We start from the raw sequence: 56,454 nt of genomic DNA on the forward strand, positions 1-56,454 counted from the left end.
AAATCTCTAGAGCGAAGGACTTCGTCGCCAGCAGCGCCGCCGCCCTCGTTCAGTGAGTGGGCTTATAGATCCTACCCCTTTTCTAAGTCAACAGCCGTTTTCAAAAAAAGCGAGATTTCTTGCATCGTATTGAATTCTAAGCCGGATTTTCGGAGGCCGGGTTTTCTGCCCTCTGAATGCGCCGATAGCCGGGTCATTTTTACAGAAATAGCAGCGCGGGACGCGATGACGAGGTCCTTCGCCCTCACATCTTCACAATCGGATGATCTCAAGGGCGAATGATTTGCGTGCGCGCACGCGGCCCATTTGACTTCCATTATTAAACTATGCACTTTTCGGCGCCAGTCAGACCTGCCCGAAGAAGCCTACCGAAAGGACGCGGATCCACCTGCCATGATGACGGAGAAGATGATGATCCGCTCGTTCGGCAACGAGCCGCCGCTTCTCGCCGATGGCAGACGTGCGCCCGACCGCCGCGAAGTTTCACTACGTTGGCTTTCGGGTACGTTCCTCACCGGCATCACCTCAAGCGTGCTGATGGGTGTCGCGCTGTTTGCGGCACTCGACGGGCGCCAGCAGCTGGCGATCCCCGCGGAAGCCTACGCCACGATCAATGCCGACGCCCATGTGGACGATACAGATGTGACGCGCGGCGGTCGGCTGATTGCGTCCGCGATCGCCGCCAAGCCGTCGGACCGCAAAATCATGGAGGTCTCCACCGTCGTCCATGAGGGCGACAAGGAGGTCGTCCGTCGCCAGCCTTTCGCGCGCGTGAAGATGACGCTTGCCGCCAACCACGTGGCGACCGAGGATTATCCAAGCTTCAATCCACTGACGATCTTCGCGGCAGACGAGCCTGACGCACAGCCGGCTGTTCGCACCGGGCAGATCTACGGCTCCGATGTCGAGTCAGAGGTCAGCTTGAAGACCGTGGCTTATCCGACGACGAAATCCGATCTTCAGGTTGCAGCCGGCCTGACCCTCGATGAGATCGAGGAGAACGTCCGCTCCAACGGTTCGGTCCTGACCGACGGTGCGGCTCAGGTGGCAGCCCTTTACTATGTTGATCCGCGCCGTTTCTCCAATGATGACAACGACGTCGATCTGGCGACCGGCCTGACAGCGCGCGTTCTCGAACAGAACATGACGGTCTCGGCGCCGGAATCGATCACGCCGCAGACGGAAGAGTTCGCCGACGACATCATTCCGGTGCGTCAGGATACGTCGATCACCAAGGCCATGGCGGATTCGGGCTACCCCGAGCCACAGGCCAAGGGTGTCTCCGGCTATTTGTCGCCGCTAATCGGATCCGACGAACTGTCCAAGGGGGACGTGCTGCGCATCGGCATCTTGCAGAGGGGCGAACAGGCGAAAATCATCCGTGTCAGCGTCTATCGCGGCACCCGTCATCTCGTCACCGTGGCACTCGACGATCACGATCGCTTTGTTGCCGGCCGCGAACCGCCGCAGATCGACGCGGTCACCACCGCCTTCGACGACAGCTCGACATCGATCCCGTCTAACCAGAACCTGCCGCGCGTATATGACGGGATCTATCGTGCCGCACTCTCCTACGGCATGACGAAGGACATGACCGCGCTGATCATCAAGCTGCTGGCGAGCAGCGTCGATTTTCAGGCGGAGCTGCGCCCGACCGATACGTTGGAAGCTTTCTTCTCGGTCGCCGATTCCAGCGGCCAGGCAACGGAAGATTCCGAGCTTCTTTATGTGAACGCTCGCTTCGGCGACACGCAGACCAGCTTCTACCGCTTCCAGGATCCGGAAGACGGTTCGATCGACTACTTCGATCAGGACGGCAAGAGCATTCGGCAGTTTTTGCTGCGCAATCCGGTCCCGAACGGCATATTCAAGTCCGGCTTCGGCATGCGACGGCATCCGATCCTGGGCTTCGCACGCATGCATACGGGCGTCGATTGGGCCGCCCCGCGCGGCACGGCGATTATCGCTGTCGGTAATGGCACCGTAGAGAAGGCCGGCTGGGATTCCGGCGGCTATGGCAACCAGACGATCGTTCGCCACGCCAACGGCTATGAATCCTCCTACAATCACCAGAGCGCGATCGCCAAGGGCGTCGTTCCCGGCGCCAAGGTTCGCCAGGGCCAAGTGATCGGCTGGGTTGGAACGACCGGTGAATCCACCGGCCCGCATCTGCACTACGAAATGATCGTCAACGGCACCAAGGTCGATCCGTTGCGCGTGCGCTTGCCGGGCGGCAAGTCGTTGAAGGGCGGGGCGCTGGCAAAGTTCGAGGACGAGCGGAAGCGCATCGATGCGCTCCTTGGCAACCAGCCGCCGCCGCAGGTAGCAAGCAAATAACATCCCACAAAAATGGCGGCCGAGGCCGCCATTTTCCTTCCTGGTATCCAGAGCTTACGCCGCTTCGTTGACCGCGGAATTCCGCGTGCGGAACAATAGCCGGTCGGTGCCGCTGGTGATCTTCACCGTGGAGCCGTCAGGCACCTGGCCCGAGAGGATCTGTTCGGCGAGCGGATCCTGAACGTACTTCTGGATTACCCGCTTCAGCGGACGTGCGCCATAAACAGGGTCGTAACCCTTGTTGGCGAGCCAGTTGCGAGCATCGTCGTCGAGTTCGAGCGTGATCTTGCGCTCGGCAAGCAGGGCCACCAGCCGCTTCAACTGGATATCGACGATCGCGCCCATTTCCTCGCGCTTCAGGCGGTGGAACAGGATGATCTCATCGATACGGTTCAGGAATTCCGGCCGGAAATGACCGCGCACCACATCCATCACCTGTTCACGAACCGCTTCGCTGTCGTCCCCGTCCTTCAGCTGGGTCAGATACTCGGCACCGAGGTTCGACGTCATGATGATCATCGTGTTGCGGAAATCGACCGTCCGGCCCTGGCCATCGGTCAGACGACCATCGTCCAGAACCTGCAGCAGGATGTTGAAGACATCGGGATGCGCCTTCTCGATCTCGTCGAACAAGACAACCTGATACGGCCTCCGGCGAACGGCTTCCGTCAGCGCGCCGCCTTCATCGTAACCGACATAGCCGGGAGGCGCACCGATGAGCCGGGCCACGGAGTGCTTCTCCATGTACTCGGACATATCCATGCGCACCATCGCCGTTTCGTCGTCGAAGAGGAAGCGGGCAAGCGCCTTGGTCAGCTCCGTCTTGCCGACGCCGGTCGGACCGAGGAAGATGAACGAGCCGATCGGCCGGTTCGGATCCTGCAGACCGGCGCGCGCACGGCGCACGGCACGCGAAACGGCCTGAACCGCATCGCCTTGGCCGATCACCGATTTCGCCAGCTCGTCTTCCATCCTGAGCAACTTGTCGCGTTCGCCTTCCAGCATCTTGTCGACGGGGATACCTGTCCAGCGGGAAACGACATGCGCGATGTTGTCGGGGGTCACGACCTCCTGCACCATGGCGCTGCGATCGCTGTCCTGCTGTTCGGCTTCGCCAAGCTTCTTTTCCAGGTCCGGAATAACGCCGTAGGTGAGTTCGCCGGCGCGCTGGAACTCGCCCTTGCGCTGGGCGATCGCCAGATCGTTGCGGGCTTCGTCCAACTGCTTCTTCAGGTCGGCTGCCAGGCCAAGCTTCTGCTTTTCCGCCTGCCAGCGGGCCGTCAGCGCATCGGCTTCTTCCTCGAGACCGGTCAGCTCTGTTTCAAGCCGCACCAGCCGGTCGGCAGACGCCGTATCGGTTTCCTTCTTCAGCGCTTCGCGCTCGATTTTCAGCTGCATGATGCGGCGATCGAGTTCGTCCAGCTCCTCGGGCTTGGAATCCACCTGCATGCGCAACCGCGCAGCGGCTTCATCCATCAGGTCGATCGCCTTGTCGGGCAAGAAGCGGTCGGTAATATAGCGGTTGGAAAGCGTCGCAGCCGCAACGAGGGCCGAATCCGAGATCCGGACCTTGTGATGCTGTTCGTATTTTTCCTTGAGACCGCGCAGAATCGAGATCGTGTCCTCGACCGTCGGCTCCTCGACCATGACAGGCTGGAAGCGGCGGGCAAGAGCCGGATCTTTTTCGACATGCTTGCGGTATTCGTCGAGCGTGGTCGCACCGACGCAATGCAACTCGCCGCGGGCAAGCGCTGGCTTCAGGAGGTTGGAGGCGTCCATCGCCCCATCCGCCTTGCCGGCGCCGACAAGTGTGTGCATTTCGTCGATGAAGAGGATGATCTCGCCGTTTTCGGCCTGCACCTCATTCAGGACTGCCTTCAGACGCTCCTCGAACTCGCCGCGATATTTGGCGCCAGCAATCAGTGCGCCCATATCGAGCGCCATCAGCTTCTTGTCCTTGAGAGACTCGGGCACGTCGCCGTTGACGATGCGCAGCGCAAGGCCTTCGACGATGGCGGTCTTGCCGACGCCCGGCTCGCCGATCAGCACCGGATTGTTCTTCGTGCGGCGCGACAGAACCTGGATCGTGCGGCGGATTTCGTCGTCACGGCCGATGACGGGATCGAGTTTGCCTTCGCGGGCTTCGCTGGTCAGATCGCGAGCATACTTCTTCAGCGAATCGAAGCCCTGTTCGGCATTCGAGCTGTCGGCAGTACGGCCCTTGCGGATCTCGTTGATGACCTGATTGAGCGCAAGCGCAGTCACCCCGGCGTTCTTCAACGTCGTGGATGTCGAGGCCGAAGTCTCGATCGCCAGAGCCTGCAACAGGCGCTCGACGGTGACGAAACTGTCGCCGGCTTTCTTCGATGCCTCTTCGGCGGTCGAAAGAACCTTGGCAAGCGGCTGCGCAAGATAGATCTGCCCGTTGCCGCCGGAGACTTTCGGCAGCTTGGCAAGTGCGGCGTCGTTGGCAAGGCGCGCGGCCTTGGGATCACCGCCGGCGCGCTCGATGAGCGACGCTGCCATGCCCTGATCGTCGTCGAGCAGGACTTTCAGGACGTGTTCGGGGGTGAATTGCTGGTGCCCCTGCGCAAGCGCATAGGTCTGGGCGGACTGAATAAAACCGCGCACCCGCTCGGAGTATTTTTCGATATTCATACTGTACCTCCATAAATCGCCCTGCCCTCATAAGGCACAGGCCGATGACTGAGATTGAGCTCCCTCAAACGGCAAGCCCATCGTTCGGCCGCGTTTGGGATTTGCGGCTGACGAACCTGGGCTGGATATGGTGGAGGATTTCAAAAGTTTAAAGAGGCGATGACGCGAAAAACGCGCCGCCGTGCGACCGAGGGGGAGTAGCGTCGAAGCCTCTGCAGAATCCAAGTACGTTGTGGTAACAGGGCCGACAGTTTACGCTGTGATTTACGCATCCATCACTGGAAAACGCCCGCGCCGCATGTGTTCAACACCGGCGCGGGCTAATAGCTCCCCGTTATTGCGGGGCGAGCCGCTCAAGATCATTCAGCCGTTTCAGTGCGGCCTGCTGCCGAAGCAAGGCGTAGTTGATGCCACTTGCATTCAGTGAGCTGCCTTCCTGATACGGAAACTGGGTAAAATCTGAGAAGAAGTCCTTGATCTTGGCTTGCACGGGAACGAGCAGCCACATGTTGCGGGCAAGGAACTCGATGGCCCCGCCCCCCTCCTTCATGCCGCGTTCGTAGGGATCCATGCGCAGGTTTGCGATGTTGGCCCAGGCCGGTATTTCACGCGTCGCCGTGGCGATGTTTCCTTCGCTGTTGATTGCAAAGCTGAGCTTCCAGTCGTTCCAGCGAATGGCGTTGAGATTGCCGCCCTGGTCAAAATAATACACTGCGTCACGTGGGCCCGTTGGAACTTCGCCCTTTAGCAATGGTCCTAGATCATAACCATCCAGGTGCACCTTGAAGTCCTTGGTGCCGGCTTTGAAGCCCGCCTTCATCTGCTCCTTGACGTCTGGTATTCCGGCAACGCTTGCAAAAGTCGGCATCCAGTCCATCAACGTGACGATCTCGTTGACCTCGGTTCCGGGCTTAACGACACCCGGCCACCGAACCATCATCGGGATGCGGAAGCCACCCTCCCATGTTGTGCCCTTTTCACCGTGGAACATCGTCATTGCGCCATCTGGCCACAGAGCGAGTTCCGCGCCGTTGTCGGTGGTGTAGAGGACGATGGTGTTCTCGGCGATCCCCAGCTGATCCAACTGGTCGAGAAGCTGGCCGACGTGACCGTCGTGTTCCACCATGCCATCGGCATGGATGCCCTTCCCGGTCTTGCCAAGCGAGTCAGCCTTCAGGTGCGTGAAGACGTGCATGCGTGTCGAGTTGAACCAGCAGAAGAATGGTTTATCCGCCTTGGCTTGGCGGTCGATAAAATTCTTGGCGGCAGCCAGGAACTCCTCGTCGATCGTTTCCATGCGCTTGGTGTTGAGCTCACCAGTATCCTCGATCTTCCCATCCGCGCTCGACTTGATCACGCCACGAGGCCCGAACTGCCGGCGGAACGCCGGATCCTTCGGGTAGAAGTAACCCTCCGGCTCTTCCTCGGCGTTGAGGTGGTAGAGATTGCCGAAGAACTCATCGAAGCCATGCTTGGTCGGCAGGTGTTGGTCCTGGTCGCCAAGGTGGTTCTTGCCGAACTGGCCGGTCGCATAGCCCTGCGTCTTCAACACATCGGCGATGGTCGGCATCCAATCCTGGATACCATGCGGATCCCCCGGCATGCCGATCGTCAGCAAGCCGGTACGAAATGGCTCCTGCCCGAGAATGAAAGAAGCGCGGCCGGCGGTGCAGCTCTGCTGGCCATAGGAGTCGGTAAAGATGGCTCCCTCCCTGGCGATGCGGTCGATATTGGGCGTGCGGTAGCCCATCAGCCCCATCGTGTAGGCACTGATCTGCGGGATGCCGATGTCATCGCCGAAGATGACCAGGATGTTCGGCTTCTTGCCGGCTGGCGCAGCGGTCTGTGCCTGGGCTGCGGCGGAACTCGCCATACTGGCGACCGCGACGGCCCCAGCAGCAAGGGCGGTCGACCCTATCAGCAGGTTGCGGCGGGTAAGGTTGCTGGTGTCGGAGGAGGTTGCTCGTACGTCGTCGTCGCAGGCCATGTCGCGTGTCTCCCGTCAAACGTGAACGTTTGCAATGTTGTCTGGTGATGAGATGCATTGGCGCTCTCAACTCAGACACAGCCACGGCGAAGGCGTAAGTACGTTACAGTAAATACGCCGCACTTTAACGTTCGGCCGAGCCCGGATTGGGAGGGCGAGCCGAATCCCAAATGCAAAAAAGGCCGCTCCGAAGAGCGACCTTTCTACACAAGTACGGAACGCTGAAACGATCCGGCTATTCCGAAGCGGCATCGGCCAAAGCCGGGGCGTCGTTGGAACCCGCGTCTTCGCCCTCAGCGGAAGCCTCACCTTCTGCAGCGCGACGCGGACGGCGCGGACGGCTGCCGGTAGCGCGGCGCCGAGGCTGACGCTCGCGCGGCTGACCTGCAGCACTTTCCTCGTCCATCGAGACCTCTGCCGGAATGCCTTCGATCTCCGGCTGCGGACCGCTGCCGTCGTTGACTTCGGGCTGCGGCGCCGCAGCTACGGCTTCAACCGGCGCTGCAGCTGGTTGCTGTTCCTGGCGCCGCGGCTGGCGTGCCTGGTCGTCATGACGGCGCGGCTGCTCCTCGTGGCGACGCTGCGGCTGCTCGTCCGAACGGCGCTGCTGATGCTCATGTTGCTGGCGCGGCGGCTGAACGATAACGACATCATCGTTGTCGACACCTTCGATGTCGTCGCCTTCGCGCTCCGTGCCTTCACTAAAGTCGTTGCGATCGTCGCGCTGGAAGCGTTCCTGCATCTGCGCCTGTGCGGCAGCAATGATGCGGTTGTAATGCTCAGCGTGCTGCAGGTAGTTTTCGGCGATAACACGGTCGCCCGAACTCTGCGCGTCGCGAGCGAGCTGCGCATACTTTTCGGCGATATGCTGCGCGGTACCACGGATCTTAACGTCTGGGCCGGAGCTGTCGTATGTCCGCGTCAGCGGATTGCCGCCCTTGCGGTTGAAATTGTTGTTATTGTTATTTCCACCACCGCCGCCGCCGTTGTTATTGCCACGCCCGCGACCGCGCTTGTTCTGCTGTCCTGGCCTCATAGATCGTTCACCTGAATTCTCTGTTTGTTGTGGAGTTATGGCATCAACCGCCGTGGCCGGTTCACCGGCTCAGAGCCCTTGTGCCGCAAGCATACTGCGCCTTCGCGCCAACCTGCCGCTTGTTCTCAAGTCAGTTTGACTGATTCACGCATTGGGTCGTATTCAACCTTTGAAGCTCTCGTTTAAAAGAGCGGACCCCCGAGGCCGAGCTAGTATCGAACGGCTCACCGTTCTGTCCCATCTCTCCAACGCGTGGGGTCAACCTATATTGCTTCCCGTGGAAATCCAAGCCTTTTCTTCGCAATGACACCAATGTCCTGTTCGATGCTTTAAGTTGTCGCGCATCACTTGAGCGCGAACACAAGCGCCCGGTCATTCTGGCCGTAATCTTTTACGGATTCCAGAAGCTTGAAGCCTTCAGCCTCGAAAACGTCCGTTACGTCGTTTCGCTGGTCGTAGCCGATCTCAAGTCCCACGACGCCGTTCGGCTTTATGAACCTTGCCGCATCCTTGGCGATGGTTCTGTAGGCGTCAAGCCCATCCCGACCGCCATCCAGTGCGGCAAGGGGATCAAATTTCGTCACTTCGGGAGCGAGAGTGTGAACGACCTTAGAAGCGATATAGGGCGGATTTGAGACAATCGCATGAAACGTGCCGTGGATACTGTCAAACCAACTGGACTGTATGGCTTCAAAGCGATCCTGCAATCCGTTTCTTTCCGCGTTTGATTTTGCCGTCCTCAACGCGTCGGCCGATATATCGCTGCCGACACCTGACGCTTCCGGACACCCGCTCAACAGAGCTAGGCATATCGCCCCGGTTCCGGTTCCCAAGTCAAGGATATGGATACGGCCCTCGGTATTTGCAAGATCGTGCAGATATGGAAGCACCGTATCGACGAGAATTTCTGTATCGGGCCTTGGCTCGAGGGTTTCCGCTGACAACGAAAGCGGCAGACCATAGAACTCGCGTTCGCCGAGAATGCGATGAACCGGCTCATGCGCCAACCGGCGTTCGATCGCTTGCTCGATCAATGTCGCCTGCTCATTGCCCAGGGTCTCGCCACCGCGCGTCACGATGGCAGTCGTCGAAAGTCCAAGCAGCCCTGCGACAAGGACGCGGGCATCCGCGGCGGCGCTGTCTATTCCGACTTCGGTGAAGCGCCGGCGAGCTTCAACCAACATTTGGGAAACCGTAGGCTCGGCCTGTTTCCCGCTCATGCCGCTCATTGCTGCTCGCCGAGTTGCGCCAACTGGCTCGCCTGATAGTCGGCCATCAACGCGTCGACCACCTCGTCGATCTCGCCGACCATCATCCGGTCCAGTTTGTAGAGGGTCAGATTGATGCGGTGATCCGTCACCCGTCCCTGTGGGAAGTTGTAGGTACGGATGCGTTCGGAACGGTCGCCGGAGCCGACTTGGCTTTTGCGGTCGGCGGAACGCTCGCTGTCGGCGCGCTGGCGCTCGGCATCATAAAGGCGCGAGCGCAGAACCTGCATCGCCTTGGCGCGGTTCTGGTGTTGCGACTTCTCGGAGCTGGTGACAACAATGCCGGTCGGCAGGTGGGTGATGCGAACGGCTGAGTCCGTAGTGTTGACGTGCTGGCCGCCGGCGCCAGAGGAGCGCATCGTGTCGATGCGGATGTCTTCCGGCCGGATCTCGATGTCGATCTCTTCTGCTTCCGGCAAGACCGCGACCGTCGCGGCCGAGGTATGGATACGGCCTCCCGCTTCCGTTTCCGGTACGCGCTGGACGCGGTGGACGCCGGATTCGAACTTCAGCTTGGCAAACACGCCCTTGCCGGTGATCGTCGCGATGATTTCCTTGAAGCCACCCGCTTCGCCTTCGCTCGACGACAGGACTTCTACCTTCCAGCCATGGGCAGCCGCGTAACGCTCATACATCCGGAACAGGTCGCCGGCGAAGAGCGCGGCTTCCGAGCCGCCGGTGCCGGCGCGGATTTCCAAAATCGCGCTCTTCTCGTCGGCTGCATCCTTCGGCAGCAACAGGATCTGAATTTCCTGCTCCAGCGCCTCCAGCCGCTCCTTAACTTCGGGCAGCTCCAGTTCAGCCAGGTCGCGCATTTCGCGGTCCACGGACTTGTCGTTCAGCAAGGTCTCAAGGTCCGCAAGCTCCGCAATCGCCTTCTCGTAGGCGCGAATCTTCGTGACGACAGGCTGCAGCTCGGAATACTCGGAGGCGAGCTTGACGTAGACTTCGGCCGAAGGACCGGCCGACATGCGCGCTTCGATCTCGCCGAAACGGCGTTCCAGCTCGCGCATCTTTTCAACGGGAAGCTTCGCCACCCTTCACTCCGATTCTGCTTGTCTTGAACTATAGAGGAATATTATGAGCGTCGGCGAAGTGGGCAAGCACCTCGCGTATCGAGGTCGCCGACTTGGTATCGTCAAGCGCCTCGTTCATCACTTTTGCCAGCGCCTCGGCATCGAGACCGAGCAGCATCGCCTTAACAGGACCGATCGACGCCGGCGACATCGACACCGCACGGAAGCCGATGCCGAGCAGCGCCATTGCCGAGATCGGCTTGCCGGCAAGCTCGCCGCAGAGCGTCACCGGCGTGTTGTTTCGCTCACCCGCGCGTACGATGTCGCGCAGGATCCGGAGGAACGGCTTGCCAAGCGGATCGAAGCGATCGGAAACCCGTGCGTTGCCGCGGTCGACCGCCATCGAAAACTGGAAGAGGTCATTCGAGCCGACCGAAACGAAGTCGACCGCCGACATCAGCTCGTCGAGCTGCCAGAGCAGCGCCGGCACCTCCAGCATCGCGCCGAACTGCAGCTTGCGCGGCAGACCGTGGCCGAAGCGGGAGAGGTGTTGAACTTCCTTCTGCAAAAGCTCACGGACCGCGGCGATCTCGGAAACCTCGGTCACCATCGGTACCATCAGCTTCAGCTCGATACCGGCCGCCGCCTTCAGCATGGCGCGCAATTGCGTGCGTAGCAGGCCCGGACGATCGAGCGACAGGCGGATCGCCCGCCAGCCAAGCGCCGGATTTTCTTCTTCATGGCCACGGAAATAGGGAACGACCTTATCGCCGCCGATATCGAGCGTACGGAAGGTGACGACGCGCCCGGCCGCCTGCTTCAGCACGTTGCGATAGAACAGTTCCTGTTCTTCCGCCTTCGGCATGGTTGAGGCGATCATGAACTGCAACTCGGTACGAAACAGTCCGATGCCTTCGGCGCCCGAGTCCGAGAGCTGCGGCAGATCAACCAGCAGCCCGGCATTCATCATCAGGGACACGCGCTGCCCGTCCTTGGTGCGCGGCTCGACGGAGCGCAGCGCCCGGAACTGCTCCTGCCGACGGGCCCGGAACCGGACCTTTTCCTCATACGAACGCTGGTGTTCGGGCATCGGGCGAAGATGCACATGCCCGCCATCCCCATCGATGATCACGGCATCGCCGTTTTCGGCAAGCGCCACCACGCCGGCTGCCTGGCCGATGACAGGAATACCCATGGCTCGCGCAACGATCACCACGTGGCTCGTCACCGCACCTTCCTCCAGCACGAGCCCGCGCACGTTGGCGCGCGGATAGTCCAACAGCTCAGCCGCGCCCATCGCGCGCGCCAAGATGATGGCGTCGCTCGGGAAACCATCGCCCGCGGTGCGACCGGTATAGCCGGTCAGCTGCCGCAGTAGCCGGTTCGCCAGATCTTCGAAATCGTGCATCCGCTCGCGCAGATAGGGATCCGTCATGCGGATCATGCGCGCCTTCGTGTCGCTCTGCACCTTCTCGACCGCGGCTTCCGCCGTCAGGCCGTTACGGATCGCTTCCTCGAGTTTGCGCACCCATCCCTGGTCATGAGCGAACATCCGATAGGTCTCGAGTACCTCGCGGTGCTCACCCTCCATCGAAACGTCGCGCTGCGACAGAAGGTCATCGATCGAGATGCGCAGCGACCCGAGCGCCTCGCCCAGACGACGGATTTCCTTCTCGGAATCCTCGTTCAGCAAGTTGGTAACGACAATGCGCGGCTCGTGCAGCACGACGTAGCCGAGGCCAATACCCTCGTTATAGGTATCGCCATCGATGGTCACCGAACGTGTCAGGTCGAGTTCGAGACCAGGCTTGGTGATCTTCTTGAGCTCGCCGGTGGCGATCATCTCGGCAAGCACCATCGCGGTCGTCTCGAGCGCTTCGAGCTCTTCTTCGCGGTAGGTGCGGCTTGCCTTGTTCTGCACGACCAGAACGCCGAGCGAACGGCCGGTGCGCAGGATCGGCACGCCAAGGAAGGAATGATAGATTTCTTCGCCGGTTTCCGGCAGGTAGCGGAAGGCGGGATGAGATTGCGCGTCGGAAAGATTGAGCGGCTGCGCCGATGCGGCGATCGTGCCGACGAGACCCTGACCCATCTTGAGTTGGGACAGGTGGACCGCTTCCTTCTTCAGACCTTCGGTTGCATAGAGTTCGAGGACGCCGTCGGCGCGCAGGACGTAGACGGAGCAAACCTCCGCCACCATGTTGCCTGCGATCTGGCGAACGATCCGGTCGAGACGCTCCTGCGGCTCCAGCGGCTCCGCCATCAACTCGCGTAGCCGCTTGAGCAGCACGCGCGGACCGCCGGAAAGGTCTCTCATTGCGTCTCAAGCTCCAAAACAAACATCAAAGTCACACAGCCGATTGCCGCGTGACTTCTCAACTTGAACGCGCGGCAAGTCTGTTCAGAATCAGTTCTTATCTAGACCGTAGCAGGAATGCAAAGTCCTGACAGCGAGTTCCGCATAAGGACCGTCGATCAGGATGGAAATTTTGATCTCAGAGGTCGTAATGGCCTTGATGTTGATGCCCTTGTCGGCCAGCGCCTTGAACGCGGTAGCGGCAACACCGGCGTGACTACGCATACCGATGCCGATGACCGAGACCTTTACGAGGCCCGATTCGTTCTGAACGACATCGTAGCCGATCTTTTCCTTGTTCTCGCCGAGAACCTTGATCGCCTTGTCGACATCACCAGACGGAACCGTGAAAGTCATGTCGGTCTTCGAGCCGTCTTCGGAGATGTTCTGGACGATCATGTCGACGTTGATGTGGCTTTCGGCCAGCGGTCCGAAGATCGCGGCGGAAACGCCCGGCCGGTCGGCAAGACGGCGAAGCGAGATCTGAGCCTCATCCTTGGCATAGGCGATGCCGGTGACTACTTCCTGTTCCACGATTTCATCCTCGTCACAAATCAGCGTTCCGGGCGGATTCAAGAAGTCACCCATGCCCGGAGCATCGGGATCTTCGAAAGAGGAGCGCACGAAGGTACGGACCTTGTGCACCATGGCAAGCTCGACAGAGCGAACCTGCAGGACCTTAGCGCCGAGCGAGGCCATTTCGAGCATTTCCTCGAAAGCGATCTTCTTCAGGCGGCGCGCCTGCGGCACGATGCGCGGGTCCGTGGTGTAGACGCCATCGACGTCGGTATAGATGTCGCAGCGATCGGCCTTCAGTGCCGCAGCAACGGCAACGGCAGAGGTGTCCGAACCGCCACGACCGAGCGTCGCGATGCGATTGTCCGGACCGATGCCCTGGAAGCCGGCGATAACGGCAACCTGCCCCTCGCCCATGCGGTTGACAATGTCTGCACCATCGATTTCCTGAATGCGGGCAGCACCGTGAGCATTGTCCGTGCGGATGGCGATCTGCCAACCCTGCCAGGAGCGCGCATTGATATCCATCGCCTGCAGCGCGATTGCCAACAGCCCGGCTGTCACCTGCTCGCCTGATGCAACGACAGCATCATATTCACGCGCATCGTAAAACGGGGAATATGCGCCGACGACCTTCGGCATGTTCTGCACCCAGCCAACGAGCTCGTTGGTCTTGCCGGACATGGCCGAGACAACGACCGCCACTTCATGGCCGGCATCGACTTCACGTTTCACATGGCGGGCAACGTTCTTGATGCGGTCCAGATCAGCGACGGAGGTTCCGCCGAATTTCATTACGATGCGTGCCATATGCCTCTACCACGACCTAGTGCCGAGAGAGACCAAAGCCAGACCCGGCATCACGAGCCCCCTGCATGGAGCCGCACGGCTGAAGAGCCAGGAATTGGGAGTTTCTGGAACCCTTCTAACGCCTTGCGCCCCCGGGGCCCAAGTTGCCGCGTCTCTTAGCGAGTTTGTGGGGGGGTGGCAAGGTGCCGAAAGGAGAATGCCGGCGTGACGGGCTGACCGTCAAAGGAGTGCGCCGATGCCATCACGCCTGTTTGCATTTTTGCCAGCCTCGGCCAGCAACGCCTGGTCTTTGTGCCTTCCCTAAGGTTCGATCTCGTCTTGCAGCCTCTTGAGGATGTGGATGAGCTGCGGAGCCATTTCCCTGATCTCGGTCAGGTGAATGGCGGTCAAGCGTTTCAACACTCCCTCAGCCTTGTCAGTAAGCTCCAGTGTTTGCCGCCGTTTGTCATTCGGATCGGCGCGGCGCGACACATAGCCAGCGCTAACCAGCCGACCGACCAGTTCCGTCGCCGAATGCGGCGCTATCAACAGTCGTTCTGCAAGCATTCCGATGGTCATCGCATCCTCGCCGCGATGACCCTTGATTGCGAGCAGCGCCTGATGCTGTTGTGTCGGAAGTCCCTCTTCCTGCGCTGCGGACGTGCTGAAGTCCATGAAACGGCGCAAAGTATAACGCAAGTTGGACAAGGCTTCGTAGTCGGCGGAACGCAAGACCCTCCTCGTCGCCGGTGCGGCGGCCGGCATGACGGCAATCTTCGGCTCCCCGGTTGCCGCAGTCATGCTCGCCGTCGAACTGCTGCTTTTCGAATGGAAGCCTCGAAGCTTCATCCCGGTTGCCATCGCCGCCTGCGTGTCGATCTGCTGGCGCCCCTTCCTCTTCGAAGCCGGCCCCCTTTTCCCCAAGCAGTTTCACATGGACCTTCCCTGGTGGGGCATCGGGATTTGTGCAGCAATGGGCATCGTCGCCGGCCTGCAATCCGGCCTCCTGACGACGCTGCTCTACAAGATCGAAGATCTCTTCGAGGCACTGCCGATCCACTGGATGTGGTGGCCAGCAATCGGCGGACTGTTCATCGGCTTCGGTGGCTTGATCGAGCCTCGCGCCCTGGGCGTCGGCTACGACATTATCGACGGATTGCTCAACAACACGCTTTTGCCGCCGGCGGTGTTGGCGATCCTGCTTGTGAAGTCGGCCATCTGGCTCGTGGCTCTGTCTTCAGGCACTTCGGGCGGTGTGCTTGCGCCACTATTGATCTTCGGAGGTGCTCTCGGCTGGCTAATCGGCCTGGCGCTCCCGGGCGACCCTGGATTCTGGGCCTTGCTTGGCATGGCCGCGATGATGGGCGGAACCATGCGGGCGCCGCTGACGGGAACCTTCTTCGCCGTCGAACTCACCGGCGACATTTCTGTGCTGGTACCGCTCTTGGCGGCGACGGTCACGGCCTACGCCGTGACCGTGCTTCTCCTTCGTCGCTCGATCCTCACGGAAAAGATCGCCAGACGTGGCCAGCACATCACGCGGGAATACGGCATCGATCCTTTCGAATTGACGCGAGCGCGCGACATCATGATCAAGGATGTCGATACGCTTTCGGCAAGGATGACAGTCGGCGAGGCCTGCGCGTTCTTCGCGACGACATCAAGAACGCACCGGGTTTATCCCATTGTCGACGAGGAAGGCGCCCTCAAAGGGCTTGTGTCTCGTGCCGAGGCGTTGCAATGGCAACAGGAAGCCGTGCTTTTCGACCAGCGCCTTGACGACATGGTTTCAGACGCCTCCATCCCTGCGGCTCATCCAGACGATACGGCAGGATACGTTGCCGACCTGATGCTTTCGACAGACGCTGGACGCATCCCGATCGTGGACCCACAGACCGCCAAGCTTGACGGCTTGATTGCGCGGAAGGACCTGCTGCGCCTTCGCCGCACCCTGCGGGCGGCAGAGACCGAGCGAAAACCCTTTCTCGGGCCACGGACGGCAGACGGCGAATAGTCACGATGCAGCCACCTGTTCTGACGCGCATACCCATCGAGGGCTTTCGCCTAGGCAATTGGCCCTGAGCCGCCGGAATGATGTTGCTACCTGCTCGAAAAGATGCAGTTCCATCGCACTCCAGAAAACAAGCGGCCTAGTCTCTCCCTAAATCCGGCGCCGGAGTTTGGACCGGCGCACCCGGTCCAAGCACTAGGGCTCCGATGCGCTTTGCAGAGGTACCGCTCAAGGCGCCCGATCGCCGAAACAATCCCGCTGAAGTCGTCAACTCGCGCCAATACCAAGTTTTGACTTCACAGTTTCTTAATTAGCCATCAGTTACCCTAAGTTGTTCGATAAGGGGCTGTGGCACAACGTGAACCGCATGAAGTGGGATCGGACGCGACAATCAGATACGTTGCATTCTTCAAGGTTTACCTGTCCGACCATCGTCTCAGGTGCGATGCCTGTGACGCTTCCACCGAAAGTCGTTGCACATGGCAGTTGTAATGCCGCCCACAAAGCCACCTGCTCAGCAGGCTCGCAAAGAAATCTACAATATCGTATTCGCGACGTTAAACCGGCTGGAGATTGAAGCCTCGCCGGCGAACTACGAGCTCATGTACGACGTCATCAGCGGCAACAATCCGGAGCTTCGCGAAAAGTTTTCGCGCCTCCGCAAGCCGATTGCGGATCATGAGGTCGAGGCGTTGGCTCGAACCTACCTACCGCATCATTTCGGCAAATCGATTCACGACGAGTCCGCAAGCCGCCTCCAAAACGAACTGACCAGTTTGAAAGAGTCGCTGCAGTCAGGCCAAAGCTCGCTCTCGACCTTCACGAACATGCTGGGCCAGGCGACCGGGAAAATCTCCTCGATCGACCCAAGGGACACGAAGACGATGCAGTCCCACCTCGGCTCCATTCGCCAACTGAGCGAGGTCCAGCAGTCGAAGAGTGCCAAGTTGCTTGAAAACGTTTCGACACAAATCTCAACAGTTGCGGCCATTTCAGACGAAGTGGAGCAATTCGAGCGCACGAAGTTTACGCATCCGACCACGAGGCTTGCCAACCGGCGCGGATTCCACAAGAAGCTTGCCGAGCTTTACGGCGCAGAACGCTACCCGGACGATATTTCGCTTCTTTTTTGTAATCTGTTGGTTCTGACGCCCTTTGAGACCGCGGAATTCCTCAGGCTCAAGGAAGCATTCCTCGAACGCCTTGGCGCTATCGTCTCGCAAACCGTTCAGACGATGGATTTCGCCGCGTGGCTTGACCGGCCGCAGATCGGCATCATTGTCCGGACGAGCGCGGAGACGGAGGTCCAGAAGATTGCCGATCAACTGAAGAGAAGTTGCCTCGTTGCTTTTGACAGCCGACAGGGTGTGATGCCGAAAGTTATTGCCCGCTTCGGCTGCAGCACGACCCACCAGGCCGGCACGGCATCCGAACTGGTGGCGAACACTGAAAAGGCTCTTCAGACAGCGATTGACGAACAGAACGAGAAGGTAGTGTTCCTCTCGGGAGCCGCGCGCAAAGACTGGATGCTCTATCGCAGTTGACAACGTGGTGCGACGCCGGATCTCGCGGTGGTCATCACAGCCTTCGCCATTGCATAGTGTGTCAGAAAAAGGCAGCCTAGACTTGCCTGGAAACGCGCTGACGGAGGCTTGCTTGCTCCGGTCCTGTTGTGCCGCCAGGTCTCCGGCGCGAGGGCCTCGATCGGATCATGACGCGTGCGCAGCAAATAGGCGTTATCATCGGCCTTGCCATTGTCGCGGCCTTCACGATGTTGCGGGCAAGCGATCCGCCGCTTCTGCGGCAAATCCGTGACATTACCTTCGACGAGTATCAGCGCATTTCGCCGCGCGCCTTCGAGCCGACGCCGGTCCGTATCATCGACATCGACGAAGCCTCGCTCAAGGAATTCGGTCAGTGGCCCTGGCCACGCGACCGGCTTGCCCTTCTCGTGCAGCGGCTGTCGGATATGGGCGCAGCTGCGATCGCCTTCGACGTGCTGTTCGCCGAGCCAGATCGCCTGTCGCCACGCAGCGTCATGCGTGATGTCGCCGGCGTCGATCCGACCCTGCTGAGCCGGCTGCCCGACAATGACGAGCTTTTCGCCGAGGCGATCGCCGGACGTCCGGTGGTGCTCGGCTTCGGCCTAACCACTGAAGGCAATTATCGACCGCCGGTCAAGGCGGGCTTTGCCTTTACCGGCGAGAGCCCTCTTCTCCACGCTCCTCCCCGCCTGGACGCAGCGACACCAATCCGCCCGCAGTTGCAGATCAACGCGACGGGTCTCGGCCACATCAGCCTCAATCCCGGCAATCCCTCCGCAGTCGTTCGCAAGGTCCCTCTCTTTCTGACGGACGGCGAACAACTCTATCCGAATCTGGCGATCGAGGCCCTGCGTGTCGCCCAGGGCGCTTCCACCTATGTACTGGCGGCCGCTCCCGAGGCTCCTGACACGCTGACATCGGTCAAGATTGGCGAGTTCGTCGTGCCGGTGACGGCAGGTGGGGAACTGTGGCTTTACACCAGCCCCGACATTGCCGACCGCTATATTTCCGCCGGCAAGATTCTTGCGCCGCAGGGTGTCGATCCGCAGGTCGCCGCTGCGATCGAAGGAAGTATCGTCTTCGTCGGCACGTCCTCCGCCGGTCTGCAGGACATTCGCACGACCGCTCTCGGCCAGAACGTTCCGGGTGTCTCCATGCACGCCCAGACCGTCGAGCAGATCCTGACCGGTCACTTTCTCTCCCGACCGGACTGGGCGGACGGATTGGAAATTCTTGCGATTGCCGTGCTGGGCACGATCCTGGTCGTGCTGACGACCTTCGTCAGCCCGGCCGTGGCACTCGCGTGCGGCCTGTGTATCACAGCGCTGGCGCTCGCCGCCTCCTGGTTTGCCTTTTCCGCCTGGGGCCTGCTTCTGGATCCGCTGGCTCCGATCATTGCCGGCTCGATCATCCATTTCGCCGCCACCTCGTTTCGCATCCTCGTCATCGACCGCGAGCGGCGCGAAGTCCGCCGAGCCTTCGGGCAATACCTCTCGCCCTCCCTACTCTACAGGATCGAGCACACCCGCGATGCGATGCGCCTCGGAGGCGATGACCGCGAACTGACGGTAATGTTCGTTGACGTGCGCGGCTTCACCGAACTCAGCGAACGGCTGCAGCCCGCCGAGGTCGTCCGCTTTCTGAATACGCTGCTCGATGCCCTCAGCCGTCATGTGACCGCCAATGAAGGCACGCTCGACAAGTTTATCGGCGACTCGATCATGGCCTTCTGGAACGCCCCGGTGGATGTCGCAAACCACCCTGCCAAGGCGGTTCGCGCGGCCCTTGCCATGCGTGAAACACTTGCATCCCTTAACGCGGCGGATGCCTTCGGCTTCGGCCCGGACTATCAGGTGGGCATCGGCATCGGCATTCACACGGGGCTTGCCTGTGTGGGCAACATGGGAGCGGAGACACGCTTCAACTATTCTGCCGTCGGTGATGCCGTCAACGTCGCAGCGCGCATCGAATCTGCCTGCAAGGAGGTTGGCTTCGATATCCTCGTTTCGGAGAACACCGCTGCCGAAATGGCACAGTTCGCACTGCTCGACGCCGGGCTACTCGGACTAAAGGGCAAGAGCAGCCGGGCACGACTATACGCTGTCGTAGGCGGCGAGCGGGTTCGAGATTCGAGTGCTTTTAGCGACATGCAGCGCATTCATACGGCGCTCGTTGCAGCGCTCCGCACTCATTCGGCGGAGAGCCGGAAAATGCTCAACGTCGCCAAACTAAAGGCGGGGGAGCTAACCGCGACACTGCCTCAATTTTACAGCCGACTCGGGCGCCGAGCCGACCACTTCCGTGACAGTCCCGGCGGCGATCACGACGGTACTCGCGTCGGCTTACCGCACGAGGCCAAGGTGCATCTTGAACCTTAATAGTTGCCGCTTCTGCCTCCGCCACCACCATAGCGACCGCCGCGATCTCGATCATTATCGTCGCCGCCACGTCCACGATGATCCCGGTCGTCGTGGTCGCGCCCGTGGTGATCCCGGTCATGGTGGTGGTGGTGATGGTCAGGCTTGTCCGGCTTGTCGGGTGGATCCGGCGTGTCCGGCGGCTGCTGCTGTGGCTCTGGCGCTTGAGGTGCCTGAGGGGGCGGCTGAGGGGCGGGTGGAGGTGGCGCCGGCGCGGGGGCTTGCGGAGCCGGTTGCTGCTGCCGCTGCGGCTGTGGTCGATCCTGGCGGTCCTGTCGCAAGGATGCCAGCCCGCAGCTTGTACGAATGCCGCCGAGCACGCCGGAAAGTTGCTGATCACCGGAGAGGAACGGCAGCGCGCGTGGATTGCTCAGCGTCTGCAGCGTACGACGGTCGACCTTGCTAGGATCGGTCATCCTGCCGCCGCGAGTTGCAACCACGCAGTCGCACTGCTGACGCAATTGCCGACAGCCACCCGGACCGCAGAAACTCGCCGCACCACTCAGCAACACGATGGCAGTCGTCCCGTTGGGTCCAACGTAGAAGTCAAAGGCGGTACCACGTACACCAATGGTCCCTGCCGGAGTTACGATCGAGTAGGCGGACGATGCCGAATTGCCGCTGATCCACCGGAACGTGCCTTTCGCCGCCTTGATCGAAAGCCGCTTTACGGAAGCGGAATCATCGTAGACGAACTTGTCGATCACAACCGTCGAGCCAGCACCGACGGCAAGCTTCGTCCCATCCTTGAATATGAACTGCCCAAGACCCGAGGATGATGTTTTTATACGCTCGTCTCTGTGAACAGGCGATCGCACCACCAGTGGGCCGGTCTCGCCCGAGACCTCGGTCCGGATCAATGTCGCCTGACCAACAGGCTCGGCGGAAAACGCCGTCATCGGGCCAAACAACGCAGCAAAGACACCTGCAGCGACAGCACCACAGAAGCGAAACATGACCGCCCCCCAACAAACTTTTTTTATATTAGCATATTGTTAACTTTAACGTCTCCTCATCTTCTTGGTGTAGGCTGAGCATTTTCTCGCCTCGTCTTGGGGTTGCTTATGACGCAGCGTCTACGCCCGGCCCTTGACTTCCTCGACACTTCGTCCGACTTCACTCAGAACGAATGCGAGGAACGGAAATATGAGCGAAGCGGCAAAGAGCACGATCGACCAGGACGAAGTGGACCGCTTCTCGGCAATGGCGGCAGAATGGTGGAGTCCCACGGGGAAGTTCAGGCCGCTGCACAAATTCAATCCCGTTCGGCTCGCCTATATCCGCGACAAGGCAGCCGAGACCTTCGGCCGCGATGTTCGCAGCGCAAGGCCGCTTGAAGGGCTTCGCGTTCTGGATATCGGTTGCGGCGGCGGTCTCCTCTCGGAGCCAGTCGCACGGATGGGAGCAACCGTCGTCGGTGCGGATCCGTCTGAAAAGAATATCGGAATTGCCTCGACGCATGCGAAGGCTTCCGGCGTCGCCGTTGACTACCGTGCAGTTACCGCCGAGCAGCTTGCAGAGGCTGGCGAGACTTTTGACATCGTTCTAAACATGGAGGTCGTCGAGCACGTCGCAGACGTCGATTTCTTCCTCAGCACCTGCGCCAAGATGGTTCGCCCCGGTGGCTTGATGTTCGTCGCAACGATCAACCGGACGATGAAGGCGGCCGCACTCGCCATCTTTGCCGCCGAGAATATCTTGCGGTGGCTGCCGCGGGGCACGCATCAATACGAGAAGCTGGTCCGCCCAGAAGAGATCGAAAAGCCTGTCACGGAAAATGGCCTCACGATTATCGACCGCACAGGCGTGTTCTTCAATCCGCTGTCAAACCAGTGGAATCTGTCGAAGGACATGGACGTGAACTACATGTTGCTGGCGAAACGCGCCGGCCCATAACATCCACGATCAGGCGCTTGCCCGGCGTCCCTGTCGCGAGCCGCAACACTCCGTGAAAGGCTTGCCCGAACCGCAAGGACACAGGTCGCGACTGCGCCGTTGCAGACGACCGATCAGTGGCACCTTCACCGCCGACGGCAGCGACGACGCCACGAAGGCCACTAGCTTTGCCGACAGGCCCGGCACTACCAGCCGACGGCCGGACTTGAAACCGCGCCAGGCGCGCTCGGCCACGTAGACGGCGCTGAGCTTCGGCAGGATCTTGAACAGCGCGGCCCGACCCGCGCCGGAACTTTCAAGGAACTCTGTCGCCACCGGCCCGGGGGCGACGCAAGTCACCGTAACGCCGGTCGATCCGACCTCTTGATGTAAGGCCTCCGAAAAAGAGCGGACAAACGCCTTGCTGGCATAGTACAGCGCCATGTTCGGACCGGGAGTAAAGCCGGCAATGGAACCGAGATTGAGTACGCCGCCACGCCCGCGCGCCACCATTCCCGGCAGAAAATGCAGCGTCATATCCGTCAGTGCGCGGATGTTGAGGTCGACCATGCCGAGCTGGTCGGCAATAGGAAGCGTCGTCGCTGCCCCACGCAAACCATAGCCGGCGCTGTTGACCAGCACCTCACAAAACAGTCCGTTGGAAGTTAGGAATTCCTTCAATTGTGCCGATGCGTCGGTTGCACGAAGGTCAAGCGACAGCGTGAATGCCTGGCCGCCCGCCTCTTTCACATCGCTCGCCGCGGCAGCCAGTCCATCCAGCGACCGTGCAACAAGGACGACGACCGTCCCGTCTCGTGCAGCCACCTTCGCGATTGCCCGGCCGATGCCCCGTGATCCACCGACGACGACGACGGCGGGGCGCAATGTTTCACGCTGCTCGTCCATCATGATGCCGTTCCTGACGCAACCTCACCGGAGATCACCTCACTGGTAGCCAGGCCTCGGGCCTCATCGGCGATCGCGCCGTTCAGGATGCTCTCGAAGCGAACCAGGGCACGCGCAACGTTCGCGCCATCCATCACCCGATGGTCGTAGTGGATGCGGACCGTGACTGTCCCGTCTTCGGAAATCGGCCCATAGTTGAAAATGGTGGTCAGCGGCGTCAGCGGGTTCAAGGATTCTGCTCCGAGGCCCGAATAGACCGATAGCTGGAATGTGCCGAAACGCCGCCCGCGCTGTCGTCCAAGGTTCAGCCCGAGCCACATCAGCAGCCAGCGGATAGGGCCCGGCGCGCGGGCAAATTTCAGTGCCCTGCGAAACTCCTTGATCTCATGAATCGGCTTCGATCGGGCTGCAAGGAAGTGTTCCTCGATTTCCGCGATGGACTGATGCTCAGGATCCTTCATCGTACTCAGCAGAACGATCCGCTCGCCGTCATGCTCCCGCTCGTGCGCAACAGAGGCAACACTGACCGGATACTCATAGAGCTGCGGCCTGGGCAACTTGACATACGCGCGCCGCAGTTCCGGAACGTCCTGGCTGAGAAGCGCATAGCCTTTCAGAAACAACACCGTCCACGATGTCTTGGTCTGTTGCGCCATTCTCGCCTGTTGCAGCGGTGCGAGGTTCATCTGCCTCTGAACTGTGACGCGCGGCACACCGATCGAAAACCTCATCAGGTCCCCGACGAGACGCCGCGATGGCGAAAGCTTGATGGCACGTCCCCGCATCATGCGTCCTCTAATAGATGTAGGGGATGATTCGCTTCGTCCGGTCCATGTAGGCGCGATACTCCGGCCCGAAGATCTCGAGCATCATCCGCTCTTCCTTGTCCACCCGCAGAAAGAAGAGGACTGCAAAGCCGATCACCCCAGCCAGCCCAACCACCCAATTCGCCAGCAGAAACGCCTGGCCGAGCGCCATGAGCATAAAGGACGTATACATCGGGTGGCGGACGAGCGCGTAAGGGCCGTGGGAAATCAACTCATGCTTTTCGCGTATCTGCAGGGAGATCGACCAGTTCCTGCCGAGCGCCTTGTGCGTCCTGCGGAAGACCCACATGGCCGAGAAAAACAAGACTGCACCAATGATCACCGCCCACAAATGCGCCGGGTAGTCGGCAGCTTCCGGCTTCCCCGTCGCGACGTAGAAGCCCGGAATGAACGCGAGCCCGAGCAATGCGACCGAAAGTCCAACTATTTCAACGCCGGAGCGACGATCGCTAACGACCTTTGTGCGCCTCGCGCGGCGTTCCGAGGGATAGCGAATGGCATACCAAGCGATAATGCCAAGCACCCACACGATTTTACCAATGAGAGCAATGCTCAATTCAGATCACCGGAGTCCTTCGTCGATCATGCGAAGGCGATGACCTGATCGGCTCGCTTCGCACTCACGTATTCATTTCTCGTAGCTTTGTAATGAACTCTTGCGGACGAAGCCAGATGCTCGGCGTCTTGTATCCCATAGAACCTGCAATCTCGCCGACGAAATTGTTGCAATTGTCGACCGTGGCCTGCCACAACTTCGATTTTGCCTGCAATTGGCGAATGAAAGCGACGGTTTTGTTGTACTCGGCCTGGGTGAGCAGAATGCGCCAACTTGCCGAACGGTAGGCTTCTTCAAGGTCACCATCCGTCGCCCCGGTCGTAGCCGGAACGGGAATGAAATGCCCGAGAACGTAGGGCGCAGCGTCAGGAGAAGCCGGCGCAAGCCCGGCAACCTCCGGATTGATCATCCCGCCGGCCTTGTTCAGGCGTCCAAAGACCGCGTAGGTATGGCCATAGGTCAGCGCATAGCGTGAACGGAACTCGATGAAATACTGGCCTTCGCGCTGGGAGGCCTTACCGACTTGTGAACCGCTGGCATCCGAAGTGAACCTCGGTTGCGGCGGTTTGTCGTCCGATTGGCAAGATGTGAGTGCGAGAGCGGTGAGAACCAGCAGGAAAAGGGGGCCTTTTGCAAGCGTCATCGTTACGCTTTATCTCCGACATCGAATGAGCGCGGACCCTCAAGCAAAAATGCCAGCCTAGGGTTGCGCATTTGCGCAGAGGCGGCCCGGCTCCGACAAACGATCGGGGGAGGGGCCACGAAGTCCCTCCCCCTAACTCAAAGATCAGATGTTACTTGGTGATTGGTGCGGCTTCAGCCACCGGTGGCGGGGCCTTCCCCTTGCCTTTACCAACTGCTCCGCAAGCCGTCAGGCTCGAAACGGAAAACAACGCAACCAGGCACATGATTAGGATTCTGCTCATCAAAGTAGTCCTCTCCGTTAGCATGGAATAGGTTATCGAAGGCAACGATTCTACTAATAGCGGTAAAATAGCCCCAAGCCAAGTGCAGAAAGGGCACAGCCTACCCCCACGTCACGCAAGCGACGCGCAAAGCTAACAGACGGTGGCAATATCGATACAAAATGTAAGTATCATATGACCAAAACTGGCGTCCCGACGGGTGCCCGCCCGTAGAGATGAATGATGTCCTCATTGGTCATGCGGATGCAACCATTAGACACCGCCTGCCCAATCAGCCATGGTTCGTTTGTTCCGTGGATACGGAAATAAGTATCCTGTCCGCCGCGGTAAAGATAAAGCGCCGCCGCACCGAGGGGATTGTTCTCGCCGCCGGGAACACCACCTGCATATTGCGCCAAACGCGGCTTGCGCTCGATCATGCTCGCCGTCGGCGTCCACGATGGCCATTCAGCCTTCCGGCCAACAACGGCGCTGCCCTTAAGCGTGAGACCTTCCTCACCGACGGCAACACCGTAGCGTGTCGCGCGGCCTTCACCCTCGACATAGTAGAGACGACGCTCATAGGTGTTGACGACTACGCTGCCGGGCTGCTCGCTGCCCGAATATGCAACTTCCCGCCGACGGATGGGAGAACTCGTCGAGGAGAACGGATTCCCTATCGGCCAGCTCGCCGTAGTGCATCCAGAGGTCATCAAAGCGACACAGCCCAAGACAAGGCCACGGCGCGTAATATGGTCGTTATCCATCGTTACCTGCTAAGATTGGTGAGCCCTACTTCCTTCCTTTAGCATTCCGTGGTTTTCAGGCCAAGTCTCAACCCCACAGAGAATCTAAGCCTCCACAAATTGCATATGGGCGTATTAGTGGGCGGGCTCGGCTAACCCTTTCCATGCAAAAACCATCCTATCGTTGTATAAGTCTTTCATAAAGGTATCGCGGCGGCGCGCACCTCTTGCGGGAACAAGCACCAAAAAGCTAATTTGGACCGATTTCGCGCGCCGGCGCATCAGGGAATTTAGCGAGGATGCGCTGCCACATTGGCATTGCCTTGCTGCAGGGGGAGTATAACAGGAAACGATGAACCTTGGCTTCGAAGGAAAAGTAGCGATTGTCACCGGCGCCGGCTCCGGCATCGGCGCAGCCATCTCCCGCCGCTTGGCTGAGGAAGGCGCGCAGGTCGTCGTCACAGACATCAATGCCGAGGCAGCGGAGCGCGTTGCCGATGAGATTCATGTCCAAGGAGGCCTGTCGCGCCATTTCGCTGTCGATGTGACCGACGCGGCAGCGGTAGAAAAGCTGATTGGAACGGTTGTCGAGACGTGCGGCGGTCTGCATCTTGCCGTCAACAATGCCGGCGTTGATGGTGTTCGCAAGGCAACCGGCGACTACCCCCTCGACAACTGGCACAAGCTGATGGACGTCAACCTCAACGGCGTCTTCTATTGCATGAAGTACGAAATCGGAGCGATGTTCGCGGGTGGCGGCGGTGCTATCGTGAACGTCTCTTCAGTGCTCGGCACCGTCGCCTTGCCAATCGCATGCGCCTATACGGCAGCGAAACATGGCGTCGTAGGACTGACAAAGGCAGCTGCGATCGAATATGCTCGCCTGGGCATTCGAATCAACGCGGTCGGTCCTGGCTGGATCGAAACGCCGCTCTCGTCCGAACATCGCGACATTGCCAGCAGCCGACGCATGGAGGCGCTACAGCCCATGGGAAGGCGCGGCACGCCGGAAGAAGTGGCGGCTCTCGTCTGCTTCCTGTTATCCGAGCAGGCGAGCTTCATCACCGGTAGCTACCATCTCGTCGACGGAGCCTACAGCGCGCACTAGAGCTTCTCGGGGTTAAACTGAAGATTCCAGTCTAGTTCACGTCGTCAGGCAAAACAGGCAGGGCGGCGATCTCGATGCCCTCGTCCAGAAGCGCCTGCGCCTCATCCACTGTCGTCTGTCCGATGATCCCGCGAGCGTCGCTTTCTCCGTAGTGGATCTTGCGGGCCTCCTCGGGAAATCGCGTACCGACATCCTCGGAATTGGCCTTGATTGTCGCAACGGCCTCTTTCAGCTTTTGAAAAGCATCCCGACGCATCGTATCCATCGCCAGCGTCTGCATTTCGTCCTTCTTGCGCGCGGTCGATACCGAGGGCGCCATCAGGAGCTTGGAGATCGACGCCGAATTGCAGCTAGGACAGGTCAGGAAGCCGGATGCGATCTGGCGATCGAAATCGGCGCTTTCGGAAAACCAGCCTTCGAACTCATGGGCATTTTCACAACGCAGAGAATAACGGATCAAGCCGCGACGCCTCCTGCGACAACCCCCGCAACCCTCTCAATAGAGAAATCGCGACCGTTCTTCAGGTTCGGAATCTTGTCATGCGCGGCCTTGACGGCAGAGGGGTCAATGTCGGCGACGATAACGGCTTCGCCCTCCGGACCGGCTGACGCCAGCACCCTGCCCCATGGATCAACGATCATCGAGTGACCGAACGTTTCACGCCCGTCCTCGTGGCGACCGGCCTGAGCAGCAGCGACAACGAAAACGCCATTCTCGATTGCGCGCGCCCGCAGCAGGATTTCCCAATGAGCTTCGCCAGTCTGCTTCGTAAAGGCGGCCGGCACCGTCATCACTTCGGCTCCGGCGACAGCTTGCGCCCGAAAAAGCGCCGGGAAGCGGACGTCATAGCAAATCGCAAAACCCATTTCGGCAAAGGGCAGCGACAACACACGCGCCTCCGACCCCGGACGGTATGCCGCGCTCTCGCGCCAGCTTTCGCCATTGTCGAGATCGACATCGAACATATGAATCTTGTCGTAGCGATTGAGGATCTTGCCGTCGGGACCAAAGAGAAAGCCACGGTTGGCGAGCTTGCCGTCATCCAGAGCGATCGCGGTCGACCCCACATGCATGAAGATGCCCAGCTCTCTGGCGAGCTCCGAACCAGTGCGAGCGATGACATCGTTGCCCTCGTCGCGCAGCACAGCCTTGGCGGCGGCCCGGTCACGCTGCAGCATGCCGGTCATTTCCGGCGTCTGTATATAGGTCGCACCCTGACTGGCCGCCTCACGAACGAGGCGCACCATCGCCGCGGTGTTCCTCTCGGGATCGACACCGGAACACATCTGAATGGCAGCAGCCCTGAACGTCATTTCTCTTCCTTAGGCCGCGAGTAGCGGATCGAGCTCGCCGGCGCGATCCAGCGCGTAAAGATCATCGCATCCGCCCACATGCTGCTCACCAATGAAAATCTGCGGAAACGTCGTGCGGCCGTTGGACTTGCCGATCATTTCCTGGCGGAGATCAGGCGCGAAGGTCGCGTCGTGCTCGACGAAATCGACGCCCTTTTCGGACAACAGCGACTTGGCGCGCACGCAATAGCCGCAGGCTTGGCGCGTATAGATGGTGACGGGTGCCATTAGGACTCCAGACAAAATACAAGTTATCTTTTCGTCATATAGTTTCTGAAAGAGCCCTTGCAAAGGTCAAAACCGTGATGTCGGTCGCCCCCGCCTTGCGCAGAACCCTGGCCGCCGCCGCAACGGTGGCGCCGGTCGTGTAAACGTCGTCAACAAGGACGAGCCGCTTGCCGAAGACGTCGTTGTCCCGCGCCTTGGCGATCGCGAAGACACCGCGCACATTCTCCTCGCGCGCCTTTGCGCCGAGCCCCACTTGCGGGCGCGTCCGCTTGATGCGCAACAACGTGGCGGGCAGCAGCACCTTCCCGGATTGCTGTGCGAGATGACGGGCCAGTTCGGCCGCCTGATTGAATTTGCGCGAGAACATTCGGCTCCGATGCAGCGGCACCGGCAAGATGGCGTCGCAGCGCTCGACCATGCCGTCACTCGCCCGCAGCATCCATCCGGCCATCATCGGCGCGAGATCTGTTCGGTCGCGATATTTCAGGCCATGCACCAACTGACGCACCGGCTCGTCATGAAAAGCAGCGGATCGAAGTCGGTCAAAAGGCGGAGGATTGGCAATTGCCTCGGCGCTGAGGATACCCGAGCCAAGATCATGCGAGAATGGCACGCCCAGGACCTCGCAATAGGGCCGCTCAATAAAGCGCAGGCCAGACCAGCATTTCGAGCATAGACCGCTGTGGCGGCCGGTCGCGACACCGCAAACCACGCATCCCGGCGGATAGACGAGGTCGGCCAAAAGCTGGAAGGGACGCGTCAGGAGCGCCCCATTCAACTCCGCGGGCAATCGTAATCCCCTAAATCCCATCTGCCCCTCAACCCGTTACGCGAGACTAGCGCGTTTCGCGTCTGGAGAAAATCGCCTTGCGACACCCGGTTCGTGGGACTATGCACTGCCCATGGATATCATCTTCGACCAGCCCCGGATTGCTGCAAACCGGCATCGCGCGCTTCTCAACCATGACCCGAAGGCGACGTTTCTCCTTGATATCGCCGCAGAAGAATTGGGCGAGCGCCTCGCGGTGGTCGAACGGACGTTCGACCACGCTGTCGAATTGCATGGTGCGACCGGTGTTGCGGCCCGCGCAGCGATTTCAACCGGCAAGATCGGCAAACTGACCCGGGTCGAGAGCGAGCAGGCCTATGCGAAAGCAGAGGAGGCCTTCGTCAAGGCCACTCTCGAAGAGGTTCCTCTCGAGCCGCAATCCACCAATCTAGTGTTGGCGCCGCTCAGTCTTCACCTGACAAACGATACGCCAGGCGTCTTCATCCAGATTCGCCGCGCTTTGAAACCCGATGGTCTCTTTCTTGCGGCGATCCCAGGCGCGGGGACGTTGCAAGAGTTGCGCGACGTACTGCTGGCAACGGAGATCGAGCTTACCGGGGGCGCGAGTCCGCGGGTGATTCCATTTGCTGATGTGCGAGATGTCGGCGGACTGATGCAGCGCGCAGGCTTTGCCCTTCCCGTCATCGACGCCGAGACCTATACGGTGCGTTACGACTCGATTTTTCCCCTGATGAAGGACTTGCGGGCGATGGGGATGACCAATCCGCTCGTAGCGAGGAGTCGCAAGCCCCTGACACGCGCCTTCTTCCTACGGGCGGCGGAGATCTACGCCGAGCGCTATGCCGACCCGGATGGCCGGATCAGAGCTACCTTCTCGATCATCTATGTCTCGGGATGGGCACCGCACGAAAGCCAGCAGAAGCCGCTTCGACCTGGATCGGCGAAGGTCAGGCTCGCCGACGCGTTGAAGGTCGAGGAACACAAACTCAAGCAGTAGCGACCGCTCTTCCTAGTTCGGTAATGTGAGATAGTTGCCGACGCCAACGAAAAGGTCCGCGAGGCTACCGCTCATCGCTCCGAACCCAACGATTAGGCTAACCGCTATCAGCGATGCAATCAGGCCATACTCGATCGCTGTCGCGCCACGGATGTCAGCCAGAAATGCCCTTACTCTTTGCATTGCCCACCTCGGCGATCAAGCGGCAGTCGTCAAACACGTTGCGGCTGCCGCAGCAACAACGTCGGTGTCAGCAGCCAACCCCGCTTCCGTATCCCTGAACGACGCAGACCGAGCCAGGTGTCTCCTGAAGGACGCTCCGGCGGATCGTGTAGCGTTTGCCGTTCTCGGTCTTCGGAATCGAGCCGGTCGTCATTGTATCGAATTCAGATGGCGCGCTCGCAAAAACGCTCGACTTGGACTTGTCGGCAAGCATCGGCGTCAAGATCAAAGTCAAGGCTACAACAGCCGTGCCGAACAGCAGCGCGATGTTCAGCGCCCCCGTCCTGCTAGAGCCAGTCGAGGTCTGCTGCTTCTCTCTTACAGCTTTCCAGAAATCGTCGTCCATGCGTCAAGCCTTCTACACACACGCCAGTTGCTTGATTGAGGCCGATATTTGGCAGAAGGTGTTAAACGATCGATTAATATCCACACCCAAATTGGACGCTTGCGGAATAATAATCAGAAGTTCCTAAAGTAAATCCTGCAAGATCGGAATGAGTGGCTCGTCCGCGGGCGGCATCGGATAGTCGCGTAGAGCTTGCGGCTTCACCCACTTCAACGCCTGCCCCTCTTTCCCATGCGGAATTCCTTCATAGCGCCGGCACACATAGAGCGGCATCAAAAGGTGGAATTTCTCATAGGTATGGCTCGCGAAGCTGAGCGGCGCCAGGCAGGCGACCTTCGTCGTGATCCCCAGTTCCTCATGCAGCTCACGCACCAGTGATTCCTCGGGCGTCTCGCCCGGCTCGACCTTGCCGCCGGGGAACTCCCAAAGTCCGGCAAGTGATTTTCCCTCGGGGCGTTGCGCCAGCAGGATGCGTCCGTCCGAATCGATCAGGGCGCAAGCGGCAACAAGAAGGATGCTTCGGGCGGGCGTGGCGTCACTCATCGCGACGGCTCCTGCCGCCAATAGGAATAGCGATAGGCCTCATGGAAGCCGAGCCGCTCATAAAGCCCCAAAGCCGGAGAGTTCGTCGCTTTCACCTGCAACCAGGCCGAACGGGCGCTGCGCATTCTGGCCCAGCGCAAGGCGGAGGTCAGGATTTCCATCCCCAATCCCTCGCGGCGGCGCTCCCTGGCAACGGAAAGCGACATGATGCCGGCAAGGTCATTGTCTTGAACGCAAAGGACCGTTGCGAGTGGCCCCGTCTGCGTGTCCTCGATCATGAAGAGGCCTGACGGCGGCTTGATCGCGTTGATGATCTCTGCGAGCGCCGGCTTCAGCTTGGACGAGACGCCGTCGGTTGCCAGATTGGCATCCACGAAGCGGCCGATGTCATGGGTCGGCAAGTGATCGAGCGTATCAGGCAGCTCCGCATGGGCAAGATCGCAGGTCATCACGATCGTCTCGTCGAAGGATGACCATTGCTGCGCCCGAATAAGGTCGATCAGCACCGGTGAGGCCAGCGGTGTCTGACGAAGGACAGCCGGGCGGCCATAGGCTTCGAACTTGCGACTTGCCTTCGCCAGCCGAATTTCGACATCGCGGTGATCCGAAGGATCGAGCGGCACGATGGAGTTCAGCCGGTTGGACGGATGTCCCGCGGTCAGCCGCACCTGCCAGCTGCCGTCATACTGTACGGACGAGGCCGGCCAGGCGCGGAAACCGACGGCCTCCAGCCTGCGCACGAGCGGCAGATTTGGCTTCTTGGATAAAGTTTCAGTCAATGAAAGATCAGCTCCGGTAGTCACCGTTGATGGCGACATACTCCTTTGTAAGGTCGCACGTCCAGACCGTAGCGGTGCCGTTTCCGAGACCGATGTCGACCTTCACAGGAATATCCTGCTTTCTCATCACATTGGTTGCGGCTTCCTCGGAATAACCGGCGTCACGCTCGCCATTGACGGCGACACGCACATCGCCGAACCAAATCGCCAGCCGGTCGCGGTCTGCCATCTCACCCGACTTACCGACGGCCATGACAATACGGCCCCAGTTGGCGTCTTCGCCAGCAGCAGCGGTCTTGACCAGCGGCGAATTGGCGATCGACAACGCGATCCTCTTCGCAGCCGCATCGCTTTCGGCACCGGTCACGGTGATCTCCAGCATCTTCGTGGCACCCTCGCCGTCGCGCACGACCTGCAGCGCAAGATCCTTGAGAAGATCATTGAGCGCAGCGCGGAATGAGGCCAGGCGCGCATCATCGGCCTTCTCGACACGAACTTGACCATCTTCGGCAGCCGCGCCGGTAGCAAACAGCATCAGCGTGTCGGAGGTCGAGGTGTCGCTGTCGACCGTCATTGAATTGAACGTCGGATCAACACCCGCAGACAGGAGCGCCTGCAGGGCGGCGGGAGCGATATCGGCATCGGTTACCACGAAGGAAAGCATGGTCGCCATATCGGGAGCAATCATGCCGGCACCCTTGGCAATGCCGTTGATCGCCACCTTCACGCCGCCGATCTCCGCGCTGCGGGTGGCGACCTTCGGATAGGTGTCGGTGGTCATGATCGCCTTGGCGGCCTCGAACCAGAAGTCGCCGGTTGCATCCGCGTGCATCTGGTCGAGAACGCCAGAGAACTTCGTCGCGTCCAGCGGTTCGCCGATGACGCCGGTGGACGCGAGGTAAACCTCGCTCTCACCGCAACCAACGGCAGCCGCTGCCGACTTTGCCGTCAAGGCAGTCGCCTCACGCCCCTTCAGGCCCGTAAAGGCATTCGCATTACCGGAATTGACGACGACGGCGCGCGCGGTGCCATGCGGCAGGTTTGCGCGGCAAAAATCGACCGGTGCAGAGGGGCACTTCGAACGCGTAAAGACGCCGGCGACCGCTGCGGGCTTGTCGAACACCATCATCAGCACGTCGGTGCGGTTCTTGTACTTGATGCCGGCCGATGCAGTGGCCATGCGCACGCCGCGCAAGGCGGGCACGGTGGCATAGGATTTCGGAGCGAGCGGAGAAACGGAACCGGACATGGCGATCGACCTGATGGCTGGAAGGATTTTCAGGGCGAAGTATAAGCCGGCTCGCCCTGCGGAAATACGACAACTGCTATAGGGAAGGGCCCGGAAGAACCGGGCCCTAAACTTTGGATCTTACTGCTGCGGCTGCGCGGCGGGCGGTTCGTCGCCCGGCTGCGGCTGCTTGTTGGCGTCGTCGTAGCCCTTGCGCAGTGCTTCGTCGGTAATGTCGACCTTGGACTTTTCCTTGGCAGCGGCGAGAAGCGCAAGATACTTGTCACGCATGACGAGTTGGCGAACCTGATCCTTGACCTGATCGAAGGCCGGCGGAGGTGCGTCCCGCTTATCCTCGACGAGGATGACGTGATAGCCGAAATCGGTCTTCACGGGCGTCTTGGTGTAGGTGCCCTTGTCAAGCGCGAAGGCGGCCACTTCGAATTCCTTGACCATGCGGCCCTTGGTGAAATAGCCGAGATCACCGCCGTCAGCCTTGTTCGGATCGGTAGACTTTTCCTTCGCCAGATCCGCGAAGTTCTTGCCGGCGTCGAGCTGCTTGATCACGTCCTTGGCCTCGTCCTCGGTCTTCACGAGGATGTGGCGTGCGTGCACTTCTTCCTGCTTCGGAAGTGCCGCGACTTCCTTGTCGTAGCGCGCCTTCACTTCAGCGTCCGTGACCGTGTCAACAACCTGCTTCTTGAAGTAGGCGTTGTGCAGTTCGCGATCGGCGAGATACTGCATGCGCTTCTTGAATTCGGCGGTCTGGTCGAGCTTCTCGGCAATCGCGTCCTGAGCCAGCAGCTTGACGTCGATGGCGGCGGACAGCGCGGCGATTTTCTTCTGGTCGTCTGGCAACTGTGCCAGCTGCGGGTCGAGATTGGCGACAGCCAGATCGAGGTCGGACTGATGAATTTCGACATTGCCAACCTTGGCAATGACGGCATCCGGCTTGTCTTCCGCGTAGACCGGCGCCTGGAACGCAACAAAGGTTGCGAACGCCATCACAGCGATTTTGTTGTAGTTCAACATCAAATAACCCTTCACAGTTACACCCACCGGCTTCAGCTTCGTGAATTCAGCCTGAAACAGCCATCAACACTGGAATGTGGCCTTTGTATATCAGCCAAATCCGTTGACATCATTCGACCCCCCTCTTATCTGTCACGCAACCTCGCGTCCAGAACAGTTTCCTGGCGTTTCGAGACGTGTGCCTGAAATTCGGCTGGGCAGCGGATTAAGAAAAGCCGGGGGATATTATTGAGAAAGGACCAGTCATATGGTCAGCTTTGGCGGTATAGCCCGCAAAATATTTGGCTCTGCCAATGATCGCCGCGTGCGGTCCTTCCAGCCGAAAGTCGCAGCCATCAACGCCATCGAAGAAAAAACGAAGGCATTGAGCGACGAACAACTGGCTGCCCAGACCGTCGAATTCCGCAAGATGCTGGCTGACGGCAAGACGCTCGATGACATCCTTGTGCCTGCGTTCGCCGTTGTTCGCGAGGCTTCGCGCCGTGTTCTCGGCATGCGACCTTTTGACGTACAGCTGATCGGCGGCATGATTCTCAATGATGGCGACATCGCTGAGATGAAGACCGGTGAAGGCAAGACGCTTGTCGCGACCCTGCCGGTTTATCTGAACGCACTTGCCGGCAAGGGCGTGCACGTCGTTACCGTAAACGACTACCTCGCCCGCCGCGACGCCGCGACCATGGGCAAGATCTACGGCTTCCTCGGCCTCACCACAGGCGTCATCGTCCACGGCCTGTCGGACGAAGAGCGTGCTGCCGCCTATAACTGCGACATCACCTACGCGACCAACAATGAACTCGGCTTCGATTATCTGCGCGATAACATGAAGTACGAGAAGAACCAGATGGTCCAGCGCGGCCACAATTTCGCGATCGTCGACGAAGTGGACTCGATCCTCGTTGACGAAGCGCGCACGCCGCTGATCATCTCCGGTCCGCTCGACGACCGCTCCGATCTCTACAACACGATCGACGCCTTCATCCCCCAGCTAACCGAGGGCGACTACGAGATTGACGAGAAGCAGCGCTCGGCCAACTTCTCCGAAGTAGGCACGGAAAAGCTGGAAAACCTGCTCCGTCAGGCCGGCCTGCTGAAGGGTGCCTCGCTCTACGACATCGAGAACGTTGCGATCGTCCACCACGTCAACAACGCCTTGAAGGCACACAAGCTGTTCCAGCGCGACAAGGACTACATCGTCCGCAATGACGAGATCGTCATCATCGACGAATTTACCGGTCGCATGATGCCCGGTCGCCGTTACTCGGAAGGCCAGCACCAGGCGCTGGAAGCCAAGGAAAAGGTGACGATCCAGCCGGAAAACCAGACGCTGGCGCAGATCACCTTCCAGAACTACTTCCGCATGTACGACAAGCTCGCTGGCATGACCGGTACGGCGCAGACGGAAGCCGAAGAATTCGGCAACATCTATGGTCTCGAGGTCGTCGAAGTGCCGACCAACCTGCCGATCAAGCGTATCGACGAGGACGACGAGGTCTACCGGACCTTCGAAGAGAAGTACAAGGCGATCATTGCCGAGATTGCGGACGCGCAGACGCGCGGCCAGCCGGTTCTCGTCGGTACCACCTCGATCGAAAAGTCGGAACTTCTCGCCGAGCTGATGCGCAAGCAGGGCTTCAAGGACTTCCAGGTTCTCAACGCCCGCTACCACGAGCAGGAAGCCTACATCGTCGCCCAGGCCGGTGTGCCTGGCGCGGTGACGATCGCCACCAACATGGCAGGCCGAGGCACCGATATTCAGCTCGGCGGCAACCTCGAAATGCGTATCGAGCGCGAACTTGGCGAGGTCGAGCCCGGTCCCGAGCGTGACGCCAAGATCGAAGCGATCCGCGAGGAGATCAAGCAGCTCAAGGAAAAGGCACTCGCCGCCGGTGGCCTCTACGTCATCGCTACCGAGCGCCACGAGAGCCGCCGCATCGACAACCAGCTGCGCGGTCGTTCCGGTCGCCAGGGCGACCCGGGCCGCTCGAAGTTCTACCTGTCGCTTCAGGACGACCTGATGCGTATCTTCGGCTCCGACCGCATGGACGGGATGCTGCAGAAGCTCGGTCTCAAGGAAGGCGAAGCCATCGTCCATCCCTGGATCAACAAGGCGCTGGAGCGTGCGCAGAAAAAGGTCGAGGCTCGTAACTTCGATATCCGCAAGAACCTTCTGAAGTACGACGACGTTCTGAACGATCAGCGCAAGGTGATCTTCGAACAGCGCCTCGAGCTGATGGAATCGGCGAACATCTCCGAGACCGTCTCCGACATGCGCCGCGAGGTCATTGAAGACCTGGTCGAAAAGCACATCCCGGAACGCGCCTATGCCGAGCAATGGGATGCCGCTGGCCTGAAGGAACGGACCGCTGCCCTGCTCAACCTCGATCTGCCGGTTGAAGACTGGGTCAAGGAGGAAGGCATCGGCGAGGACAATATCCGCGAACGCCTGACGGAAGCGTCGAACGCGGCCTTCACAGAGAAAGCTGAGCGTTTCGGCGACGACATTATGCACTATGTCGAGCGCTCGATCGTCATGCAGACGCTCGATCACCTCTGGCGCGAGCATATCGTCAACCTCGATCACCTACGCTCCGTCATCGGCTTCCGTGGCTATGCTCAGCGCGATCCGCTGCAGGAATACAAGTCGGAAGCGTTCGAGCTCTTCACCTCGCTGCTCAACAACCTGCGTGAAGCCGTCACTGCCCAGCTGATGCGCGTCGAACTCGTACAGCAGGCGCCAGCCGAGCCGGAACCGCCGTTCATGCAGGCTCATCACCTGGATCCGGATACCGGCGAAGATGATTTTGCACCGGCCTTCCAGGCTTCTGAAGTGACTGTTGCCCCGGAAAACCGCAATCCAGCCGATCCGTCGACCTGGGGTCACGTCGGCCGAAACGAGCCCTGCCCTTGCGGCTCGGGCAAGAAGTTCAAACATTGCCACGGCGCCTTCGCACAGGCCTAAGCCAGCAGCAAACGTTCTGAAAATGCCGCCTTCGGGCGGCATTTTCTTTTGTGGAAACAGCGCACCGCATTAAGCGCCGACGCACGGCTACAACCGTTTCTTAACGCTGCTCTGCCAAGACTTCGGCTAGGATTTGCCTGAAGAGTTTTGCGTGTTTGTGATGGCGGTCATTGAGACGGCGGAAAAGATGCTGCCTGCGGGTCTGCGCCCGGCGGCTAGCCGTATGCTGCGCGCACTCGCTGCCGTCATGACGGCACGGGGAGACAAGGCTGCCGCCCAGCGCATGGCGCTGACCGCCTTTTCCATTCGCATTGTCAGCGCCAGTCTCGCCTTTCTGTCGCAAATCGTATTGGCGCGCCTCATGGGCGAATACGAGTACGGAATCTTTGTATTCGTCTGGGTTCTGATCGTCCTCTTCGGCGATCTTTCCTGCCTCGGCTTCCACACCGCCATTGTCCGCTTCCTGCCGCAATACAAGGCAGCGGGCGCGTTTGAAAAGATCCGCGGGTTGACCGGCACCGCCCGCATCTTCGGCTTGCTTTCCGGCACCGCCGCCCTTGCCGCCGGCATGATCGCCCTGCACGTCTTCGGCGAGAGGATCGAGAGCTACTACGTCATGCCGATCTTCCTCGGACTGATCGCCATGCCGATGATCGCGCTCGGCGACATCCTGGAAGGCACGTCGCGCGCCAATCACTGGCCTGTCATGGCGTTGAGCCCTGCCTACATCGTCCGGCCTGTACTCATCATTCTCTTTATGTTGACTGCGATCGGGCTCGGCGCGCCGCACACTGCGATGACGGCGATGCAGGCCGCGCTCGCCGCCACCTATGTCACCACCGTTGGGCAATACGTCGCGACGCTCTTGCGGTTGCGCCGTCATTACCACGAAGGTCCGCGTCAAGTCGATTTTCTCGGTTGGCTCGGCGTCGCTTTCCCGATCTTCCTCATCGAAGGCGTCGGCTTCCTCCTGACCAATTCCGACGTTGTCGTCGTCGGCATCTTCCTCGAGCCACACGACGTCGCGATCTATTTCGCTGCCGCCAAGACGATGGCGCTCGTCCACTTCATCAATTTTTCGGTGAAGGCAGCCTCCGGCCCTCGCTTTTCAAGCCTCATCGCTGAAGGGACACGCCAGCAGCTAGCGGCGGCTGCGATCGACGCGGCCAGATGGACTTTCTGGCCCGCGCTTGCAATCGGCCTTGCCGTGGTGGCTGCCGGTCACTTGCTGCTCTCGCTCTTTGGCGGCGCCTTCACGGACGGCTACGTGTTGATGGCGATCCTGCTCGCCGGCATTCTCTCCAAAGCGTTGGTCGGACCGGCTGAAACGTTGCTGATGATGGCGGGCAAACAGAACACGTGTGTTCTGCTTTATGCCGTAGCGCTTGCAGCGAACATCGGCCTCAACCTGCTCTTCATCCCCAGACTGGGCATCGAGGGCGCTGCGATCGCCACGGCCTCGGCCATGGGCGTGGAAGCCATCCTCCTGCACTTTGCTGTCCGGCATACGCTTGGCATCGCGCTCTTCGCCTTTGCCGCGTCTCCGGCCAAAACAGACATGGAAGCCCGATAAAATGGTCCGCAATCCTCCAGCTACCGAAACGACCGACGTCACGACGAACCGCATGGTTCACGAGCTTGCGGCTCTCGATTTCGATACGCCGCACGCGGACGCGCGTGTTGAAATCGGCCGCCCGGGCCGCGAGCTCTGCCTCTACTCAGGCAAGCTCGGCTACGAACTGCAGGAAGAGCTCGACTTCCTGTCCAATCGCGCGATGGAGCCGAACGTCTTCTTCACCGGGCGTTTTCTGGCGCCCGCCATGCCCCGCCTGGACGACAGGCAGGTTAGCTTCGCCCTGTTACGGGACCAGAACGACGCACGCAGCCGAATGCGCTTCCTCATGCCGTTCTCAGTCGAAAAGCCAGGCTTCGCCGTTGGCCCCTCGATCATCCGTGTCTGGTCGAACAGTTTCGCGCCACTCGGCACGCCGCTGATCGATGCCGAGGAAGCGGGCGAGACGCTGGACAATCTCTATGACGGCCTGACCCATCAAGACCTGCGCCTGCCGCAGATCCTGGTCCTTCCGGATGTCCGGCTGAACGGCATCTTTGCCCGTATGGCAAGGGCGGTCGCCATCAGCCGCAACCTGCCGATCACCATTACCAATCCCTACCAGCGCGCCATGCTGCAAAGCGACGAAGATGCCGTCGCCTACCTTCGCAGTTCGATTTCCTCGTCACATATGCGCGAGATGCGCAGGCAGTGGCGCCTGCTCGAGGAGCAGGGCACGGTCGTCTACAGCGTCGCCCGCCAGCCGCACGAAGTCCACACGCGCTTCGAGGAGTTCCTTGCGCTCGAGGCAGGCGGCTGGAAGGGCAAGAAGCGCAGCGCGCTCGTGACCGACCGCTACCACACCGCCTTTGCCCGTGAGGCCGTTTCCAATCTCGCCGCCGTCGACGCCGTGCGTATCCACACGATCGACTTCAACGGCAAGGCAATCGCTGCCACGGTGGTTTTGATGATGGGCGGCGAGGCCTATACGTGGAAGACGGCCTATGACGAAGCTTACTCGCGCTATTCGCCGGGCAAGCTGCTGATGGGCGAGTTGACGGAATGGCACCTCGACGACGCCAACATCATGCGCTCGGACTCCTGTGCTGTCCCTAACCATCCGATCATGGACCGCTTCTGGCAGGAGCGCGAGGACATGGGAACGATGGTGATCGGGCTTGCCCAGAATGGCGACCGCGACGTGCGCCAGGTGGCCGCCCAGCTTCACATGTATAGCAGCACGAGAAATGTTGCGAAGATGCTGCGCCAAAAGATCATGTCGCTTGCACGGCGCGGCAAGTCTCCGCAATAAGGCGCAAATCCCAAGAGCCTCAGCCGGCGCTGGCCCGCTCTCTGAGCAAGCGGCGGATAACCTTGCCCGTCGTCGTAAGCGGCAGTTCTGTAACGAATTCCACCTCGCGCGGGTACTCGTGCATCGAGAGACGTAGTTTCACCCAGTCGCTGATCTCCGACGCCAGTCCATCGCTCGGCTCGAACCCCGGCGCCAGCACCACATAGGCTTTGACGATCTCGGTACGGACGGGATCCGGCTTGCCCACCGCCCCGGCCAGTTGCACTGCCGGATGCCCGATCAGACAGTCCTCGATTTCCGCCGGTCCGATGCGGTAGCCCGAGGAGGTAATGACATCGTCATCCCGCCCGAAGAACGTCACATATCCGTCGGCGTCCTGACGGCCGATGTCCCCGGTCAGCAGCCAGTCACCAACGAACTTCCGCTCGGTTGCAGCAGCGTCGTTCCAATATCCGAGGAACATCACGGGATCGGGCCGGCGGATGGCTATCTGCCCGGCTTCGCCGATGACGAGCTCTTCGCCTGCTTCGCTGACGATCGCAACGCTATGCCCGGGCACCGGCCGACCGATCGCACCGGGACGACTGACCCCGATGGCGGCATTCGACGAGAGCACGAAATTGCACTCCGTTTGACCGTAGAACTCGTTGACGGTGATCCCCAGCGTGCGCTTGACCCACTCCTGTGTTTCCGCACCGAGCGACTCGCCTGCCGAACCGATCGTGCGCAACACGAGATCGTACTTGGAACGCGGATCAGGCACCGATTTCAGCAGCCGCAAGGCTGTCGGCGGGATGAAACCATTGCGCACCTTCATCTCGGCCATGATCCGATACGCCATGTCGGCATCGAATTTCTGCGCCGGTGAGGAGACGACGGGCACGCCGAGCAGCAGGCTTGGCAGGAGAGCGTTCAGTAACCCTCCGGCCCAGGCCCAGTCTGATGGCGTCCAGACCTTGTCGCTCGGTTGCGGAAAGCCTTCGTGCGCGAACTGCATGCCGGGTATGTGTCCAGCCAAGACCTGGTGCCCGTGCAACGCGCCTTTTGGCGGGCCTGTCGTTCCCGACGTGAAGATCATCAGCGCCGGATCGTGGGGTGCTGTCTTCGCGACCTCGAAGACAGGCGGATGGCTTTCGACCAACGCTGTAAACGATCGCACGCCATGACGATCGCTGTCGACGCAGATCACTTCTGCCAGGTCGGGCAGTCGTTCGCGTATGTGGCTAATGCGGTCGAGTCCGAACCTGTTGGTGATGACGGTGGAAGCGCCGGCGGTACGCAGCCTGTATTCCAACGCCTCGACGCCGAAGAGCAAGGCCAGCGGCAGCGCGATCGCGCCCATCTTGTAGATCGCGACATGGGCAATGACAGTCTCGAAAGACTGCGGCAGAAGCAAAGCGACCCGATCGCCTCTCTTTACCCCCAAAGACATCAGAGCATTGGCAAGCGACGAAGACCGATCCGCGAGTTGCCGATAGGTCATTGAGAGGTGATTGCCGTCGGGGCTGAAATGCTCAAGGCAGACGCGATCCGGCACGCGCTCGGCCCATTCGTCGCTGACCGCGCGGCCGATATTAAAATCCCCGGGTATATCCCACGCGAAATCGCGGTAGAGGTCTTCATAGCGATCGCGCTGCGGCAGTCTCATCGGCGAAAATCCAGTCAAATGCTGCAACAGCTAACACCCGAAACTCCGCCGACGCAAGCGCGAGACCAGCGGACGCCCCTCTGGTCGGTCACAAAACTTTTATGCGAGCAACCAACACTTTCGCGCTTGCCGCGCTAGATCAAGGAGCGCGCTGGGTAGCGATCGAATGTTTGGAGCAATTTCATGGACTACGTCAACTTTGGCGGCACCGGGCTGGAAGTTTCGAAAATCTGCCTGGGCTGCATGACCTTCGGCGAGCCTGCCCGCGGTAACCATAGCTGGACGCTCGGCGAGGAAGAAAGCCGGGCGCTGATCAGGCAGGCGCTTGATCTCGGCATCAATTTTCTCGACACGGCCAATGTCTACTCGGACGGATCGTCCGAAGAGATAGTCGGCCGAGCGATCCGCGACTTTGCCAAGCGCGACGAGATCGTGCTCGCGACCAAGGTTTTCAACCGCATGCGTCCCGGTCCGAATGGCGCCGGCCTCTCACGCAAAGCGATCTTCGACGAGATCGACAACAGCCTGCGTCGGCTCGGGACCGACCATGTCGACCTTTATCAGATCCACCGTTTTGACCATACGACGCCGATCGAGGAAACGCTGGAAGCCCTGCACGACGTCGTGAAGGCCGGCAAGGCGCGCTATATCGGCGCCTCCTCCATGTATGCCTGGCAATTCGCCAAGATGCTCTACACCTCGCGTGCCAATGGCTGGACACCCTTCGTCAGCATGCAGGATCACCTGAATTTGCTTTATCGCGAGGAAGAACGCGAAATGCTCCCATTCTGCCAGGATCAGAAGATCGCGGTGATCCCCTGGAGTCCACTCGCCCGCGGCCGGCTGACGCGCGACTGGGATGAGAAGACCGCCCGCAGCGAAACAGACGAATTCGGCAAGACGCTCTACAAGCAGGCGGAAGATGCCGATCGCGCCATTATTGGTGCCGTCGGCAAGCTGGCCGAGAAACATGGTGTTTCACGTGCCCAGATCGCCACTGCCTGGATCCTGCAGAAGAGCGCGGTGACAGCACCGATCATCGGTGCATCGAAAGCCAACCACCTTACTGATGCGGTCGCGGCGCTCGCCGTCAAGCTGGCGCCGGAGGACGTTGTAGCCCTCGAAGATCCTTACGTTCCCCACCGGGTCGAAGGCTTCAAGTAAAACGATTGTTGGCAAAGCGCCGGTCGCTGGCCTCGGCCGGCAACCGGCCAATTCGGTTTGCGCATTCCTCTCAAGGATCCACCATGACGACCATTCCCTTCGAGGCCCGCCGCTTTCAATCTACCGCCGCCTACTACACGCGTTATCGCGTCCCCTATCCGGATGAACTGATCGAGCGGATCGCTGAGCGCGGCGGTCTTGCGCCCGACGAACGCCTGCTCGATCTCGGTTGCGGTCCCGGCCAGCTCGGCATCGCCTTCGCGCGACTGGCCAAGGCGACCGTCACAGGCCTCGACCCCGAGCCCGAGATGCTGGAGGTGGCCCACGCTGATGCCGCCGCTGCCGGCGTTGATGTCACCTTTGTCAAAGGCTCTTCCTATGATCTTGATTCACGCTTCGCGCCCCTGAAGATGACGGTCATGGGGCGTTCTTTCCATTGGATGGACCGACTAGCAACGCTGACTGCGCTCGATGAGATCACCGTTGCCGACGGCTGCGTGGTGTTGTTTGGCGACCGTCATATCTCCTCGACGCCGGAGTGGCGACAGGCCGTGAACCCGCTTGCCGAAGCCTTCGCACCCGAGCGCAATGCCGATCGCGAACGACGCAAGGCACCCGACTGGATAGAGCATGAAAACATCCTGCTTCGCTCACCCTTCAACGATCTGGAGCGGATCTCGGTTATCAGGGAACGCAAGCTTGGCCTTGACGATATCGTCGGCCGCGCCTTTTCCACCTCTGTGACGTCGCCACAGGCGCTCGGCGAGAGAACGGCCGCATTCGAGGCAGAACTGCGCAACAGCCTTCTCAAGCTGTCGCCGGAGGGCGCCTTCGCGGAGGTGGTGGAGATCGGCGGCCTGATCGCACGCCGAAGCTAGCGGTCAGCGCTTCTTTACCGGAGAAAGCGCATCGCGGGTGGTATAAAGAAAGCTGTCGGAGAGCTCGCGGCTCTCGACGGCGCGTGCGAGGACGACGGCGCCCATCATCGCTGAGAGGGTCGTGAAGCCCTTCGCGCGCCGCTCCTCAGCCGTCTCGCCGGGAACGATACCGGATAGAATATCGACGAGCATCGAAAGCCCGTCATTGAAGGTCTCGCGCATCGGCCCGCGGCTGCGGCTGACCTCCTGGGCAAGCGAGGCAAAGACACAGCTGCCGCCTGGATCATCGACGCTGCATCGGGACAGATAGTGATTGAGCAGCGCATCCAGAGGCTGCGCCGGTGCCGCGGCAATGATCTCGTTCCAGCGGATCTTCACCTTTTCGATCAAGGTGCGGCTGACTTCGAGCGCCAGGTCCTCCTTCGATTCGAAATGCCCGTAGAATCCGCCATGCGTCATCCCGGCCGCCTTCATGATGTCGGCGACGCCGATACCGTCGAAACCCTTTTCGCGAAACAGCACGCCTGCGACCTGCAGGATCTTCTCGCGATTTTCGGCAAATTTCTCTCGGCTGACCCGCATTCATTTCTCCGCAATTGGCAGCTTGACAATTTATATGATGTCCATCATCAATATGCAATAATTATGATGATCATCATCTAAAATCCAGATCGTACGACAACCCCAGACGGAAGCGTCATTATGGTATCGACTGCACTTGCCTCATCGCTGGCGCGACGCAACATCCACTATGGATGGATTGTTGTCGCCGCAACTTTCCTGACCATGCTGGTGACAGCCGGCGCGATGGGCGCCCCCGGCGTCCTGATCAAGCCCCTTCAGGATGAATTCGGCTGGGAGACCTCGCAGATATCGTCGGCGCTTGCCGTCCGCTTGATTCTCTTCGGTCTCATGGGGCCTTTCTCGGCCGCCTTCATGAACTATTTTGGCGTCCGCAAGGTGATCGTCTTCGCGATGATCCTGATCTCAAGCGGCTTCGTCGGCTCGCTGTTCATGACTGAGCTTTGGCAGTTGCTTCTGCTCTGGGGCGTGGTTGTCGGCCTCGGCACCGGGCTGACCGCCATGGTGCTCGCCGCCACCGTCTCGGCCCGCTGGTTCACCAGGCACCGTGGCCTCGTGGTCGGCATGCTGTCGGCGAGTTCCGCCACGGGCCAGCTGGTCTTTCTGCCAATGATGGCGCAGCTGACGGAAACCTACGGCTGGCGCGCGACGGTCTTCTTCGTCTGTGGCATGATCCTGTTTGCGGCACTCGTCGTGCTCGCCTTCATGCGCGACCGCCCCTCCGATCTCAACCTGCCGTCCTTCGGAGAGGCACAGGTGACGCCGCCGCCCGCGCGGACCGGCGGACTGCTCACCATGCTCGCCGCACCTGTTGTCGTCCTCAAGGAGGTCTCAAAGACCTCGACCTTCTGGATCCTCTTTGCCACCTTCTTCATCTGCGGACTGAGCACAAACGGCCTGATCCAGACCCATTTCGTGACGCTCTGCGGCGATTTCGGCATCCTGCCGGTGGCTGCGGCCAGCGTTCTCGCCGTAATGGGCATCTTCGATTTCTTTGGCACGATCGGCTCTGGCTGGCTGTCCGACCGTTTCGACAATCGCTGGCTGCTTTTCTGGTATTACGGGCTGCGCGGACTGTCGCTGCTATTCCTGCCATTCAGCGATTTCACCTTCTACGGCCTGTCGATCTTCGCCGTCTTCTACGGCCTCGACTGGATCGCCACCGTTCCACCGACAGTGAAGATCGCCGCCGACCGCTTCGGCCGCGAAAAAGCTGGCATCGTCTTCGGCTGGGTCTTCACCGGCCATCAGCTGGGTGCCGCCACCGCCGCCTATGGCGCCGGCCTGTCGCGAACAGAACTGCAGAGCTATCTACCCGCCTTCTTCATTGCCGGCGCCTTCTGCCTGCTCGCCTCGGTCCTCGCGATCACGCTGAAGAAGTCGGGCCTTCACGCACCCGCTGCCGCCGGCGCACACTGACACGGTTTCCGGCCTGAGACGGCGGGCCGGAAACTCCAATAAATCAAGCCGAGAACTTCGCCCGCCGTCTTGCGCGCGCGGGCGAACGCATGCTAGACAGCCGCCTCGTCGGTATCCGTTGCCCCATTGGCGGAATTGGTAGACGCGCTCGACTCAAAATCGAGTTTCGAAAGAAGTGCTGGTTCGACCCCGGCATGGGGCACCACCGACAATCCCACTGCTGCTGCCAGACATCACCACCGGACAGTTTCTCTCGGGTGTTTTTTTGTCAGGCCTGGTCGACGCGTTTCCAGCACGATCGCTCAATGCGGCGCGCCAATAGCAACCACTCGGCGCCGATTGCGCCTAAGCGGTGCTCAAGCACGGCCGCAAGCAGGATCTTCAGTGAAAGCTTCCTGCGAAAACGACGCCCAGTGAGATAAAGATCATTGCCCCAACGATGACGGCAAGCTTGCTGATTGCGCCGGGGACGTGGACCCCTGCCGCATCGACCTTACATGCGAGATAGAGGGGGAATGCGACGAAGAAGATCGAGATCCACTTCGGGCGCATCATCGTCGCATCGACAGCCAGCATGATGACGAAGACCAGAAACATGCTGACGACAAGCATCCGGCCGATCACCCGCGTCCATTCGCTGCTCGCAGCGAAAATGGTGCGGAGATGCCCGCGATAGACAACGGCGAGAATAGCGATCGTCAATGCACAGCATTTGACAATTGATTCCACCAGCTCCAAGGCGGCGATGAGCTGCAGAGGCATCCCGTGGCTCGATGCTGCCCGCATCTTTGTCACCGTGTCACCGGTTGCCGCATCGAGATGGGTTACCGCCCAATAAACGTGCGGGGCAACAACAGCGAGACCAACCGCAATGGTCGCGGCCAGCCGCCAGTTGAGAACCAATCGGCGCAGGCTGGGTTCAAGCAGGAGCGCAACTACGGTCGCCACGGGGATGATCGCAAAGTTGTACTTTGCCAGAAATCCCAGGCCGGCCGCCGCGCCGAGAAGCGCGTAGTTGCCAGCCGACGGGCGCTCGGCCACTAACGTCAGCACGTAGAGGAACAGCGCAACAGCAGCGAAGGCGCCAATGCTGTGGGTCAAATCCCGCTGCGACAGCAGAAAGACCGCCGGCAGGCTCAGGAAGCCGAGAATGGAAATCCAGGCAGTGTCACGCTCTCCCACCACTTTGCGAGCAGCCAAGCCAAGAAACAGGCAGCTCATCAGCAACGTCGCATTCTTCATGAATGCCAGCGTATCGACTGACACGCCGAAGACCTTGGCGAAACAGTAGAACACCCAGTTGTAGAGAGGCGGCTGGTCGCCATAACCGAATTGCAACGCATGCGAGAGTGCGACTTGTTCCGCCTCGTCGGAGGCGAGATCGCCGCCGCGCAGCAGCCGAAGGACGAAGCTCGCGGTAAAATACGTTGCCAGCAGAAGGACGGGAAGGAGTGTGCTTAGCCGCGTCGAACGGCGAGGGGAAACATATGAACCACTAGTAGTATCCGTCAAATTTCGGCCCCATCTCCGCTCGCCTGGACAATGCTCTGTGGCGGAAACATGCAATTCCTCTGATAAACCGCACAACAGTTCACCTGTAACTTCGGGGACTTACCAGCGCCGTTCCTGCGGGGGGTGTTGCTCCAACGCAACGCTTGCCGAGCCGACCCGGTGGCAGCATTGCCGCCGCAATCTGTCTCTACCCACCATTTGGTTGGAGGTTGCAAATCAACTGTTTAACTTTTGAGGCGTTTCCGCCAAACTGCGGCCGCCCAAAAAGGAAAGCGCGCGCGTGCATCAGGAAGTATCGCTTATTGCCACAATTGCCGTGAGTTTCGTCTGTGCGGCGATCCTCGGTTACATCGCCGACCGACTGCGTCTGCCGCCACTGGTCGGCTATCTTCTCGCCGGCATTGCCATGGGGCCGATGACGCCTGGCTTCGTCGCCGATACCGAGCTTGCAAGTCAGTTGGCCGAAATGGGCGTCATCCTGTTGATGTTTGGCGTTGGTCTGCATTTTTCCACCGCCGATCTGCTCGCCGTGCGTGGCATCGCTGTCCCGGGCGCGCTCGCGAGGATCGCCATCGTCACGCTGATCGGTATTGGACTCGCCAACTGGTGGGGCTGGGGCCTTGGAGCCGGAATTGTATTCGGCCTCAGCCTGTCTGTGGCGAGTACGGTCGTGCTGCTGAAGGCCCTGGAAGAGCGTAACCTGCTGAATTCGGCCAGCGGCAGGGTGGCTGTCGGCTGGCTGATCGTCGAAGACCTGGCCATGGTTCTGGCGCTGGTGCTGCTGCCTGCCCTTGCCGGATTGCTCGGGGGCCATGCCGCCGATGGCGCCGGGGCCGGACTGCCGCTTCCCATGACGATTGCGTTGACGCTGCTGAAAGTCGGCGCCTTTGCCGTCATGGCAATCTTTCTCGGACCAAAGATCGTGCCCTGGCTCCTGACGCTGGTCGCCCGAACCGGCTCACGAGAACTCTTCACCTTGACGGTACTCGCGATAGCGCTGGGTATCGCATTCGGCTCGGCGGCAATCTTCGGCGTGTCGTTCGCGCTTGGCGCCTTTTTCGCCGGCGTGGTGATGAGCGAATCCAACCTCAGCCATCGGGCCGCCGCCGATTCGCTACCGCTTCAGAACGCCTTTTCCGTGCTGTTCTTCGTTTCCGTGGGGATGCTGTTCGACCCGTCGATCCTGGTGCGCCAGCCGATGGCGGTGATCAGTGCACTGGCTTTGATCATCGTCGGCAAGGCTATCATCTCTTTCCTGATCGTCGTCCTGCTTCGCTATCCGATCGGAATGGCACTGACGGTATCGGGCGGCCTCGCGCAAATCGGCGAATTCTCGTTCATTCTCGCCAGTCTCGGCGTTTCGCTTGGACTGCTACCGACTGACGGCAAAGATATCATCCTCGGATCGGCGATTATCTCGATCATCCTGAATCCGCTTGTCTGTGCTGGCGCCGAAGTGCTGCACACCCGGGTGCACACAAGGTGGCCGGTCCTCAGCAATCACTTTGGCCGCCGCCGGCACGAGGCACTCGGCCGAGAACTTGAAAAGATCCGGGCGATCAACGAAGCACGCGAACATCAGCATCAGCTCGAGATGCAGGAGCTTATCGAGACCTTCCCGTTGTTCGCCAAGGTGGACGAGGACTCGCAGGAGGAGTTGCTGCTGCTTTTCCGTCCGAAGTCGGCGCTTCCTGGCGAACGCGTGATCCGAAAGGGCGATCGTGGCGATGGCCTGTACTTCCTGTCTTCAGGTGCGGTCGAGGTGCAACTCCCGGACGGCCCGATCCCGCTCGAGCCAGGGGCGTTTTTCGGAGAGATGGCGCTTCTCAGCGGTGGACGTCGCACGGCGGATGTCGTCGCCGTCGACTTCTGCCAGTTCCTTGTGCTCGAACGGCGCGACTTCAACATGTTCACCGCAAAGCACCCCATCCTGCGTCAGGCCGTCAGCGAAATGGCGCGGGAACGCACCGAAATGAATGTGATGCGGCAACAACGCAGTCAGCCCTCCAGCGTCGCATCGTGACGCATCCGGCGCCGAGTGCGATCACGAAGATTTTTTGGCACGTCACCCTACGAACGACACAGCGCCCATTTACAGCCGCATCGGCGCCTCATAAAGCTCATGCGCCCGAAGCGAAAGGATTGGAATGCTCCGCAGACTCTACGACTGGACCATGTCTCTCGCCGCCCGGAAATCGGCCGAAGTCTGGCTTGCCGTTATCGCCTTCGTTGAAAGTTCCGTCTTTCTCGTTCCCGCCGATGTTCTCTTCCTGCCGATGGCGCTTGCAAAGCCCGAGCGCGCCTATCGCTATGCGTTAGTCGCGACCGTTGCCTCGGTGCTCGGCGGCATCGCAGGCTGGGCGCTGGGCTATTATGCCTACGATGCAATCGCTCGCCCTGTTCTGGAGTTCTACGGCAAGCTCGACGCCTTCGAGCAGCTGAGGCTCTATATTCATGACGAGTGGGAAATTCTCCTGCTCCTGCTCGTAACCTCCGGCTTGGCGCATCTGCCGCCGATCAAGGTGGTGACGATTCTTGCCGGCGTCATTCACATGAATCTCGGCTTCTTCATCATCTCGGCGATCGTTGCACGCGGTGCACGCTTCCTGTTCCTGGCGTGGTTGCTGCGCCGTTACGGCGAGCCGATCCGCCATTTCATCGAAAAGCGTCTTGGGCAGGTTGCGGGTGTTGTTGCCGCCGTCGCCATTGCGCTTGGGATTGCCTATAAACTACTTGCCCACTGAGCCATTTCCGCGGAGTCCTACATGCCTGCCTCGTTTTCCCTTGCACGCCCAGTCATCGGCTATTCGCTGGCACTCGCGCTCGGCATGGCGGTGGTAGTCGGCACCGCGCTCGGCTTCCAGTATATCGGCGGCTATATTCCCTGCGCCCTTTGCCTGCTGCAGCGCCAGCCCTACTACTACGGCATTCCGATCGCGATCCTCGGCGCAATCGCCTCCGCGGTTGGCCTTCCGAGCTGGATCGGCCGTGCGTTCCTGCTCGCCGCCGGTATTCTTATGATCGTCGGAGCCGGCATGGGCGTTTACCATGCCGGTGTCGAGTGGCAGTACTGGCAAGGGCCGGCGACCTGCTCGACCACGGCAGGCAGCATGACGCAGAACGCCGGTGACCTGTTGGGCGAACTGAACAGCATCAAGGGTCCGTCCTGCACCGACGCGGCGCTGCGCGTCCTCGGCCTGTCCTTCGCCGGTTGGAACGTGATCGCGAGCCTGGTCCTGGCCGCCTTCGCCTTCATCGGCGTCCGCAAGACGGCTTGAGCCTTTCCGATTCGAGACTGATCAGGGCTGCAGTTCGCTATCCCAGTACAGATAGTCGAGCCAGCTGTCGTGCAGGTAGTTCGGCGGGAAAAGCCGGCCGTTGTTGTGCAGATCCTGCACCGTAGGCTGGTACGGCTTCTGATTCGGGAACATGCCAGCCTGCTTCGGCAGCTTGCTGCCTTTTCTGAGGTTACAGGGAGAGCAGGCCGCAACGACGTTCTGCCAGGTCGTCTCCCCGCCATGGGCGCGCGGAATGACGTGATCGAACGTCAGGTCGTCATGTTCGCCGCAATACTGACATTCGAACTTGTCGCGCAGGAACACGTTGAAGCGGGTGAACGCCGGATTGCGGGAAGGCTGGACGTAGGTCTTGAGGCAGACGACGCTCGGGAGCCGCATCGAAAAGCTCGGCGAGGACACCGAATGTTCGTATTCTGCAATGATATTCACACGGTCGAGAAATACCGCCTTGATCGCGTCCTGCCAGGACCACAGCGACAAGGGGTAATAACTCAGGGGCCTGTAGTCAGCGTTCAGGACGAGCGCCGGCAGGGCCTGTGGGGAGACTGCAATCGTCAAGGGACTCTCCTGATCGATTCGGCATCTGCCCTCTTATATTAGGCCGGTTGTGACGGCATTGTGAAGTCTAATAAATTCAGGCATCAATCCTGTTGTTCAAGCACTGCAGTTCAGTCGATCGGCAATATGCCGCGACCGAGCTTGACGGCGTAATAGGCCCAGAAAAGCCTTGCCGCGACTGAACGCCATGGCGACCATGCACGAGCCAGCGAGGCCAGCTCGCGGGGCGGTGGGCGAACCCCGAGACCGAATGCCGCAGCCACGGCGTTCTGCAAAGCGACGTCACCGGACGGAAATACGTCCGCGTGGCCGCCGCAAAACATCAGATAAACCTCGGCGGTCCAGGGACCGACGCCCTTGAGAGCCGTCAGCTCTGCCAGCGCCACCTCGGGCGGCAACGCAGAGAGCGCCAGGAGATCGAGGCGACCGGAAGCCACCGCCTCGGCAATGCGCGCAAGCGTTTCGGCCTTGGCGCGCGAAAGGCCGAACTCCCGCCATGCGTCGGGATGAAGTAGCACATAGTTGTCGGCGGTCAGCAAGCCTTCGGCTGGCTGCATCCGCTTCCAGATCGCTTCGGCGCTGGCGCGCGACACCATTTGCGAGACGATGATGTGCGCAAGCCCCTCAAAACCGGGCTCACGCAGCCGCAACGGCAGCGGCCCGGCCTCGACCGCAATGGTAAAAAGCCGCGGGTCGAGGCGAAGCAGGCTCTCCAGCCCTTCCCTCACATCGTCGTCACTGCGAATGATCAGCACGCTTCCTCGCGATCCCACCGAATCCGTGGCAGAAGAAAGCATGACCGCGATTCCCCGTCAAAAGCCTGTCTTTCGTTTTGCGCCAAGCCCCAATGGCCCACTACATCTTGGCCACGCCCTGTCGGCCTTTCTCAACCAGGACATGGCGGCATTGTCGGATGGACGTTTCCTGCTGCGCATAGAAGACATCGACCTGACGCGCTGTACACCCGAATTGGAAGCCGGCATCTACGCCGATCTTGAATGGCTCGGTATCGACTGGGAACGCCCGGTGCGGCGTCAGTCGGAGCATTTTGTAGAATACCAGACGGCACTCGACAACCTGATCGGGCGCGGCCTCGCATACCCATCGTTCATGACGCGAGGCGAAATCAAGGCGCGGGTTTCTCTCACCGAAGCCGCCGGCAACCCCTGGCCGCGTGATCCCGACGGCTCGCCGCTCTATCCACCCGACGATCGTGACCGCTCCGCGCTCGACCGTCAGCAACTGCTCGCATCTGGCACGAAGCACGCCTGGCGTCTCGATATGGCGAAGGCCTTGACGGCTGCGGGCAGCGCCATTTCCTGGGAGGAGACAGGAGACGGCGACCGTGGCCGGATCGCTGCAGATCCTGGTGCCTGGGGGGACGTCGTCCTATCGCGGTCGGATGCGCCGTCGAGCTACCATCTCTCGGTGGTTCTTGACGACGCCCTGCAAGAGGTCACCCACGTGGTCCGCGGGCTCGATCTCTTTCATTCGACCTCGGTGCACCGGCTGCTGCAAAATCTGCTCGGCCTGCCGGTGCCAATCTATCATCATCATCGGCTGATCGCCGATGAAGACGGACGCAAGCTTTCGAAAAGCCGAAGCGATACGGGGCTTGCCGAGCTTCGCGAGCGCGGCCTGTCACCCGCCGATATCCGCCGCCTTGTGGGGCTTTGAGGTCTTGCCCTGCCCACCGCCCAAAAAATTGCTCTTGAAGATCGCACGTACTCGAAACTTCAGGAGCGCGGCATTGAGCTCTGCACCGATGATGAAGATGACGCCGACCATATAAAGAAAGATCAAAACGATCATCACCGATGCCAGGCCGGCGTAGGTCGCGGTATAATTCGCGAAGGTCGCCAGGTAGTAGGCGAAGATCAACGCTCCCGCCAACCAGAGCAGGAGCGTCACCAGGACTCCCGGCACGACGTCGAACACGCGCCGACGCCCCGCGGGCAGCCACAGATGCACGACGAAGAGGCCGACGGTCAGCATGAACAACGTACCGTAGACACGCCAGCTGAAGACAACCTCCAGCGTATCGGCAAAGAGCGGGAACCACTGGCGCGCATAATCGAGAGCCAGCGGCACGGCGACAAGCAGGATGCTGACGGCGGCAAAGATGATGACCGCGATAACGACATAGCCAAGGCTTGCAAGGCGCGTGAGATACCATGGCCGCGTTTCCTGGACGCGGTAGGCGCGGTTGAGCGAGATTCGCAGGGCCTCGACGCCGTTCGAGGCGAAGTAGGCGGCCGCCAGCACGGACACCGTGAGCAGGCCGCCGCGCGGTACCGTCAGAACCTGAATCACCTGATCGACGAGCGGTTTTGCGATCGCCTCGGGCCAGGTATCGAAGATCAGATGTATCGCCCTATCGGAAAACTGGTCGGCCCCCAGGAAGGTCGCCAATGTCGTCCCAAAAATGAGGAAGGGAAATACCGCCAGAAGCGTGGACAATGCGACATGGCTCGCCATCGCGAAGCCGTCGTCCTCTATAAGGTGGCAGATAGCATCGTAGACCACATCATAGAAGATGCGCATTATCTTCGGCATTGCGTCTCCCGGCTTTCGTCGTTGTATCGCCCGTTCGAATATGGGAAACCACTCCCATTTTGTACAGGAATCATTCCATGTCGGATCAGCGCACTATCATCGTGACAGGATGCTCTTCCGGCATCGGCGCACACTGCGCCCGCGCGCTGAAAGCTGATGGCTGGCGGGTCTTCGCGACCGTACGCAAGTTTGATGACTTGGCATCGCTCGAAGCCGACGGCATCGAAGCGCTCCGTATGGACTATACCCGCCCTGATACGATCTCGGATCTTGTGCGCGATGTGGTGGCGCTAACTGGCGGACGCATCGACGCGCTGTTCAACAACGGCGCCTATGGTCAGCCCGGCGCCGTCGAAGACCTTCCGACCGACGCCCTGCGCGCTCAGTTCGAAACGAACGTCTTCGGTTGGCATGAATTGACCCGCCAGGTGGTGCCGCTGATGCGCAAGCGCGGCCAGGGTCGGATCGTGCAATGCTCATCGATCCTCGGCGTCGTGCCGTATCGCTTCCGCGGTGCCTACACCGCCTCCAAGTTCGCGCTCGAAGGCCTCAGCATCAGCCTTCGCATGGAGCTGCAGGGCACCGGCATTCATGTGAGCCTGATCGAACCCGGGCCGATTGCCTCCCGCTTCACGGCAAACGCACTCGCAAAAATCAACGAGCACATCGACGTCAAGAACTCGGTGCATGCGGCAGATTACCGCCGTCAGCTTGCACGCCTTGACGGCTCGGGTAGTCCTAATCGACATAAGCTCGGTCCGGACGCCGTTTATGCCGTGCTGAAGCACGCATTGAACTCCAGCAATCCGAAACCACATTACCCCGTAACCACGCCGGCGAAGCAGGGCATGGTGCTGAAGAGGCTGCTGCCCGCTGACCTCTTCTACCGCCTGATGCGCTGGGTGGACTGATCAAGAAAGCCAGAGCCAGCATGTCCACGGTCACCTATATCCTCGCGATCATCGTCATGGGCATCGTCGCCCTCGTGTTGATTCGCGGGCTCTTCAACATGATGAAGGGCGGCAATCCGAATCTTTCTAACAAGCTGATGCAGCTGCGCGTGCTGCTGCAGGCAATCGCCGTGCTCCTGATCATGCTGACGCTCTGGCTGACCGGTGGCGGCCGCCCTAGCTAAGGCGGGGAAGAGAGAGGGGAGAGGCATGGTAAGGCTCAATAAGATCTACACCAAGACCGGCGATGACGGCACGACGGCGCTTGTTTCCGGGCCGCGTCGCCTGAAATACGATCTACGTGTCGAAGCCTACGGGACGATCGATGAAGCCAACTCCGCGATCGGCGTCGCGCGCCTGCATATGCAGGGCATGCCGGTCCTGGAGCGGATGCTGATGTTGATCCAGAACGACCTCTTCGACCTCGGCGCGGACCTTGCGACGCCCGACGATGGCAAGCCGCCGGCGCACGAGCCGCTGCGCATCGTCGATAGCCAGGTCGCACGCATCGAGAGTGACATCGATGAGTTGAACGCGGACCTGCAGCCTCTGAAGTCTTTCGTGCTGCCGGGTGGTCACTCGGCCGCGGCACACCTTCATCTCGCCCGCACGATCGCACGCCGGGCCGAGCGGCTGATGGTCGAGCTCGCCCGCGCCGACGGCGAAGTCGTCAGTGAAGCGGCATTGAAATACGTCAACCGCGTTTCCGACTTCCTGTTCGTCGCCGCCCGCCATGCCAATGACCGCGGGCACGCGGATGTGCTTTGGGTTCCGGGGAAAAACAGGTAGGTTCCTCGCCGACCATGTGACGCGAACGCCGGGGGCAGGCTTCATGTTCATACCACTGCACGATGCCAATACGCTGAAGCATATCAAGGTCCAATGGGTGACGATGGCGCTGATCGCGGTGGACTTCGCGATTTGGCTATTCACCGGGGTTGTCGCCAGCCAGTCTGTGTCGCAGGCGACGATTGTCGGCCTGGGTTACATTCCTGCGGTATCCTTTCATCACGCAACGCTGGCGCCGGCGCTGGCCCTCATCCCCGAACCACTGACCTACATTACCTACTCCTTCGTGCATTCCGGTTTCTGGCACCTCGCGCCAAACATGCTCTTCCTTTGGGTCTTCGGCGATAATGTCGAAGACGCGATGGGGCATTTCCGTTTTCTTATCTTTTATCTGCTTTGCGCGGCTGCCGGCGCTCTCGTCCATGGGCTCGTGGGCCCGACATCGGAAGCGCCGCTTGTAGGCGCCTCAGGCGCGATCTCCGGCGTGGTCACCGCCTACGTCGTCTTGCATCCCCGCGTGAAAGTCTGGGTATTGGTGCTGATGCGCGTGCCGCTGCCGTTGCCGGCCTTCGTCCCGCTGCTTTTGTGGATCGGCCAGCAGTTCGTCATGCTGGTGCTGGAGCCAAACGGCGGCATTTCCTGGGGCGCGCATGTCGGCGGGATCGTCGCCGGTGGCGTTCTGGTTCTCGTCATGCGCCGCCGCGGCGTTCCGCTTTTCGATCGCGAAGTCGTCATGCCGAGGGCCGTCAGGGACCGGCCGACGCCCAACCCGGCAATGGTCGCGGTACCTGGCCAACCGCTACGTCCGCGGCTGCCCTGGGATAAGCCCTGACCCCATTATTGACGTGAACGTAAAGGTAATATACTCACGGGATCAATTTGCCATTCTGCGGCATG

The 56,454-nt window shown here is 60.4% G+C and carries 51 protein-coding genes, 1 tRNA gene and 1 pseudogene; 22 read left to right on the forward strand and 31 right to left on the reverse strand.

Annotated features, from left to right (window positions below):
• Positions 1-393: 393 nt before the first annotated feature.
• Positions 394-2,337 (forward strand): M23 family metallopeptidase, encoded by a 1,944-nt coding sequence (locus FHX16_RS06320; RefSeq protein WP_183863560.1) that lies wholly within the window; start codon positions 394-396, stop codon positions 2,335-2,337.
• A 54-nt stretch (positions 2,338-2,391) separates the two neighbouring features.
• On the opposite strand, the gene clpB is transcribed toward FHX16_RS06320, so the two are convergent.
• From clpB to FHX16_RS06360, 8 genes are all read right to left on the reverse strand, one after another.
• On the reverse strand, positions 2,392-4,995 hold the full coding sequence (gene clpB / locus FHX16_RS06325) for an ATP-dependent chaperone ClpB (RefSeq protein ID WP_183863562.1): 2,604 nt from the start codon (positions 4,993-4,995) through the stop codon (positions 2,392-2,394).
• 334 nt (positions 4,996-5,329) lie between these two features.
• Positions 5,330-6,982, reverse strand: a complete 1,653-nt coding sequence (locus tag FHX16_RS06330) for an arylsulfatase (protein ID WP_183863564.1) — start codon at positions 6,980-6,982, stop codon at positions 5,330-5,332.
• A gap of 235 nt (positions 6,983-7,217) precedes the next feature.
• Positions 7,218-8,018 (reverse strand): DUF4167 domain-containing protein, encoded by an 801-nt coding sequence (locus tag FHX16_RS06335; protein WP_183863566.1) that lies wholly within the window; start codon positions 8,016-8,018, stop codon positions 7,218-7,220.
• A 344-nt stretch (positions 8,019-8,362) separates the two neighbouring features.
• Positions 8,363-9,238, reverse strand: coding sequence for a peptide chain release factor N(5)-glutamine methyltransferase (prmC, locus tag FHX16_RS06340; protein WP_183863815.1), 876 nt, complete (start codon positions 9,236-9,238; stop codon positions 8,363-8,365).
• 5 nt (positions 9,239-9,243) lie between these two features.
• Positions 9,244-10,323: a peptide chain release factor 1 gene (gene prfA, locus FHX16_RS06345; RefSeq protein ID WP_016556369.1), complete on the reverse strand. Its 1,080-nt coding sequence runs from the start codon at positions 10,321-10,323 to the stop codon at positions 9,244-9,246.
• Positions 10,324-10,351: 28 nt separating this feature from the next.
• Entirely contained in the window at positions 10,352-12,619 is a 2,268-nt protein-coding gene (gene ptsP / locus FHX16_RS06350) for a phosphoenolpyruvate--protein phosphotransferase (RefSeq protein WP_183755313.1), read from the reverse strand.
• A 90-nt stretch (positions 12,620-12,709) separates the two neighbouring features.
• Entirely contained in the window at positions 12,710-13,984 is a 1,275-nt protein-coding gene (locus FHX16_RS06355) for an aspartate kinase (RefSeq protein ID WP_183863568.1), read from the reverse strand.
• Between the two features lie 300 nt (positions 13,985-14,284).
• A complete protein-coding gene (locus FHX16_RS06360) occupies positions 14,285-14,728 on the reverse strand; it encodes a MarR family winged helix-turn-helix transcriptional regulator (RefSeq protein WP_183863816.1) in 444 nt (147 codons plus the stop codon).
• On the opposite strand from FHX16_RS06360, the pseudogene FHX16_RS06365 reads away from it, so the two are divergent.
• The 3 genes and pseudogenes from FHX16_RS06365 to FHX16_RS06375 form a co-directional block, all read left to right on the forward strand.
• Positions 14,682-15,977, forward strand: a pseudogene (locus FHX16_RS06365) (chloride channel protein); the annotation flags it as partial. The gene FHX16_RS06360 and the pseudogene FHX16_RS06365 sit on opposite strands and share 47 nt — an antisense overlap.
• A gap of 488 nt (positions 15,978-16,465) precedes the next feature.
• Positions 16,466-17,518 carry a diguanylate cyclase domain-containing protein gene (locus tag FHX16_RS06370; protein ID WP_310503128.1) on the forward strand — a complete coding sequence of 351 codons (1,053 nt, stop codon included), beginning with the start codon at positions 16,466-16,468 and terminating at the stop codon, positions 17,516-17,518.
• 167 nt (positions 17,519-17,685) lie between these two features.
• Complete coding sequence (locus tag FHX16_RS06375) at positions 17,686-19,896, forward strand: CHASE2 domain-containing protein (protein ID WP_259126836.1); 2,211 nt, start codon at positions 17,686-17,688, stop codon at positions 19,894-19,896.
• On the opposite strand, the gene FHX16_RS06380 is transcribed toward FHX16_RS06375, so the two are convergent.
• On the reverse strand, positions 19,893-20,891 hold the full coding sequence (locus FHX16_RS06380) for a FecR domain-containing protein (RefSeq protein WP_259126837.1): 999 nt from the start codon (positions 20,889-20,891) through the stop codon (positions 19,893-19,895). The genes FHX16_RS06375 and FHX16_RS06380 overlap by 4 nt on opposite strands.
• Positions 20,892-21,081: 190 nt before the next feature.
• Between FHX16_RS06380 and ubiG the strand changes: the two genes are divergently transcribed.
• On the forward strand, positions 21,082-21,831 hold the full coding sequence (gene ubiG / locus FHX16_RS06385; RefSeq protein WP_114713909.1) for a bifunctional 2-polyprenyl-6-hydroxyphenol methylase/3-demethylubiquinol 3-O-methyltransferase UbiG: 750 nt from the start codon (positions 21,082-21,084) through the stop codon (positions 21,829-21,831).
• Between the two features lie 9 nt (positions 21,832-21,840).
• Here ubiG and FHX16_RS06390 read toward each other — a convergent pair whose 3' ends face one another.
• The 6 genes from FHX16_RS06390 to FHX16_RS06415 form a co-directional block, all read right to left on the reverse strand.
• Entirely contained in the window at positions 21,841-22,719 is an 879-nt protein-coding gene (locus tag FHX16_RS06390) for an SDR family NAD(P)-dependent oxidoreductase (RefSeq protein ID WP_183863582.1), read from the reverse strand.
• The gene (locus FHX16_RS06395) at positions 22,716-23,501 is read right to left on the reverse strand and encodes a hypothetical protein (RefSeq protein ID WP_183863817.1); all 786 of its coding nucleotides are present in this window, start codon (positions 23,499-23,501) and stop codon (positions 22,716-22,718) included. The genes FHX16_RS06390 and FHX16_RS06395 overlap by 4 nt, the downstream gene beginning before the upstream one ends.
• Before the next feature lie 10 nt (positions 23,502-23,511).
• Complete coding sequence (locus tag FHX16_RS06400; RefSeq protein ID WP_183755303.1) at positions 23,512-24,099, reverse strand: protein-S-isoprenylcysteine O-methyltransferase; 588 nt, start codon at positions 24,097-24,099, stop codon at positions 23,512-23,514.
• A gap of 64 nt (positions 24,100-24,163) precedes the next feature.
• Positions 24,164-24,742, reverse strand: a complete 579-nt coding sequence (locus FHX16_RS06405) for a hypothetical protein (RefSeq protein WP_183863584.1) — start codon at positions 24,740-24,742, stop codon at positions 24,164-24,166.
• Positions 24,743-24,893: 151 nt separating this feature from the next.
• Positions 24,894-25,025, reverse strand: coding sequence for an ABC transporter (locus FHX16_RS06410; RefSeq protein ID WP_088693697.1), 132 nt, complete (start codon positions 25,023-25,025; stop codon positions 24,894-24,896).
• Between the two features lie 170 nt (positions 25,026-25,195).
• Entirely contained in the window at positions 25,196-25,771 is a 576-nt protein-coding gene (locus FHX16_RS06415; protein WP_183755301.1) for a L,D-transpeptidase, read from the reverse strand.
• Between the two features lie 331 nt (positions 25,772-26,102).
• On the opposite strand from FHX16_RS06415, the gene FHX16_RS06420 reads away from it, so the two are divergent.
• Complete coding sequence (locus FHX16_RS06420) at positions 26,103-26,858, forward strand: SDR family NAD(P)-dependent oxidoreductase (protein ID WP_183863585.1); 756 nt, start codon at positions 26,103-26,105, stop codon at positions 26,856-26,858.
• 31 nt (positions 26,859-26,889) lie between these two features.
• Here FHX16_RS06420 and FHX16_RS06425 read toward each other — a convergent pair whose 3' ends face one another.
• Genes FHX16_RS06425 through FHX16_RS06440 form a run of 4 tightly spaced genes read right to left on the reverse strand, consistent with a single transcriptional unit; the run spans position 26,890 to position 29,229 of the window.
• Complete coding sequence (locus tag FHX16_RS06425; protein ID WP_183755299.1) at positions 26,890-27,318, reverse strand: DUF1178 family protein; 429 nt, start codon at positions 27,316-27,318, stop codon at positions 26,890-26,892.
• Positions 27,315-28,172 carry a carbon-nitrogen hydrolase family protein gene (locus tag FHX16_RS06430; protein ID WP_183863587.1) on the reverse strand — a complete coding sequence of 286 codons (858 nt, stop codon included), beginning with the start codon at positions 28,170-28,172 and terminating at the stop codon, positions 27,315-27,317. Before FHX16_RS06430 ends, FHX16_RS06425 begins: the two co-directional genes overlap by 4 nt.
• Positions 28,173-28,181: 9 nt before the next feature.
• On the reverse strand, positions 28,182-28,439 hold the full coding sequence (gene grxC / locus FHX16_RS06435) for a glutaredoxin 3 (RefSeq protein ID WP_016556387.1): 258 nt from the start codon (positions 28,437-28,439) through the stop codon (positions 28,182-28,184).
• A 34-nt stretch (positions 28,440-28,473) separates the two neighbouring features.
• Complete coding sequence (locus FHX16_RS06440; RefSeq protein ID WP_405049261.1) at positions 28,474-29,229, reverse strand: ComF family protein; 756 nt, start codon at positions 29,227-29,229, stop codon at positions 28,474-28,476.
• Positions 29,230-29,341: 112 nt separating this feature from the next.
• On the opposite strand from FHX16_RS06440, the gene FHX16_RS06445 reads away from it, so the two are divergent.
• Entirely contained in the window at positions 29,342-30,226 is an 885-nt protein-coding gene (locus FHX16_RS06445) for a methyltransferase domain-containing protein (protein ID WP_183863591.1), read from the forward strand.
• Between the two features lie 12 nt (positions 30,227-30,238).
• Here the strand turns inward: FHX16_RS06445 and FHX16_RS06450 are convergent, their stop codons facing one another.
• The 6 genes from FHX16_RS06450 to FHX16_RS06475 form a co-directional block, all read right to left on the reverse strand.
• Positions 30,239-30,409: a Flp family type IVb pilin gene (locus FHX16_RS06450; RefSeq protein ID WP_183755295.1), complete on the reverse strand. Its 171-nt coding sequence runs from the start codon at positions 30,407-30,409 to the stop codon at positions 30,239-30,241.
• A 67-nt stretch (positions 30,410-30,476) separates the two neighbouring features.
• Positions 30,477-30,794, reverse strand: a complete 318-nt coding sequence (locus FHX16_RS06455) for a hypothetical protein (RefSeq protein WP_016556391.1) — start codon at positions 30,792-30,794, stop codon at positions 30,477-30,479.
• A 123-nt stretch (positions 30,795-30,917) separates the two neighbouring features.
• Complete coding sequence (mutT, locus tag FHX16_RS06460; protein ID WP_183755294.1) at positions 30,918-31,337, reverse strand: 8-oxo-dGTP diphosphatase MutT; 420 nt, start codon at positions 31,335-31,337, stop codon at positions 30,918-30,920.
• Complete coding sequence (locus FHX16_RS06465) at positions 31,334-32,155, reverse strand: GNAT family N-acetyltransferase (protein ID WP_405049262.1); 822 nt, start codon at positions 32,153-32,155, stop codon at positions 31,334-31,336. The genes mutT and FHX16_RS06465 overlap by 4 nt, the downstream gene beginning before the upstream one ends.
• Positions 32,124-33,365: a bifunctional glutamate N-acetyltransferase/amino-acid acetyltransferase ArgJ gene (gene argJ, locus FHX16_RS06470; RefSeq protein ID WP_183755292.1), complete on the reverse strand. Its 1,242-nt coding sequence runs from the start codon at positions 33,363-33,365 to the stop codon at positions 32,124-32,126. The genes FHX16_RS06465 and argJ overlap by 32 nt, the downstream gene beginning before the upstream one ends.
• Before the next feature lie 120 nt (positions 33,366-33,485).
• Complete coding sequence (locus FHX16_RS06475; RefSeq protein WP_183863595.1) at positions 33,486-34,376, reverse strand: peptidylprolyl isomerase; 891 nt, start codon at positions 34,374-34,376, stop codon at positions 33,486-33,488.
• Between the two features lie 247 nt (positions 34,377-34,623).
• On the opposite strand from FHX16_RS06475, the gene secA reads away from it, so the two are divergent.
• The 3 genes from secA to FHX16_RS06490 all read left to right on the forward strand — a co-directional run bounded on the left by secA (position 34,624) and on the right by FHX16_RS06490 (position 40,202).
• Positions 34,624-37,338 carry a preprotein translocase subunit SecA gene (gene secA, locus FHX16_RS06480; protein WP_183863597.1) on the forward strand — a complete coding sequence of 905 codons (2,715 nt, stop codon included), beginning with the start codon at positions 34,624-34,626 and terminating at the stop codon, positions 37,336-37,338.
• Between the two features lie 160 nt (positions 37,339-37,498).
• Complete coding sequence (locus FHX16_RS06485; RefSeq protein WP_183863818.1) at positions 37,499-38,911, forward strand: lipopolysaccharide biosynthesis protein; 1,413 nt, start codon at positions 37,499-37,501, stop codon at positions 38,909-38,911.
• 1 nt (position 38,912) lies between these two features.
• Positions 38,913-40,202: a GNAT family N-acetyltransferase gene (locus FHX16_RS06490; RefSeq protein ID WP_183863599.1), complete on the forward strand. Its 1,290-nt coding sequence runs from the start codon at positions 38,913-38,915 to the stop codon at positions 40,200-40,202.
• A 19-nt stretch (positions 40,203-40,221) separates the two neighbouring features.
• Here FHX16_RS06490 and FHX16_RS06495 read toward each other — a convergent pair whose 3' ends face one another.
• Positions 40,222-41,850, reverse strand: coding sequence for an AMP-binding protein (locus FHX16_RS06495; RefSeq protein WP_259126845.1), 1,629 nt, complete (start codon positions 41,848-41,850; stop codon positions 40,222-40,224).
• A 183-nt stretch (positions 41,851-42,033) separates the two neighbouring features.
• Between FHX16_RS06495 and FHX16_RS06500 the strand changes: the two genes are divergently transcribed.
• Both FHX16_RS06500 and FHX16_RS06505 read left to right on the forward strand, forming a co-directional pair.
• Entirely contained in the window at positions 42,034-43,014 is a 981-nt protein-coding gene (locus tag FHX16_RS06500) for an aldo/keto reductase (protein ID WP_183863603.1), read from the forward strand.
• Between the two features lie 83 nt (positions 43,015-43,097).
• Positions 43,098-43,892, forward strand: a complete 795-nt coding sequence (locus FHX16_RS06505; protein WP_183863605.1) for a class I SAM-dependent methyltransferase — start codon at positions 43,098-43,100, stop codon at positions 43,890-43,892.
• Between the two features lie 3 nt (positions 43,893-43,895).
• On the opposite strand, the gene FHX16_RS06510 is transcribed toward FHX16_RS06505, so the two are convergent.
• Positions 43,896-44,474, reverse strand: coding sequence for a TetR/AcrR family transcriptional regulator (locus tag FHX16_RS06510; RefSeq protein WP_183863607.1), 579 nt, complete (start codon positions 44,472-44,474; stop codon positions 43,896-43,898).
• Between the two features lie 120 nt (positions 44,475-44,594).
• Between FHX16_RS06510 and FHX16_RS06515 the strand changes: the two genes are divergently transcribed.
• Both FHX16_RS06515 and FHX16_RS06520 read left to right on the forward strand, forming a co-directional pair.
• On the forward strand, positions 44,595-45,893 hold the full coding sequence (locus tag FHX16_RS06515; protein WP_183863609.1) for an MFS transporter: 1,299 nt from the start codon (positions 44,595-44,597) through the stop codon (positions 45,891-45,893).
• 120 nt (positions 45,894-46,013) lie between these two features.
• Positions 46,014-46,098 (forward strand) — tRNA-Leu (locus tag FHX16_RS06520).
• A gap of 176 nt (positions 46,099-46,274) precedes the next feature.
• Here FHX16_RS06520 and FHX16_RS06525 read toward each other — a convergent pair.
• The gene (locus FHX16_RS06525) at positions 46,275-47,405 is read right to left on the reverse strand and encodes a glycosyltransferase family 39 protein (RefSeq protein WP_183863611.1); all 1,131 of its coding nucleotides are present in this window, start codon (positions 47,403-47,405) and stop codon (positions 46,275-46,277) included.
• A gap of 280 nt (positions 47,406-47,685) precedes the next feature.
• Here FHX16_RS06525 and FHX16_RS06530 point away from each other — a divergent pair, with 280 nt between their 5' ends.
• The 3 genes from FHX16_RS06530 (at position 47,686) to FHX16_RS06540 (ending at position 50,683) form a co-directional block, all read left to right on the forward strand.
• Positions 47,686-49,428, forward strand: coding sequence for a cation:proton antiporter (locus FHX16_RS06530; protein WP_183863613.1), 1,743 nt, complete (start codon positions 47,686-47,688; stop codon positions 49,426-49,428).
• Positions 49,429-49,552: 124 nt separating this feature from the next.
• Entirely contained in the window at positions 49,553-50,149 is a 597-nt protein-coding gene (locus FHX16_RS06535) for a YqaA family protein (protein ID WP_183755281.1), read from the forward strand.
• Between the two features lie 21 nt (positions 50,150-50,170).
• Positions 50,171-50,683: a disulfide bond formation protein B gene (locus FHX16_RS06540; RefSeq protein WP_183863615.1), complete on the forward strand. Its 513-nt coding sequence runs from the start codon at positions 50,171-50,173 to the stop codon at positions 50,681-50,683.
• 21 nt (positions 50,684-50,704) lie between these two features.
• Here the strand turns inward: FHX16_RS06540 and FHX16_RS06545 are convergent, their stop codons facing one another.
• Positions 50,705-51,262, reverse strand: coding sequence for an HNH endonuclease (locus FHX16_RS06545; protein ID WP_007790722.1), 558 nt, complete (start codon positions 51,260-51,262; stop codon positions 50,705-50,707).
• A 110-nt stretch (positions 51,263-51,372) separates the two neighbouring features.
• On the reverse strand, positions 51,373-52,059 hold the full coding sequence (locus tag FHX16_RS06550) for a DNA-3-methyladenine glycosylase (RefSeq protein ID WP_183863617.1): 687 nt from the start codon (positions 52,057-52,059) through the stop codon (positions 51,373-51,375).
• Here FHX16_RS06550 and gluQRS point away from each other — a divergent pair.
• Positions 52,058-52,939 carry a tRNA glutamyl-Q(34) synthetase GluQRS gene (gluQRS, locus tag FHX16_RS06555; RefSeq protein WP_183863619.1) on the forward strand — a complete coding sequence of 294 codons (882 nt, stop codon included), beginning with the start codon at positions 52,058-52,060 and terminating at the stop codon, positions 52,937-52,939. The two genes, FHX16_RS06550 and gluQRS, sit on opposite strands and share 2 nt — an antisense overlap.
• On the opposite strand, the gene FHX16_RS06560 is transcribed toward gluQRS, so the two are convergent.
• Positions 52,904-53,818 (reverse strand): YihY/virulence factor BrkB family protein, encoded by a 915-nt coding sequence (locus tag FHX16_RS06560; RefSeq protein WP_183755277.1) that lies wholly within the window; start codon positions 53,816-53,818, stop codon positions 52,904-52,906. The two genes, gluQRS and FHX16_RS06560, sit on opposite strands and share 36 nt — an antisense overlap.
• 77 nt (positions 53,819-53,895) lie before the next feature.
• On the opposite strand from FHX16_RS06560, the gene FHX16_RS06565 reads away from it, so the two are divergent.
• Genes FHX16_RS06565 through FHX16_RS06580 form a run of 4 tightly spaced genes read left to right on the forward strand, consistent with a single transcriptional unit; the run spans position 53,896 to position 56,389 of the window.
• Positions 53,896-54,729, forward strand: coding sequence for an SDR family oxidoreductase (locus FHX16_RS06565; protein ID WP_183863621.1), 834 nt, complete (start codon positions 53,896-53,898; stop codon positions 54,727-54,729).
• A gap of 20 nt (positions 54,730-54,749) precedes the next feature.
• Entirely contained in the window at positions 54,750-54,953 is a 204-nt protein-coding gene (locus FHX16_RS06570; protein ID WP_007790735.1) for a twin transmembrane helix small protein, read from the forward strand.
• Between the two features lie 25 nt (positions 54,954-54,978).
• A complete protein-coding gene (locus FHX16_RS06575) occupies positions 54,979-55,557 on the forward strand; it encodes a cob(I)yrinic acid a,c-diamide adenosyltransferase (protein WP_114713933.1) in 579 nt (192 codons plus the stop codon).
• Positions 55,558-55,600: 43 nt separating this feature from the next.
• The gene (locus FHX16_RS06580; RefSeq protein ID WP_183863623.1) at positions 55,601-56,389 is read left to right on the forward strand and encodes a rhomboid family intramembrane serine protease; all 789 of its coding nucleotides are present in this window, start codon (positions 55,601-55,603) and stop codon (positions 56,387-56,389) included.
• Positions 56,390-56,454: the final 65 nt, after the last annotated feature.

This window comes from Rhizobium sp. BK661, from assembly GCF_024808825.1.
Taxonomy (GTDB): Bacteria; Pseudomonadota; Alphaproteobacteria; order Rhizobiales; family Rhizobiaceae; genus Rhizobium.

What these genes read in the sequence shown, in the direction of transcription:
- FHX16_RS06495 (WP_259126845.1), bottom strand. Translation starts at nt 41,850, where the DNA reads ATGAGACTGCCGCAGCGCGATCGCTATGAAGACCTCTACCGCGATTTC.
- FHX16_RS06335 (WP_183863566.1), bottom strand. Translation starts at nt 8,018, where the DNA reads ATGAGGCCAGGACAGCAGAACAAGCGCGGTCGCGGGCGTGGCAATAAC.
- gluQRS (WP_183863619.1), top strand. Translation starts at nt 52,058, where the DNA reads ATGACCGCGATTCCCCGTCAAAAGCCTGTCTTTCGTTTTGCGCCAAGC.
- ptsP (WP_183755313.1), bottom strand. Translation starts at nt 12,619, where the DNA reads ATGAGAGACCTTTCCGGCGGTCCGCGCGTGCTGCTCAAGCGGCTACGC.
- FHX16_RS06415 (WP_183755301.1), bottom strand. Translation starts at nt 25,771, where the DNA reads ATGGATAACGACCATATTACGCGCCGTGGCCTTGTCTTGGGCTGTGTC.
- FHX16_RS06515 (WP_183863609.1), top strand. Translation starts at nt 44,595, where the DNA reads ATGGTATCGACTGCACTTGCCTCATCGCTGGCGCGACGCAACATCCAC.
- FHX16_RS06580 (WP_183863623.1), top strand. Translation starts at nt 55,601, where the DNA reads ATGTTCATACCACTGCACGATGCCAATACGCTGAAGCATATCAAGGTC.
- FHX16_RS06455 (WP_016556391.1), bottom strand. Translation starts at nt 30,794, where the DNA reads ATGGACGACGATTTCTGGAAAGCTGTAAGAGAGAAGCAGCAGACCTCG.
- FHX16_RS06485 (WP_183863818.1), top strand. Translation starts at nt 37,499, where the DNA reads ATGGCGGTCATTGAGACGGCGGAAAAGATGCTGCCTGCGGGTCTGCGC.
- FHX16_RS06565 (WP_183863621.1), top strand. Translation starts at nt 53,896, where the DNA reads ATGTCGGATCAGCGCACTATCATCGTGACAGGATGCTCTTCCGGCATC.
- FHX16_RS06560 (WP_183755277.1), bottom strand. Translation starts at nt 53,818, where the DNA reads ATGCCGAAGATAATGCGCATCTTCTATGATGTGGTCTACGATGCTATC.
- FHX16_RS06375 (WP_259126836.1), top strand. Translation starts at nt 17,686, where the DNA reads ATGACGCGTGCGCAGCAAATAGGCGTTATCATCGGCCTTGCCATTGTC.
- FHX16_RS06490 (WP_183863599.1), top strand. Translation starts at nt 38,913, where the DNA reads ATGGTCCGCAATCCTCCAGCTACCGAAACGACCGACGTCACGACGAAC.
- FHX16_RS06570 (WP_007790735.1), top strand. Translation starts at nt 54,750, where the DNA reads ATGTCCACGGTCACCTATATCCTCGCGATCATCGTCATGGGCATCGTC.
- FHX16_RS06535 (WP_183755281.1), top strand. Translation starts at nt 49,553, where the DNA reads ATGCTCCGCAGACTCTACGACTGGACCATGTCTCTCGCCGCCCGGAAA.
- FHX16_RS06445 (WP_183863591.1), top strand. Translation starts at nt 29,342, where the DNA reads ATGGATATCATCTTCGACCAGCCCCGGATTGCTGCAAACCGGCATCGC.
- FHX16_RS06360 (WP_183863816.1), bottom strand. Translation starts at nt 14,728, where the DNA reads ATGCCGGCCGCCGCACCGGCGACGAGGAGGGTCTTGCGTTCCGCCGAC.
- prmC (WP_183863815.1), bottom strand. Translation starts at nt 9,238, where the DNA reads ATGAGCGGGAAACAGGCCGAGCCTACGGTTTCCCAAATGTTGGTTGAA.
- mutT (WP_183755294.1), bottom strand. Translation starts at nt 31,337, where the DNA reads ATGAGTGACGCCACGCCCGCCCGAAGCATCCTTCTTGTTGCCGCTTGC.
- FHX16_RS06430 (WP_183863587.1), bottom strand. Translation starts at nt 28,172, where the DNA reads ATGACGTTCAGGGCTGCTGCCATTCAGATGTGTTCCGGTGTCGATCCC.
- ubiG (WP_114713909.1), top strand. Translation starts at nt 21,082, where the DNA reads ATGAGCGAAGCGGCAAAGAGCACGATCGACCAGGACGAAGTGGACCGC.
- FHX16_RS06320 (WP_183863560.1), top strand. Translation starts at nt 394, where the DNA reads ATGATGACGGAGAAGATGATGATCCGCTCGTTCGGCAACGAGCCGCCG.
- FHX16_RS06510 (WP_183863607.1), bottom strand. Translation starts at nt 44,474, where the DNA reads ATGCGGGTCAGCCGAGAGAAATTTGCCGAAAATCGCGAGAAGATCCTG.
- FHX16_RS06370 (WP_310503128.1), top strand. Translation starts at nt 16,466, where the DNA reads ATGCCGCCCACAAAGCCACCTGCTCAGCAGGCTCGCAAAGAAATCTAC.
- FHX16_RS06500 (WP_183863603.1), top strand. Translation starts at nt 42,034, where the DNA reads ATGGACTACGTCAACTTTGGCGGCACCGGGCTGGAAGTTTCGAAAATC.
- FHX16_RS06575 (WP_114713933.1), top strand. Translation starts at nt 54,979, where the DNA reads ATGGTAAGGCTCAATAAGATCTACACCAAGACCGGCGATGACGGCACG.
- FHX16_RS06355 (WP_183863568.1), bottom strand. Translation starts at nt 13,984, where the DNA reads ATGGCACGCATCGTAATGAAATTCGGCGGAACCTCCGTCGCTGATCTG.
- FHX16_RS06410 (WP_088693697.1), bottom strand. Translation starts at nt 25,025, where the DNA reads ATGAGCAGAATCCTAATCATGTGCCTGGTTGCGTTGTTTTCCGTTTCG.
- argJ (WP_183755292.1), bottom strand. Translation starts at nt 33,365, where the DNA reads ATGTCCGGTTCCGTTTCTCCGCTCGCTCCGAAATCCTATGCCACCGTG.
- grxC (WP_016556387.1), bottom strand. Translation starts at nt 28,439, where the DNA reads ATGGCACCCGTCACCATCTATACGCGCCAAGCCTGCGGCTATTGCGTG.
- FHX16_RS06540 (WP_183863615.1), top strand. Translation starts at nt 50,171, where the DNA reads ATGCCTGCCTCGTTTTCCCTTGCACGCCCAGTCATCGGCTATTCGCTG.
- FHX16_RS06420 (WP_183863585.1), top strand. Translation starts at nt 26,103, where the DNA reads ATGAACCTTGGCTTCGAAGGAAAAGTAGCGATTGTCACCGGCGCCGGC.
- FHX16_RS06390 (WP_183863582.1), bottom strand. Translation starts at nt 22,719, where the DNA reads ATGATGGACGAGCAGCGTGAAACATTGCGCCCCGCCGTCGTCGTCGTC.
- FHX16_RS06450 (WP_183755295.1), bottom strand. Translation starts at nt 30,409, where the DNA reads ATGCAAAGAGTAAGGGCATTTCTGGCTGACATCCGTGGCGCGACAGCG.
- FHX16_RS06475 (WP_183863595.1), bottom strand. Translation starts at nt 34,376, where the DNA reads ATGTTGAACTACAACAAAATCGCTGTGATGGCGTTCGCAACCTTTGTT.
- FHX16_RS06465 (WP_405049262.1), bottom strand. Translation starts at nt 32,155, where the DNA reads ATGTCGCCATCAACGGTGACTACCGGAGCTGATCTTTCATTGACTGAA.
- FHX16_RS06405 (WP_183863584.1), bottom strand. Translation starts at nt 24,742, where the DNA reads ATGACGCTTGCAAAAGGCCCCCTTTTCCTGCTGGTTCTCACCGCTCTC.
- FHX16_RS06380 (WP_259126837.1), bottom strand. Translation starts at nt 20,891, where the DNA reads ATGTTTCGCTTCTGTGGTGCTGTCGCTGCAGGTGTCTTTGCTGCGTTG.
- FHX16_RS06395 (WP_183863817.1), bottom strand. Translation starts at nt 23,501, where the DNA reads ATGCGGGGACGTGCCATCAAGCTTTCGCCATCGCGGCGTCTCGTCGGG.
- FHX16_RS06505 (WP_183863605.1), top strand. Translation starts at nt 43,098, where the DNA reads ATGACGACCATTCCCTTCGAGGCCCGCCGCTTTCAATCTACCGCCGCC.
- secA (WP_183863597.1), top strand. Translation starts at nt 34,624, where the DNA reads ATGGTCAGCTTTGGCGGTATAGCCCGCAAAATATTTGGCTCTGCCAAT.
- FHX16_RS06550 (WP_183863617.1), bottom strand. Translation starts at nt 52,059, where the DNA reads ATGCTTTCTTCTGCCACGGATTCGGTGGGATCGCGAGGAAGCGTGCTG.
- clpB (WP_183863562.1), bottom strand. Translation starts at nt 4,995, where the DNA reads ATGAATATCGAAAAATACTCCGAGCGGGTGCGCGGTTTTATTCAGTCC.
- FHX16_RS06330 (WP_183863564.1), bottom strand. Translation starts at nt 6,982, where the DNA reads ATGGCCTGCGACGACGACGTACGAGCAACCTCCTCCGACACCAGCAAC.